The 47,552-nt window shown below is 74.8% G+C and carries 40 protein-coding genes (1 of these 40 cut by a window edge); 20 read left to right on the forward strand and 20 right to left on the reverse strand.

The window, feature by feature from the left end; translation table 11 throughout:
* Positions 1-835, forward strand: partial view of an ROK family protein gene (locus tag JJV70_RS08195; protein WP_219047086.1) — the 3' portion only. It extends 128 nt beyond the left edge of the window; only the last 835 of its 963 coding nucleotides appear in the window; its start codon lies beyond the left edge, outside the window; the stop codon is at positions 833-835.
* A gap of 110 nt (positions 836-945) precedes the next feature.
* On the forward strand, positions 946-1,971 hold the full coding sequence (locus JJV70_RS08200) for an NUDIX hydrolase (protein WP_219047087.1): 1,026 nt from the start codon (positions 946-948) through the stop codon (positions 1,969-1,971).
* Positions 1,972-2,037: 66 nt separating this feature from the next.
* Here JJV70_RS08200 and JJV70_RS08205 read toward each other — a convergent pair whose 3' ends face one another.
* Positions 2,038-3,456: a dipeptidase gene (locus JJV70_RS08205; protein ID WP_219047088.1), complete on the reverse strand. Its 1,419-nt coding sequence runs from the start codon at positions 3,454-3,456 to the stop codon at positions 2,038-2,040.
* A 276-nt stretch (positions 3,457-3,732) separates the two neighbouring features.
* Between JJV70_RS08205 and JJV70_RS08210 the strand changes: the two genes are divergently transcribed.
* Positions 3,733-4,896, forward strand: coding sequence for a geranylgeranyl reductase family protein (locus JJV70_RS08210; protein ID WP_308294739.1), 1,164 nt, complete (start codon positions 3,733-3,735; stop codon positions 4,894-4,896).
* A gap of 52 nt (positions 4,897-4,948) precedes the next feature.
* Here the strand turns inward: JJV70_RS08210 and JJV70_RS08215 are convergent, their stop codons facing one another.
* Positions 4,949-5,158: a DUF6332 family protein gene (locus tag JJV70_RS08215; protein WP_219047090.1), complete on the reverse strand. Its 210-nt coding sequence runs from the start codon at positions 5,156-5,158 to the stop codon at positions 4,949-4,951.
* 35 nt (positions 5,159-5,193) lie between these two features.
* Positions 5,194-5,658 carry a DUF4442 domain-containing protein gene (locus tag JJV70_RS08220; RefSeq protein ID WP_257573585.1) on the reverse strand — a complete coding sequence of 155 codons (465 nt, stop codon included), beginning with the start codon at positions 5,656-5,658 and terminating at the stop codon, positions 5,194-5,196.
* Between the two features lie 98 nt (positions 5,659-5,756).
* Here JJV70_RS08220 and JJV70_RS08225 point away from each other — a divergent pair, with 98 nt between their 5' ends.
* Positions 5,757-6,986 (forward strand): ROK family protein, encoded by a 1,230-nt coding sequence (locus JJV70_RS08225; protein WP_308294737.1) that lies wholly within the window; start codon positions 5,757-5,759, stop codon positions 6,984-6,986.
* Between the two features lie 53 nt (positions 6,987-7,039).
* Here the strand turns inward: JJV70_RS08225 and JJV70_RS08230 are convergent, their stop codons facing one another.
* Positions 7,040-7,516, reverse strand: coding sequence for an ATP-binding protein (locus tag JJV70_RS08230; protein WP_219047092.1), 477 nt, complete (start codon positions 7,514-7,516; stop codon positions 7,040-7,042).
* A gap of 114 nt (positions 7,517-7,630) precedes the next feature.
* On the reverse strand, positions 7,631-7,969 hold the full coding sequence (locus JJV70_RS08235; protein ID WP_219047093.1) for a hypothetical protein: 339 nt from the start codon (positions 7,967-7,969) through the stop codon (positions 7,631-7,633).
* A gap of 261 nt (positions 7,970-8,230) precedes the next feature.
* Here JJV70_RS08235 and JJV70_RS08240 point away from each other — a divergent pair, with 261 nt between their 5' ends.
* Together JJV70_RS08240 and JJV70_RS08245 are read left to right on the forward strand one after the other, a co-directional pair.
* Positions 8,231-9,334 (forward strand): PLP-dependent cysteine synthase family protein, encoded by a 1,104-nt coding sequence (locus tag JJV70_RS08240; protein ID WP_257573620.1) that lies wholly within the window; start codon positions 8,231-8,233, stop codon positions 9,332-9,334.
* 170 nt (positions 9,335-9,504) lie between these two features.
* Positions 9,505-12,015, forward strand: coding sequence for a hypothetical protein (locus tag JJV70_RS08245; RefSeq protein ID WP_219047094.1), 2,511 nt, complete (start codon positions 9,505-9,507; stop codon positions 12,013-12,015).
* A gap of 93 nt (positions 12,016-12,108) precedes the next feature.
* Here the strand turns inward: JJV70_RS08245 and JJV70_RS08250 are convergent, their stop codons facing one another.
* A complete protein-coding gene (locus tag JJV70_RS08250; RefSeq protein WP_219047095.1) occupies positions 12,109-14,547 on the reverse strand; it encodes a right-handed parallel beta-helix repeat-containing protein in 2,439 nt (812 codons plus the stop codon).
* A 450-nt stretch (positions 14,548-14,997) separates the two neighbouring features.
* Here JJV70_RS08250 and JJV70_RS08255 point away from each other — a divergent pair, with 450 nt between their 5' ends.
* Complete coding sequence (locus tag JJV70_RS08255) at positions 14,998-15,459, forward strand: Crp/Fnr family transcriptional regulator (protein ID WP_219047096.1); 462 nt, start codon at positions 14,998-15,000, stop codon at positions 15,457-15,459.
* 351 nt (positions 15,460-15,810) lie between these two features.
* Here the strand turns inward: JJV70_RS08255 and JJV70_RS08260 are convergent, their stop codons facing one another.
* Positions 15,811-16,287 carry a DUF6643 family protein gene (locus tag JJV70_RS08260; RefSeq protein ID WP_219047097.1) on the reverse strand — a complete coding sequence of 159 codons (477 nt, stop codon included), beginning with the start codon at positions 16,285-16,287 and terminating at the stop codon, positions 15,811-15,813.
* A gap of 300 nt (positions 16,288-16,587) precedes the next feature.
* On the opposite strand from JJV70_RS08260, the gene JJV70_RS08265 reads away from it, so the two are divergent.
* On the forward strand, positions 16,588-17,370 hold the full coding sequence (locus tag JJV70_RS08265) for a glutamate racemase (protein WP_219047098.1): 783 nt from the start codon (positions 16,588-16,590) through the stop codon (positions 17,368-17,370).
* 161 nt (positions 17,371-17,531) lie between these two features.
* Here the strand turns inward: JJV70_RS08265 and dhaM are convergent, their stop codons facing one another.
* From dhaM to JJV70_RS08285, 4 genes are all read right to left on the reverse strand, one after another.
* A complete protein-coding gene (gene dhaM / locus JJV70_RS08270; RefSeq protein WP_219047099.1) occupies positions 17,532-17,948 on the reverse strand; it encodes a dihydroxyacetone kinase phosphoryl donor subunit DhaM in 417 nt (138 codons plus the stop codon).
* Positions 17,941-18,540 carry a dihydroxyacetone kinase subunit DhaL gene (dhaL, locus tag JJV70_RS08275; protein ID WP_219047148.1) on the reverse strand — a complete coding sequence of 200 codons (600 nt, stop codon included), beginning with the start codon at positions 18,538-18,540 and terminating at the stop codon, positions 17,941-17,943. Before dhaL ends, dhaM begins: the two co-directional genes overlap by 8 nt.
* Before the next feature lie 50 nt (positions 18,541-18,590).
* The gene (gene dhaK / locus JJV70_RS08280; RefSeq protein WP_219047100.1) at positions 18,591-19,583 is read right to left on the reverse strand and encodes a dihydroxyacetone kinase subunit DhaK; all 993 of its coding nucleotides are present in this window, start codon (positions 19,581-19,583) and stop codon (positions 18,591-18,593) included.
* 64 nt (positions 19,584-19,647) lie between these two features.
* Entirely contained in the window at positions 19,648-19,821 is a 174-nt protein-coding gene (locus JJV70_RS08285) for a hypothetical protein (protein WP_219047101.1), read from the reverse strand.
* A gap of 12 nt (positions 19,822-19,833) precedes the next feature.
* Here JJV70_RS08285 and JJV70_RS08290 point away from each other — a divergent pair, with 12 nt between their 5' ends.
* On the forward strand, positions 19,834-20,232 hold the full coding sequence (locus tag JJV70_RS08290) for an ACT domain-containing protein (RefSeq protein WP_219047102.1): 399 nt from the start codon (positions 19,834-19,836) through the stop codon (positions 20,230-20,232).
* 21 nt (positions 20,233-20,253) lie between these two features.
* A complete protein-coding gene (locus JJV70_RS08295) occupies positions 20,254-20,754 on the forward strand; it encodes a hypothetical protein (protein ID WP_219047103.1) in 501 nt (166 codons plus the stop codon).
* Between the two features lie 132 nt (positions 20,755-20,886).
* Here JJV70_RS08295 and JJV70_RS08300 read toward each other — a convergent pair whose 3' ends face one another.
* Positions 20,887-22,023, reverse strand: coding sequence for an aminoglycoside phosphotransferase family protein (locus JJV70_RS08300; RefSeq protein ID WP_219047104.1), 1,137 nt, complete (start codon positions 22,021-22,023; stop codon positions 20,887-20,889).
* Between the two features lie 256 nt (positions 22,024-22,279).
* Between JJV70_RS08300 and JJV70_RS08305 the strand changes: the two genes are divergently transcribed.
* A complete protein-coding gene (locus JJV70_RS08305; RefSeq protein WP_219047105.1) occupies positions 22,280-23,761 on the forward strand; it encodes a hypothetical protein in 1,482 nt (493 codons plus the stop codon).
* 156 nt (positions 23,762-23,917) lie between these two features.
* Here JJV70_RS08305 and JJV70_RS08310 read toward each other — a convergent pair whose 3' ends face one another.
* The gene (locus JJV70_RS08310) at positions 23,918-25,375 is read right to left on the reverse strand and encodes a PP2C family protein-serine/threonine phosphatase (protein ID WP_219047106.1); all 1,458 of its coding nucleotides are present in this window, start codon (positions 25,373-25,375) and stop codon (positions 23,918-23,920) included.
* Positions 25,376-25,711: 336 nt separating this feature from the next.
* On the opposite strand from JJV70_RS08310, the gene JJV70_RS08315 reads away from it, so the two are divergent.
* From JJV70_RS08315 to JJV70_RS08335, 5 genes are all read left to right on the forward strand, one after another.
* Positions 25,712-27,205: a HEAT repeat domain-containing protein gene (locus JJV70_RS08315; protein ID WP_257573587.1), complete on the forward strand. Its 1,494-nt coding sequence runs from the start codon at positions 25,712-25,714 to the stop codon at positions 27,203-27,205.
* A gap of 163 nt (positions 27,206-27,368) precedes the next feature.
* A complete protein-coding gene (locus tag JJV70_RS08320; protein WP_219047107.1) occupies positions 27,369-28,493 on the forward strand; it encodes a glycosyltransferase family 1 protein in 1,125 nt (374 codons plus the stop codon).
* Between the two features lie 130 nt (positions 28,494-28,623).
* Positions 28,624-30,147: a hypothetical protein gene (locus JJV70_RS08325; RefSeq protein WP_308294738.1), complete on the forward strand. Its 1,524-nt coding sequence runs from the start codon at positions 28,624-28,626 to the stop codon at positions 30,145-30,147.
* 44 nt (positions 30,148-30,191) lie between these two features.
* Positions 30,192-31,067 (forward strand): hypothetical protein, encoded by an 876-nt coding sequence (locus JJV70_RS08330; RefSeq protein ID WP_219047108.1) that lies wholly within the window; start codon positions 30,192-30,194, stop codon positions 31,065-31,067.
* Positions 31,068-31,152: 85 nt separating this feature from the next.
* Positions 31,153-35,751, forward strand: a complete 4,599-nt coding sequence (locus tag JJV70_RS08335) for a hypothetical protein (protein ID WP_219047109.1) — start codon at positions 31,153-31,155, stop codon at positions 35,749-35,751.
* Positions 35,752-35,769: 18 nt separating this feature from the next.
* Here JJV70_RS08335 and JJV70_RS08340 read toward each other — a convergent pair whose 3' ends face one another.
* Positions 35,770-36,063: a hypothetical protein gene (locus tag JJV70_RS08340; protein WP_219047110.1), complete on the reverse strand. Its 294-nt coding sequence runs from the start codon at positions 36,061-36,063 to the stop codon at positions 35,770-35,772.
* Positions 36,064-36,354: 291 nt separating this feature from the next.
* Between JJV70_RS08340 and JJV70_RS08345 the strand changes: the two genes are divergently transcribed.
* The 3 genes from JJV70_RS08345 to JJV70_RS08355 are packed head-to-tail and all read left to right on the forward strand — an operon-like array spanning position 36,355 to position 39,946.
* On the forward strand, positions 36,355-39,015 hold the full coding sequence (locus JJV70_RS08345; protein WP_219047111.1) for a nitrate- and nitrite sensing domain-containing protein: 2,661 nt from the start codon (positions 36,355-36,357) through the stop codon (positions 39,013-39,015).
* Positions 39,012-39,452: a roadblock/LC7 domain-containing protein gene (locus tag JJV70_RS08350; RefSeq protein WP_219047112.1), complete on the forward strand. Its 441-nt coding sequence runs from the start codon at positions 39,012-39,014 to the stop codon at positions 39,450-39,452. Before JJV70_RS08345 ends, JJV70_RS08350 begins: the two co-directional genes overlap by 4 nt.
* An 8-nt stretch (positions 39,453-39,460) precedes the next feature.
* The gene (locus JJV70_RS08355) at positions 39,461-39,946 is read left to right on the forward strand and encodes a DUF742 domain-containing protein (protein ID WP_219047113.1); all 486 of its coding nucleotides are present in this window, start codon (positions 39,461-39,463) and stop codon (positions 39,944-39,946) included.
* A gap of 58 nt (positions 39,947-40,004) precedes the next feature.
* Here the strand turns inward: JJV70_RS08355 and JJV70_RS08360 are convergent, their stop codons facing one another.
* The 3 genes from JJV70_RS08360 to JJV70_RS08370 form a co-directional block, all read right to left on the reverse strand.
* Positions 40,005-40,736: an MIP/aquaporin family protein gene (locus JJV70_RS08360; protein WP_219047114.1), complete on the reverse strand. Its 732-nt coding sequence runs from the start codon at positions 40,734-40,736 to the stop codon at positions 40,005-40,007.
* A 248-nt stretch (positions 40,737-40,984) separates the two neighbouring features.
* The gene (locus JJV70_RS08365) at positions 40,985-41,770 is read right to left on the reverse strand and encodes a M15 family metallopeptidase (RefSeq protein ID WP_219047115.1); all 786 of its coding nucleotides are present in this window, start codon (positions 41,768-41,770) and stop codon (positions 40,985-40,987) included.
* Positions 41,771-41,848: 78 nt separating this feature from the next.
* Positions 41,849-42,664, reverse strand: a complete 816-nt coding sequence (locus JJV70_RS08370; RefSeq protein ID WP_219047116.1) for a hypothetical protein — start codon at positions 42,662-42,664, stop codon at positions 41,849-41,851.
* Positions 42,665-42,892: 228 nt separating this feature from the next.
* Here JJV70_RS08370 and JJV70_RS08375 point away from each other — a divergent pair, with 228 nt between their 5' ends.
* The gene (locus tag JJV70_RS08375) at positions 42,893-44,908 is read left to right on the forward strand and encodes an acetoacetate--CoA ligase (protein ID WP_219047117.1); all 2,016 of its coding nucleotides are present in this window, start codon (positions 42,893-42,895) and stop codon (positions 44,906-44,908) included.
* 70 nt (positions 44,909-44,978) lie between these two features.
* On the opposite strand, the gene ptsP is transcribed toward JJV70_RS08375, so the two are convergent.
* The 3 genes from ptsP to JJV70_RS08390 all read right to left on the reverse strand — a co-directional run.
* Positions 44,979-46,649, reverse strand: a complete 1,671-nt coding sequence (gene ptsP, locus JJV70_RS08380; protein ID WP_219047118.1) for a phosphoenolpyruvate--protein phosphotransferase — start codon at positions 46,647-46,649, stop codon at positions 44,979-44,981.
* Between the two features lie 91 nt (positions 46,650-46,740).
* The gene (locus tag JJV70_RS08385; protein WP_219047119.1) at positions 46,741-47,190 is read right to left on the reverse strand and encodes a PTS glucose transporter subunit IIA; all 450 of its coding nucleotides are present in this window, start codon (positions 47,188-47,190) and stop codon (positions 46,741-46,743) included.
* Between the two features lie 74 nt (positions 47,191-47,264).
* The coding region (locus tag JJV70_RS08390; protein WP_219047120.1) for a hypothetical protein at positions 47,265-47,552 on the reverse strand (288 nt) is incomplete at its 5' end.

The raw sequence follows: 47,552 nt of genomic DNA on the forward strand, positions 1-47,552 counted from the left end.
CGGCGCGCGGGTGCTGGCCGCCGTCACCGAGGTCCTGGGGGTGCTGCGGGAGCTGTCGCGGTGGCCGCAGGTCACGGCGCTGGGCATCGGCAGCGCCGGTCCCGTGGACGCCCGCCGGGGCACGGTCAGCCCCGTCAACATCCCCGGCTGGCGCGACTTCCCGCTCGTGGAGGGCGTACGGGACGCTGCCTGCGGGCTCCCGGTCACGCTGGTCGGTGACGGCGTCGCGATGACCGCCGCCGAGCACGCCTGGGGCGCCGCCCGGGGCCACGACAGCGCGCTGGGCATGGTGGTGTCCACCGGTGTCGGTGGTGGCCTCGTGCTCGGTGGGCAGCCCTACCCGGGGCCCACCGGCAACGCCGGGCACATCGGCCACCTCAGCGTCGAACTCGACGGCGAGCGGTGCCCCTGCGGCGGGCGCGGCTGCGTCGAGCGGCTGGCGTCCGGCCCGGCGATCGTCCGCCGGGCGATGGCGGCGGGCTGGCGGCCCGCGCCGGACGGGGACGCGGGAGCCGCGGGCGTGGCCGCCGCCGCCCGGGCGGGCGATCCGGCCGCGCTGGACGCCTTCGCCCGTGCGGCCCGCGCCCTGGCCGCCGCCATCTCCGCCACCGCCGCGCTCACCGAGATCGAGGTCGCCGTCATCGGCGGGGGAGTGGCGCTCAGCGGAGATGTCCTGTTCACCCCGCTGCGGGCGGCGCTGGCCGACTACGCCACGCTGTCCTTCGTCCGCGGTCTGCGCGTTCTACCGGCCAGCCTGGGCACCGACGCCGGGCTGGCAGGCGCCGCAGCGGCGGCCCGCACGGCACCCGGGGTCCAGCTGTGCCCGCGTCCGTGAGGTCGCGCCCGGGCGCCCCTGACCCGCATGGGGGAACGCGGGAACAGCTGTGCGTTTCCCCGGCGGGGTGAACTGGGCACTGAACAGGGGGCCCACGAAGAGGGGGAACTGTGCTTGTCTGGCTGAACGGTGCCCGCGGTGCCGCGAAGAGCGCCACGGCCCGCGAACTGCTGTCCCTGCTCCCCGGCAGCACCCTGTACGACCCGCGCCTGGTCGGCTCCGGGCTGCGCGGCATGCTGCCGCCGCACCGGCTGGCCCGGGTCGCCGACTGCCGGGAGCTGCCCGCCTGGCGTCGCCTGGTGGTGGACACCGCCGCTGCGCTGCTGAGCGAGGTGTCCGGCCCGCTCGTCACCCCGATGACGCTGTTGCGTCAGGAGCACCGGGACGAGATCTTCGGCGGCCTCGCCGCCCGTCGCGTGCCGGTGCGGCACTTCCTGCTGGACGCGGACGAGGCGATCCTGCGCGCCCGGGTGATGGCCCGCGCGGGCGTGAGGGCGGATACAGCGGCGGCAGACGCCGCCCTGGGGCGTCACCTCGACGCCTACCGGCAGGCCCGCGCCTGGCTCGCCGGGGACGCGCACACCGTGGACACCGGCGCCCTCACCCCACGGCAGGCCGCCGAGCACATCGCCACGGCGCTGGACGCCGGTGCCGGGGCATGCGCCATCGTGCAGACCCCCGAGCCCACGGCGGAGACGGTCGCGGCCGGAGTCCTGCTCTTCGACGAACAGGACCGGGTGCTGCTGGTGGACCCCACCTACAAGCCCGGCTGGGAGTTCCCCGGCGGGGTCGTCGAGCGCGGCGAGGCGCCCGCGCGGGCCGGGGTGCGCGAGGTCGCCGAGGAGCTGGGCCTGCGGCTGCCCGAGCCGCCCCGGCTGCTGGTGGTCGATTGGGAGCCGCCGAAGCCGCCCGGCTTCGGCGGGCTGCGGCTGCTCTTCGACGGTGGTCTCCTGGCCGAGAAGGCCGCCCGCGAGCTGCTGCTGCCCTCAGCCGAGCTGCGCGGCTGGCGGTTCGCCGGTGAGCGGGAGGCGGCCGGCCTGCTGCCACCCGCGCGGCTGGCCCGGCTGCGCTGGGCCCTGCGCGCCCGCGAGCGGGGCAGGCCGCTCAACCTGGAGGCGGGGGTGCCGGTGGGATAGGCGCCACTGAGGGACGGCGCCCACCCCGCTCGGTGCCTCAGGGGGCCGGGCACCATCGCTGTGGACTCAGGCGCGGCGGGCGTAGCCGCGCAGGAACAGGGCCTCGGTCACCGCCATGCGGCGCAGCTCGTCCGGGCAGACGCTCTCGTTCACCGCGTGGATCTGCGCCTTCGGTTCGCTCAGTCCGATGAGCAGGATCTCCGCCGTGGGGTAGAGCGAGGCGAGGGTGTTGCACAGCGGGATGGAGCCGCCCATTCCGGCTACCGCCATCGGCTGGCCGTCGTAGGCGGCGCGCATGGCGTCGGCCATCGCGGCGTAGGCCGGGCTGGAGGTGTCGGCACTGAAGGGCTGCCCCTGGCCCACCTGCTCGGTCGATACCCGGGCGCGCCAGGGCACGTGCGCCGCAAGGTGCGCGGTCAGCAGCGCGGTCGCCTCCGTGGCGTCCACCCCCGGCGGCACCCGCAGGCTCAGCAGCGCCCGCGCGGTGGCCTGCACCGACGGCGTCGCGCCCACCACGGGCGGGCAGTCGATGCCGAGCACGGTGACCGCCGGACGGGCCCACAGCCGGTCAGCGACCGTGCCGGAACCGATCAGGCTCACACCGTCCAGCACCCTGGCATCGCGGCGGAAGTCCTCCTCGGGGTATTGGAGCCCGTCCCAGCAGGCGTCGGCGGGCAGACCGTCAACGGTGGTGGAGCCGTCCCCGGCGCGCAGCGAGTCCAGCACCCGGATGAGGGCGGCCAGCGCATCCGGCGCGGCCCCGCCGAACTGGCCGGAGTGCAGGTTGCCCGCCAGCGTGTCCACGGTGACGCGCACCAGCGTCATGCCCCGCAGCACGCTGGTCACGGTCGGCAGACCGGCCTGGAAGTTGCCCGCGTCGCCGATGACGATCGTGTCGGCCGCCAGCAGCTCGGGGTGGGCCTCGGCGTAGCGCTCCAGCCCGCCCGTGCCCTGCTCCTCGGAACCCTCCACGATCATCTTCACCGTGACCGGCACGCCGCCGTGCTCCCGCAGCGCACGCAGCGCCAGCAGATGCATCACGAAGCCGCCCTTGCAGTCGGCGGCACCGCGCCCGTACCAGCGGCCGTCCCGCTCGGTCAGCTCGAACGGCGGTGAGTCCCACCCGGCCAGGTCCAGTGGCGGCTGCACGTCGTAGTGGGCGTACAGCAGCACGGTGGGCGCCCCGACGGGGCCGGGCAGCAGGCCGTACACCGAGGTGGTCCCGTCCGGCGTCGCCAGCCCGGCGACGTCGGTGAAGCCCTCGGCGCGCAGGGCGTCGGCGATCCAGCCCGCCGCGCCCTCGCACTCGCTCACCGGGAACTGCTCCGGGTCCGCCACCGACTGAAACCGCACCAGCTCGGCCAGCTCGGTGCGGGCGCGCGACAGCAGGGCGGCGACGGTGGCCGCCACGCCCTCGGCCGCGTCCGTGGCGGCGGTCTGCCCGTCCGGGCCGGATGCGGGACGCTGCGCCGGGTCCTGCGCCATGGGGATGCTCCTGGAACGTCGAGAGACTGCGTCGTCGGTCCGGCGAGCGGGATCGCCGCCCGTCCGGCGGTGGTGATCCTCCCACAGCGGGTCGGCTCTCCCCCCGGGCCGTAGGATGCCCGCAGGGCCTGGCCCTCACCTCAAGCCGGACGTCGGGAGCGGGAGCGGAAGCGGACAGTGAGCAGCGAGAACACCCCGGACGAGGCTGAGGGCACCGCACATAGTGAAGCCGAGGGCACCGCACACGGTGAAGGGGCCTCGCGCCCGGTCTGGGACGTGGTCGTCGTCGGCGCTGGTCCAGCCGGGGCGAGCGCCGCCCACGCCGCCGCTGTCGCCGGACGCCGCGTGCTGCTGCTGGAGAAGGCCGAACTGCCGCGTTACAAGACGTGCGGCGGCGGCATCATCGGCCCCACGCGCGACGCGCTGCCGCCGGGCGTGGAGTTGCCACTGCGGGACCGGGTGCACGCCGTGACGTTCTCGCTCGACGGCCGCTTCGCCCGTACCCGCCGCTCCCGGCGGATGCTCTTCGGCCTGGTCAACCGGCCCGAGTTCGACCAGGCGCTGGTGGCGGCGGCACAGAAAGCGGGTGCCGAACTGCGGACCGGCGCCAGTGTCTCCCGCGTCGAGCAGCACGGGCCAGCGGTGCCCGACCGGCGCACGGTCGCGGTCGTCCTCAGTGGCGGCGAGACGATCCTCGCGCGCGCGGTCGTCGGCGCGGACGGCAGCGCGAGCCGCATAGGAGCCCACGTCGGGGTGAAGCTGGACCAGGTGGACCTCGGTCTGGAGGCGGAGATCCCCGTCCCGGCTACCGTCGCGCAGGACTGGGCAGGCCGCGTCCTCATCGACTGGGGTCCGCTGCCCGGTAGTTACGGCTGGGTCTTCCCCAAGGGCGACACCCTCACGGTCGGCGTCATCGCGGCGCGCGGAGAGGGCGCCGCGACCAAGCGCTACCTGGAGGATTTCATCGCCCGGCTGGGCCTGGCCGGATTCGAACCCGCGGTCTCCTCCGGCCACCTGACGCGCTGCCGGGCCGATGACTCGCCGCTGAGCCGTGGCCGCGTCCTGGTCTGCGGCGACGCGGCCGGGCTGCTGGAGCCCTGGACGCGCGAGGGCATCTCCTACGCGCTGCGCTCCGGGCGGCTGGCGGGTCAGTGGGCGGCGCGCATCGCCGAGGCGGGCGACGCCGTGGACGCGCGGCGGCAGGCGCTGAACTACGCGTTCGCCGTCACCTCCGGGCTCGGGGCGGAGATGGGCGTGGGACGCCGCCTGCACCAGGTGTTCTCCCAGCGGCCGAAGCTGCTGCACGCGACGCTCACCGGATTCCGCCCGGCGTGGTCCACGTTCGCGCAGATCACCCGGGGCACGACGACGCTGGCCGGGATCGTCCGCACCCACCCGCTGGCCCGCCGCGCGCTGGGCGCGCTGGACCGGCGGGGCTGACGGCACCCGGTACCACGGGCCGCCCGCGCCCGGCGCGGCCCGTGGTACCGGGTCAGCGGCGCAGGACCCGCACGACGCGGGCACAGAAGACGGCGCCCCCGGCCCACCCGGCGGCGGTGAGCCAGAAGGCGGGCATCGGCCACACCAGTACGGGCGCGGCGAGCAGCAGGAAGACGGCCAGCCCCAGCAGAGCGCCGGTGACGCAGGCGTAGCCCGTCTCGACGGTCACCGCGTCGCGTTCGGCCGGTGTGCGTGTCGCCACCACATCCCCCTTGACCAGCCGTCAGACCGGGCGCGTCAGGAGCGGCCTGGCCTGCGGCGTACGTAGAGCTGTTTGCGGACCCGGGCTACGACCGTACCGTCCTGGCCGAGCACCGTGCAGGTGAACCAGGGCAGCGCCTTGGCGCCGTCGGCGGTCGCGGCCCGGATCTCCTTCAGCCGGTCGGGGGTGAGCTTGAAGTCGGCGTACACCTCACCGCGGCCGGGCGAGACGAAGTCGATCTCGGCGGACTTGTCCCACACGATGTAGTCCTCGCCGAGCGAGGAGACGACCAGCAGGGCCCAGAACGGGTCGGTCATGGAGAACAGCGAGCCGCCGAAGTGGGTGCCGAAGTAGTTCCGGTTGAAGCGGCCCAGGCGCAGCCGGACGCGGGCGCTGCTCCAGTCGTCGGCGAGGTGCAGGACGCGGATGCCCGCGAAACGGAACGGCGGCCACCAGTTCATGCCGAGGCGCAGCGTGGCCGGACTCATGCGGCGTGCCATGCCGGGAGCCTAGCATTAATATTACCAGTCAGTAACCGGGGAGCCGGATACCGAGGGCGCGCTTTGTTCAGTGCCCACACAAAGCCAGAATGGATGCCGTGACCCACCATCGAACCCGCCCTGACCGGGGCCGCAGTGCGCTGGGACCGGCGCTGCAGCTCGTGCACACCGGCCGCGCCCCCACCCGGGCCCAGCTCACCGCCGAGCTGGGCGTGACCCGGGCCACCGCGGGAGCCGTCGCCGCCGAGCTGCAGAGCCTCGGCCTGATCACCGTGGACGCCCGCCCCGCCATCGCCGCCGGAGCCCAGGGCCGCCCCTCGCACCGGCTGGCCGTGGACCCGGCCGGGCCCGTCGTGCTCGCCGCCCAGGTCCACGCCGACGGCTTCCGCGCCGCACTGGTCGGGCTCGGCGGCACCATCGTGGCCACCGCCCCCGGCTGCGGGGACGTAGACGCCGACCCGGTGCGGGTCCTGCGCCAGGTGGTCTCGGCGGGCGCCGAGTTGCTGGAACAGACCGGGCGGCGCTGCGTGGGCGCCGGGCTCGCCGTGCCCTCCGCCGTCGCCGAGCCCGAGGGGCTGGCGCTCAACCCGCTCCACCTGGCCTGGCCGCCCGGCGCGCCCGTGCGGTCGCTGTTCGCCCAGTGTCTGGCCGAAGCCGGCATCACCGGCCCGGCACCCGGTGCTCCCGTCACCGGATACGCGGCCAACGACGTCAACCTCGGCGCGCTCGCCGAACACCGGCACGGCGCCGGACGCGGCGCGCGGCACCTGCTGTGCGTGGCCACCGGGCACCGTGGCGTGGGCGGCGCACTCGTCCTGCGCGGACGGCTGCACACCGGCAGCGCGGGGCTGGCACTGGAGGTCGGCCACCTCACCGTGGACCCGCAGGGCAGGCCGTGTCACTGCGGCTCACGCGGCTGCCTGGACGTCGAGACCGACCCGCTGGCCCTGCTGGACGCCGCCGGGCGCACCCCCGGCCCGGAGTCCTCGCTGCTGCACCAGGCCCGCGAACTGCTGCGCACCGCCTACCCGGACGACCCCGCCGTACGCGCCGCCGCCCACCTGCTCATCGACCGGCTCGGACTCGGGATCGCCGGACTCGTCAACATCCTCAACCCCGACCGCGTCATCCTCGGCGGCCTGCACCGCGAGCTGCTGCGCGCCGACGAGGAGCGGCTGCGGGCTGGGATCGCCGAAGGCAGCCTGTGGGGCCGCAGCGGCGAAGTACCGGTACTGGCGTGCACGCTGGACCACAACAGCCTGGTCGGCGCGGCCGAGCTGGCCTGGCAGCCCATCCTGGACGACCCGCTGACCCTGCAGGAGACGTGAGGTGACGATCCGCCCCGGCCGCCTGCTGCGAGACGCCGACAGCTGAACCGGCGTCAGCCCGGCGCGGTGGGCGTGGGCTCGGCCGTCCGCGACCGGGAGCCGCCGTGCGCCGCCGCCCGCCCGGCAGGCGGCACGGGCAGGGTGAACCACACGACCTTGCCCTGGCCGCCCTGTTGGGCTCGCATGCCCCAGCTTTCGCTCACGGCCGCCACCAGGGCCAGGCCCCGCCCGCTGGTGGCCGACGCGCCCACCGAGCGCACCTGGGGCAGCTTCGGGTCGTGGTCGCGGACCGAGATCGTCACCTTGTCCCACAGCAGCACGATCTCCACCGTGCAGTGCTTGTCGGCTCCGGTATGCCGGTGCACGTTCGCCAGCAGTTCGGTGACGCCGAGCGCCGCGGTGTCGATGAGCTGACTGAGCTGCCAGTACCGGAGCTGCGCGGAGACGATGCGGCGGACCTGGCCGATGCGTGACGGCAGGGCCTGGAACTCGACCGCGCAGTGGCGGCTGGCGGCGGGCTGAGTGATCACGGCTGCGACTCCCTCGGGCCGGGGGCGACATGCGTGGCGGGGGCCGGGCCGCAGAACGCGGCCTGGACCTACCAGCGTGATTCAGCTCACATGGTTGCGCAAATCGGGTGGTGTTCAAGGGTGCACGATGCGTCGATGCGCGGCGATCTTCGCCGCCCGTTCGCGCGCCACGCCCAGGGCTCCCGCCAGACCTTCCCGCGCCGCCCGCGGCAGGCGCAGCGCGTACCGCTTCCCGCGCAGCGTCACCACCGTGCGGCCGGCTACCCCCAGCAACTCGGCGAACCACGGCCGCGCCAGCCGCACTTCGGACACCGGAGCGCCGTCGATCTCCCGGCCGTAGCTGGTGAGCAGCGCCAACCGCCCGTCCTGCACGAGCACCCGGCCCGCCTGGGTCAGGGAACGCCGCTGCCGCCGCACCGGTACCCCGCTGACGTCGAAATCGGGAACCGTCATCGCGCACCGCCTTCGCCGCCGGCCGCCGCCCGCGCACGGCCGTGTTCCTGTGGGCAGTGTGCCCGGGGACCGGGCCGTACACCAGAGGCCGCCTATCATCGCGGCGTGAACAGCGAGAACGACCACCAGGCCGCCGAGGACGCCACCCGGCCGGAGCAGCCCCCGCCAGCCACCCCGCCCCAGCCCGCCGCGTCTGCTCCCGCCCAGCCCACTGCGTCTGCTCCCGCCCAGCCCACTGCGTCTGCTCCCGCCCAGCCCACCCTGGATATCGACCGCAGCGACCCGGCCTACCGTGCCTGGCTCCAGGACGCCGTGCGCAAGGTGCAGGCTGACCACAACCGCAGCGCCGACACACACCTGCTCCGCTTCCCGCTGCCCGAGCGGTGGGGCATCGACCTGTACCTGAAGGACGAGTCCACCCACCCCACCGGAAGCCTCAAGCACCGCCTCGCCCGCTCGCTGTTCCTGTACGGGCTGTGCAACGGCTGGATTCGCCCGGGCAAGCCCGTCATCGAGGCGTCCAGCGGTTCCACGGCCGTCTCCGAGGCGTACTTCGCGAGCCTCATCGGCGTGCCGTTCATCGCTGTCATGCCACGTACCACCAGCCCGGAGAAGACCCGGCTCATCGAGTTCGAGGGCGGCCAGTGCCACCTGGTGGACGACCCGCAGAGCGTCTACGAGGTCTCGGCCCGGCTGGCTGCCGAGACCGGCGGCCACTACATGGACCAGTTCACCTACGCCGAACGGGCCACGGACTGGCGCGGCAACAACAACATCGCCGAGTCGATCTACCACCAGATGCGGCTGGAACGCTACCCGGAACCGGCGTGGATCGTCGCCGCCGCGGGCACCGGCGGCACCTCCGCGACACTCGCCCGCTATGTGCGGTACATGCAGTACGACACCCGCATCTGCGTGCCCGACCCGGAAAACTCCTGCTTCTTCGACGGCTGGGTCTCCGGCGATCCGGGTGCCGCCAGCGGTATCGGCTCGCGCATCGAGGGCATCGGCAGGCCGCGCATGGAACCGAGCTTCGTGCCCTGCGCGATCGACCGCATGATGAAGGTCCCGGACGCCGCGAGCGTGGCCGCCGTGCGCACCCTGGAGGCGGTGGTGGGCCGCAAGGCGGGCGGCTCGACGGGCACCGGGCTGTGGAGCGCGCTGAAGATCGTCGCCGAGATGGTCGCCGCCGGACGCACGGGCTCGGTCGTCACCCTCATCTGCGACCCCGGCGACCGCTACCTTGACAAGTACTACTCCGACGCCTGGCTCGCGGAGCAGTCCCTCGACATCCGCCCCTACCGGGCAGTGCTCGACGGTTTCCTGGCGACCGGCAGCTGGACGGAGAGCGCACCCGCCGCATAAGCAGCGCGGCGGACCAGGCGGACGGCCGGGGACCGGTATCAGCCAGTGGGACCGCCAGGGGTGACGCGAGTGTGATGTCGTCCCGGGATCACACCGGAGGGGGCTGTGCACACGCAGGCGGCGCACCGATCCTGAGAGGCGAGACGAAGCCAACTCCCGGGGGACAGACCATGGCTGAACCACCGCGTGCCCACGCGCCGGGCCCACGAACGCCCTCCGGCGCCGGTGTGCCCGCCGACGCCCGCGCCGGTGCCGGCCCCGCTGCCGCGCCCGCCCTGGAACTGCTCGTGCACGGCGTCGGCGGTGCCACCCCGCAGGCGATGCTCGGCGACCCGCGCACCGTCCGCGTCACCGGCGACGCCATCGCGGGCCTCCACCGCAGGACCCAGGACGCCGGCGCGGAGGCCCGGGCCGCCCGGCCCGGCGGGCACACCACCGAACCCGTGCCCGAGGCGTACTGCTGGTCCGGGCTGACCTCGGGCAACGGCGCCCGTGCCCTGTGGCTCGTCCTGCTGCCGTTCATGATCGCCAACCTGGCGCACTGGATGCGCCCCGCCGCCCCGCGCGGTCACCGCGCGCACCGCCTGTACTCGGTGCTCGTCCGGCTGATCGCCCTGTCGCTGACCGTCCTGCTGACCGCCGCCGCCTGCGAGGTCGCGCTGGACCTGGTGGCCTGGCAGTGCGCGGCGTCCGCCGCGTGCGCCCAGGGCGCCTCCTGGCTGACGTTTCTCGCCGAGGACACCGGCGGCTGGTGGAGCCTGCCGGGCCGGCGCCTGGTCGTCGCGGCGCTGTTCCCCCTGGCCGTCACCGCCCTGCTGTGGTGGCTGGCCCGGCGCACCTGGAGCGCGTACGAGTCCGCCCCGCCCGCGCCGCGCGCCTGCGGCACCCCGGTCAAGCCCCCTGACGAGGACGATCCGTCCCTCAGCCTGCCCGGCTTCTGGTACGGCAGGCGGCTCGTCGCCCGGCTGCGGGCCGCGCACACCGCCGCCGCCCTGCTGACGGTCACCGCCGCCCTGCTGACCGCCGCCGCCCAGTACGACGGCGCGCGCGGCGGGGCGGCGGCCAGCGTGGGCACGGTGCTCGCGCTGCTGTGCGCGGCGTGCTGGGCCGCCGTCCTGGTCAGTGTGATGCGGCGGGGGCGCAGCGAGAGTGAGATCGACGAGCGCCGGGACCCGGCGGTCACCCGCTGGCTGCCATGGTCCGCGCTGACGCTGCTGCTCGCCTCGGCGGTGCACACCGGCTGGGACCGCCCCGGCTGGCGGGCCGGTGCCCAGCTGCCGGGCACCGGCTACTTCGCCGTGTCCACCCTCCTCCAGGGCGGCCTGGTACTGGCGCTGGCCGGGACGGCGGCGGTCCTGCACCGCCGCGCCCCAGCCGGGGAACGCAGCGCGCTGGCCGGGTTCGGCGGGCCCGCGGTGGCCCTGCTGGCGTGCGCGCTGGGCGGACTGTTCTCCGGCGGTGTGGCGCAGCGGGTCGCCGAATGGCTCGCGCCGGGCTCCACCGCGCACCTGCCGGGCGCACCCATTGCCGGGCCGCCCGTGGTGCTCACCTGGCAGGCGGCGGTCATCCCCGTCGTCGTCCTGGCCGTCGCCGTTTTCGCCGTCAGTTGCGCGGTGCGGGTGTGGCGGCTCGGACGCGGCCTGGTACCCGACGTCGCCCGCGGCTATCCCGACGAGGCCGCCGACGACCCCGCCCGCAGCGGCCACATCGCCTCGGCCATCGCCCGGGCGGGACTCACCGACTCCGCGCCCGTCCTGGTCGGCACGGTCGCGGCGCTCACCGCCCTGCTGGGCGCGGCGGCCGTCGCGGGCGCGCTGATCAGCGGCGCGGCGCCACAGCAGGCCCTCGACGGGGCACCGGCACCGCTGGCCGCCGCGGCCGACCTGGCGCAGGGCGTCGGCTCCTGGCTGATGGGCGGACTGGTCATCGCCTTGGTCACCACGGGCCGCCGCGCGTACCGGGACGCCGGAGCACGGCGCACCGTGGGCGTCCTGTGGGACGTCGGCACCTTCTGGCCCCGGGCTACGCACCCCTTCGCACCGCCCTGTTACGCCGAGCGGGCGGTCCCCGACCTCACCTGGCGCATGTGCACCTGGACCGAGCTGACCGGCGGACGGCTGGTCATCTCCGGGCACTCCCAGGGCAGCGTGCTGGCGGCCGCGGCTGTCTGGCAGCTGGACCGCGCCACCCGCTCCCAGGTGGCGCTGCTGACCTACGGCTCCCCGCTGGAGCGGCTGTACGGCCGCTGGTTCCCGGCATGGTTCGGGCCTACCGCGCTCGGCGTACTGGCCGACCAGGTGGACCACTGGCGCAACCTGTGGCGGCTCACCGACCCGATCGGCGGCCCGGTGAAGGTCGCCGATGTCGACGAGGGGCCGCTGCGCGACCCGCTCTCCTACGGCCGCACGCCGCACGACCCGCTGCCCGCACCGCTCCTCGGCCACAGCGAATACCAGGCCGACCCGGCCTTCGCCCGGACCCGCGCCGAACTCCTGACCCACCTGAGCCCGTTGCCGCCGACGCTCCCCGGCGCGACGCCGCCCCCACGACCGCGCGGCCCGGCCAGCCCTGGGCACCGGGCCGACCCTGCTGCGGGCGCCGGACCCGCCGCCGACGCCGCACCCGATGAGCCGGGCGGGGCGGCGGCGGAGCCCGGGGCGCGACCGGGCCAGCCCGCCTGACCCCATCCGGCCCGGTCCGGCGGAGCGTGACCGGCCGCCTGACCGAGACCGCCAGCGCGGTCCCGGCCGCCCTTGCCCGCCAGGACGCCCTGCTCACGGCAGCGGCGGAATGTCCTCCGCGTACAGCAGGGTCAGCTCCTGGGTGCTCGCCTCCGCCAGCCGGGCCACGCGGCCCGCGTGCCGTTCGACCATCGCCTCGAACGTCTGGCGTGCCGTGCGGCCGTTGCCGAAGGACGGACCGCGCGGGATGGCCGCGAAGTGCTTGAGCAGTGCCTCGGCGGCGCCCTCCCCCAGGTGGTACTCGTGCTCCTCGGCCTGCTGTTCCACGATGCGCAGCAGCTCCCGCGGGGCGTAGTCACCGAAGGTGATGGTGCGCGAGAAGCGGGAGGCGACGCCGGGATTCGCGGACAGGAACCGCTCCATCTCCTCGGTGTAGCCGGCGACGATGACGACGACCTCGTCGCGGTGGTCCTCCATCAGCTTCACCAGCGTGTCGATGGCCTCCCGGCCGAAGTCCCGCCCGGCGTCCTCCGGGGACAGCGCGTACGCCTCGTCGATGAACAGCACACCGCCGCGCGCCCGGCCGAACGCCTCCTGGGTGCGGATCGCCGTCGAGCCGATGTGCTCGCCCACCAGGTCCACGCGCGAGACCTCCACCAGGTGGCCGCGCTCCAGCACGTCGAGCGCGTGCAGGATCTCGCCGTACAGTCGGGCCACGGTGGTCTTGCCGGTACCGGGGGAGCCGGTGAAGACCAGGTGGCGGCGCGCGGAGGCGGCCTTGAGCCCGGCCCGCTGGCGTCTGCGGCCCACCTCGATCATGTCGGTGAGCGCCCTGACCTCCCGTTTGACGTTCTCCAGCCCCACGAGCGCGTCCAGCTCGCCCAGCACCTCCTCGGCGGGGCGGGCGGTGGGCCGCTCGGGAGCGGGGTCCGCGTCGGCCGCCACCGTGGCCGGGGCCGTGCGCGCCGGGGCAGCGTGCGCTGGCGCAGGCTCGGGCAGCGGCGCCAGCAGGCCCGGGCTCCGGGGGGCCGCCGCCGCAACCGGCTCGGGCGCGGACTGGGGCGCCGTCTCGTCGCTCGTGCAGGACTCCACCGCCGGGCCGTCTTCGGGGAACTCGTAGCCGCCACGGGCACAGCGCTCGGTGCGGCAGTGGCGCAGCGTCGCCCGGCAGCCGTCGATGACGTGGAAGCCGTAACCGTGCGAACCGGTGACCCGGCACTGGGTGAACGTGCCGCGGCCCTCGGCGGAGACGTAGAAACCGGCCTCGGCCGGACCGGTGACCGTGCAGCGCTCCACCACCGGATCGGCGCCCTTGGTGACGATGACACCGGTCGCGGCGGCGTCGATCGTGCAGCCTGCCAGGGTGCCGCCACTGCCGTGGTCGCGGAACCAGGCGCCGGTGGCCGCCTCCCGCACGCGGCAGTCGTCCAGTTCCACCGTGCCGCCGTCGCTGACGGACACGGCGGTGCCGCGTATCTGCGTCAGGTCGCTGTCCACCACATCCGCCCGGGAGCCGCGGTCCAGCACGAACAGTGCGTCCGGCACGGTGTGCACGCGGCAGGTGTCCAGCACCGCACAAGCGCCGTCACTGATCCACACCGCCGGGTAGTCGCCGGTGGAGTCGTGGATCTCGCACCGGTGGGCGTCCACCCGGGTGCCCGGGTCCCACACCGACAGGCCGTTGCGCCCGAAACGGCTCACCGTGCAGCGGGTCAGCGTCAGCACCGAGCGCGACCGCAAGTCAAGGGCGTTCTCCGGGATGTCGTGCACGTGGCAGTCCGTCAGCGTCAGCACGGCGTCGGTGTCCAGGGTCACGCCGTCGGCGCTGGTGCGGTGCACTTGGCAGTCGGTCAGCTGACCAGAGGCGCGGGCCGAGACCTGAACGCCGGTGCCGCGGATCTCGTAGAACTCACAGCCGACCGCTTCCACCGCCGTGCCCTCGCCCGTGAGCGCCAGTCCCGCGCCGGCGGCGTGGTGCACCCGGCAGCGGTCCAGCCGGGGGTGGGCGGCGTCGCGTACCGCGAACCCGGCCTGCCCCGCGGCGACCACCTCGCACTCCTCGAACAGCCCGCCCGCCCCGCCAGAGAGGGCGAAGCCGAAGCCCGCGGGGTTGTCCACGGTGCAGCCGCGCACGGTGGGACGGGCTCCGCCGCGTACCTCGACGCCCACGGCGGAACGGGTGACGACGCGCAGCCCGGCCAGTTCGGGAGTCCCGTCCTCCACCAGCAGGGCCGGAGCGGCCCGGTCCTGGCCCTCGATCTGCAGGTCGCGGACGACGGCGGGGGCGTGCAGGGTCAGCGGGACGCCGTCGGGCGGGCTCAGCCGCACCGAGCCCGCCCCCGCCCGCTCCGGGCCGCGCAGCGTGACGGCGCGGTCGATGACCAGGTTCTCCCGGTAGGTGCCGGGCGCGACGGTCAGGACGTCGCCGTCACCGGCCGCCTCCAGCGCCGTGGCGAGGGAGGCGTAGTCCCCAAAGCGGCGTCGCCAACGCGACGTGTTCGTGTACGTCACCTGGACCGAGCCGTGCGCCATGGACCGTCGTGCCCCAAACTCGTGCGAAACGTGCGATGCGGAGAAAACGTGCTGCTCGCGAGGGCCACGACCAGCGCCGGGCCGCCCGTCGGGCGGCGCCGCACCACGGTAGCGTGTGCCGTACCCGCCCCGGGACGTGTTCGCGCCCGCCCCTGCGCCCCCACCCGCACAGCGCCACCGGTTCCCGCTCCCGGACCCCGTGCGCGCACACCATGCTCAGCTCCGGACAAGTGCCTCCCCGCGCCCCAGCAGGCGCGGTGTGACGTGGCGTCGCAGCGGCCGGTGAGGTAGAGGGCTGCCCGGGGTGAGGCAGTTCAGGGCGCGCCGCCGCGCATCGAGCTGCTCGCAAGCGCGTTCGGTGAGACGATGGTGGTTCGTGAGGGGCCCTCCGGCCGGGTGCGGGCAAACGGCGTCCCCGGACGCGGGTCCGACGAGGCGAGGAGGCCAGCGATGCGGACCATGACCGGACTGCTCGGCTCTCTTCCGCCCGGTCACAGCGAGCGGCTGCGCGCGCTCGGGCGGCATGTCGCGTTCCCCGCGGGCGCCCGCATCTTCGAGGAAGGCATGACCGCGGACCGCTTCTGGATCATCCATACCGGCTCCGTCACTCTCGACCAGCACATCCCCGGTCGCCGCCCTCAGACGGTGGAGACCGTAGGACACGGTGAGCTGCTGGGCTGGTCCTGGATGTTCCGGCCCTACACCTGGCACATGGGCGCCGAGGCCGGCAGTCCGGTGCGCGCCCTGGAGTTCGACGCGGTGGACGTGCGGCGGCTGTGCGAGGAGGACCACGAACTGGGCTATGCGCTCGCCCTGGCGGTCGGTGAGATCATCTCCCACCGGTTGCAGCGCTCCCGGATGCGCTTGCTGGAGGCGTTCGGGCCCGGCGGAGCGGGCAACAGGCTGCTCTGAGGCGACGCCTGCCACGCGGCCGGGTGCGGGGGCACGCGTGAGCCCAGCACTTTGTACGTCGCCGACGCGTTTCCCGCCCGGCCCGGTACGCCGACGGCCCGGGACGCCGTGCCCCAGCCGTCAGCCTCAGCTCGTCCCCCCTCGCGTTCGCTTCTCCCGTCGCCATCCGCACAGCGTCAACAGGTGTCCGTCCTGTCCCCGCCCATCCATCGGCGGTCACCGCTCGCCCCAGGGTTTCAGCGGGCCTGGCGTGCCGTCACACCGGCGGGCACAGGCACAACTCGGTCAGCGTCGGCATGCGGCCAGCCAGTGACCTGGCCCGGATAACTGGGGCTTGCCCGTGGCGGCCCGTCAGTAGCCGGACCCCGGGTGCTGACGTCCGTACGGGTCGGCGTACCCGGGCGTGCCCTGCGGCGGGGTGTGCATCTGCCGGGGCACCACCGGACGCGGCGGCGCGACCGGGCGCATCTGCTGCTGGTAGGGGTACGGCGCACCGGGCTGCCCGGACTGCGGGTAGCCGTAGCCGCCGGAATTCTGCTGCGGCAGATACGGCGTCGGTGCCTGCTGGAGCGGGGCCGACTGCGGCGCGGGCTGTGGGTAGCCGTACCCGCGCGGCGGCGTGTGCTGCGTGCCGGGTCCGGCGGCCAGCGCGGGCAGCGCCGACGGCAGGGCGGGCAGCGAGCTGCCGGAGTCGTAGGCGGCCGGGACCCGGATGGGGGCGATCTGGGGAGTGCCGCGCTCAGCCACGAGGCTGTCGTAGATCGGGGTGTCAGCGAAAGACGACGCGCTGTAGTAGCCGCCGCCGTACGTGCTGCGGGGGGAGGTCATGCTCCATAAGTTAAGCCGAAGATGTGCCCGGTGAGGAGTCTGATAAGCACGTCATTTCCCGGGCCTGCGGTGCCCCGACCGGGCCAACGATAACGAACCGGTCGAAACCGGCCAGCCGCCCCTGTCATGATCCAGTGAAGAGTAGGCGGTGGCAACGTAAACGGACGCACGCGAAGGGACCTGCCCCGACCCACCGCGTGCCGCTCATCGCCTCCGGGCATCGCTTCCGGGCGGGACCGGCGCGCCCCCGGCGAACCGGCATGAGCGCACCACCGGGCCGCTGCGCGTACCCTTCTGGGCGTGAAGATCGCCCTCGTCGACTCCGGAATCGGACTGCTCCCGGCCGCCACCGCCCTGCGGCGACGGCGCCCCGATGCCGCGCTGGTGCTCTCCAGCGACCCCGCCAGCATGCCGTGGGGGCCGCGCGCCTCCGCGGACATCGCCGCCCATGCCCTGGCCTGCGCCCGGGCCGCCGTCGAGCTGGCCCCCGACGCGCTGATCGTCGCCTGCAACACCGCCACCGTGCACGCGCTGCCCGCCCTGCGGGCCGAGCTGGAACCCGCCGTGCCCGTGATCGGCACGGTGCCCGCGATCAAACCCGCCGCCGCTGACGGCGGCCCCGTCGCCGTCTGGGCCACCCCGGCCACCACCGGCAGCCCCTACCAGCGCCGCCTGATCACCGAGTTCGCCGCCGGCGTCGAGGTGACCGAGGTGCCGTGCCACGGCCTGGCCGACGCCGTGGAACAGGCCGACGAGGCGGCCATCGACGCCGCCGTCCAGGCCGCCGCCGCCCTCACCCCGCCCGGCGTACGGGCCGTCGTACTCGGCTGCACCCACTACGAGCTGGTCGCCGGCCGCATCCTGGCCGCCCTGCGCCGCCCCGGCGGGCCCGAGCCCCGGCTGCACGGCTCCGCCGACGCCGTCGCCGCCCAGGCGCTGCGCCGCCTCCCCTCCGCCCCGGCCCTGCCCGCCCTGGAGGCAGGCGACCTCGTCGTCCTGCACACCGGCCACCGCGTGGCCCTTCCCGCCGCGGCCCTGGCCTACGCCGAGGGCCGCGGTCTGGCCGCCCCGATCAGCGCCTGACGGACCCGGGCGCGGGCTGGCGTACCCCCCACCACCGCGCTGGCGGACCGCGAGGCGTCCGACGCCCCCAGCCATGGCCGACGGGACCACGGCTCCCGGGCCACCGCGTCTGGCTGAAGCCGCGCCCCCGCGCCCGGACCCACCCCGCACCGCGCGGCCCCTCACAGCTTGCGGTAGCTGTACGCCTCTTCGGCCGCCGCGGCCACGGCAGCCGCGTCCGCGCCCGCCGACGCGGTGACCACCGCCGCCACGGCGCCCTCCACGAACGGCGCGTCCGCCAGCCGGGTCCCCGACGGCAGGTCCCCCTCGGCCAGCAGCGTGCGCACCGTGAGCACCGCACTGCCCAGGTCGGCCAGCACCACCACGCCCGCACCCTGCTCCACGCGGCGCGTGGCCTCGGTGACCAGGTCCGCGCTGGTGCCGATCCCGCCGTCCGGTGTGCCGCCCGCGGCCGCGACCGGGGCGCTCGCGCCGCCAGCGGCCAGCTGGACGGCGAGCCGGGCCACCGAGTCGGCCACCTCCCGGCTGTGCGAGACCAGGACCACGCCGACCAGCGAGCCTGGTGCGCCCTCACTCATCACGGACCGCCCGCGCCAGCGCGGCGAGCAGGAGGGCCGAGGACGCCGCGCCGGGGTCCTCGTGCCCGACGCTGCGCTCCCCGAGGTAGGACGCCCGCCCCTTGCGTGCCCGCATCGGCACCGTGGCCCGGGCACCCTCGGCCGCCGCGCGCGCCGCCGTATCCGGCCCCTGCGGCAACGCCTCGACGGCCGGGAGCAGCGCGTCCAGCATGGTCTTGTCGCCCGCGGCCGCCCCGCCCAGCCGGGCCACGGCCTCGACCCCCGCGCCCAGCGCCGCCGCCAGCTCCCCGAGACCCACCTCCGGCGCCTCACCCAGCGTCTTGCCGGTGCGCCGCAGCAGCGTCCCGTACAACGGCCCGGACGCGCCGCCCACGGATGACACCAGGGTCTGCCCGGCGAGCGTCAGCACCGCGCCGGGCGTGTCGGGGTGCTCGCGGCGCACCGCGTCCAGCGCGGCGGCGAACCCGCGGCTGAGGTTGCTGCCGTGGTCGGCGTCTCCGATCGCCGAGTCCAGCTCAGTCAGGCGCGCCGCCTCCCGGGCGACGTCCGCCGCCGTCAGGTCGATCCAGCGCCAAAAGACCGTCGCGTCCATCGGCTCTGCCAACCCCTGCTCCTGTCCTGCCCGTCCTTTCCCGGTCACACTCAGCGCCCCCAGCGCAGGGCCGGGGTGGATACCGGCGCGTCCCACAGGCGCAGCAGCTCCTCGTCGCCCGGACACAGGGTCACCGAACATCCCGCCATGTCCAGCGAGGTGACATAGTTGCCGACCAGGGTGCGCGCCACCGGCACCTGGCGCTCGGCCAGCGCCCGCTGCACCTCGGCGTTGAAGCCGTACAGCTCCAGCAGCGGCGTGCCGCCCATCCCGTTGACGAGCACCAGCACCGGGCCGCCCCGGGGCAAGCCGTCCAGCAGCGCGTCCACGCTGACGTCGGCGATCTCCCCGGACGTCATCATCGGCCGCCGCTCGCGTCCCGGCTCGCCGTGGATGCCGATGCCCAGCTCCAGCTCGCCCGGCGGCAGGTCGAACGTCGGGGTGCCCTTGGCCGGGGTGGTGCACGCCGTCAGCGCGACGCCGAAGCTGCGGCAGGCGTCCGCCACCCGCCGGGCGAGGGACTCCACCCGCTCCAGCGGCGCGCCCTCCTCGGCCGCGGCACCCGCCAGCTTCTCCACGAACAGCGTGCCGCCGGTGCCGCGCCGCCCCGCCGTGTAGGTGCTGTCGGTGACGGCGACATCGTCCTCCACCAGCACGCTGGCGACGGCGACGCCCTCGTCCTCTGCCATCTCCGCGGCCATCCGGAAGTTCAGCACGTCGCCGGTGTAGTTCTTCACGATGAACAGCACGCCGAGCCCGCTGTCCACGGCCGCGGCGGCGCGTGCCATCTGGTCCGGTACCGGGGAGGTGAACACCTCGCCCGGGCAGGCCGCGTCCAGCATGCCGCGCCCCACGAACCCGGCGTGCAGCGGCTCGTGCCCGCTGCCGCCGCCGGAGATCAGGGCCACCTTGTCCATGATGGGCGCGTCGCCGCGTACCACGACCCGCCGGTCGACGTCGATCGTCAGCTCCGGGTGAGCCGCCGCCATCCCGCGCAGCGCGTCGGCCACCACCCGTTCGGGCACATTGATCAGTTGTTTCATCGCAGGCGCTCCCTGTGATCCTCACCGACCGGACACTGGCCACTCTTCCACTGCCGCTCCCCGCTCACCACAGCACCACGCAACCCCGCCGGGTGAGCGTGTTGACCACCGCCGGGTCCGGGCCGCCAGCCTCGAAGGGGTTCCAGCGCAGGATCAGCGTGCCGAGGTCCGTGTGGTCCCACAGGCCGGGCGGCACGCGGTCGAGGCCGGTGCGCCACAGGTTCACGGTGTCCGTCATAGGGTTGAGATCGTGTCAGGCGAACGTGATCTGTCGAAACTGCTCACCGGGATGACGCCGGAGCTGCGGCCGGGGCCGTATGTGTTCAGCACCGTGACCGGCCCGGTTCCCGACGGGGTGCGGCCGGTGGTGACCGTGGCGGAGGACGAGGCGCTGACCGTCGTCCTCCCGCGCGGCGAAGCGGACGCGGCCGGGCTGCGCTACGACTACGTGGCGGGCTGGATCACCCTGCGGGTGCACTCGGCGCTGGCCGCGGTGGGCCTGACCGCGGCCGTCGCCACCGCGCTCGCCGAGGCCGGGATCAGCTGCAACGTGGTCGCCGGGTACCACCACGATCACCTGTTCGTGCCGTACGAGCTGGCGTCTGTGGCGGTCGCGGTGCTGGAGGACCTGGCGGGCCGGAGCCGGTAGTCGTCCGCGTACCATGGCGGCATGTCCTTCCTCCGCCGCCGTAGCGCCGCCTCGCCCGCAGGGCCGGACTTCGACGTCCTCGCGATGGACCCGGGCGACTGGCCCGGCAACCTGGGCGCCGGTCTGCTGCCCGCCCCGGACGGCACCTGCCAGGGCGTCTTCCTGCGCTATGACCTGTTCGGCGGCCGTGGACCAGCCATGATCATCGGCAATCTGCCGGAGGGCTCGCCCGCGCGCGAGACCGACGAGGACGAGGTGCCGTTCGAGGTGGCCCAGCTGCTGGCGGCGCTGGAGATGGACGAGCCGGTGACCGTCACCGGCAGCGAGGACATGCCGGTGATGCACGACGGCAGCCTGCTGGTCGTCCGCCGCGTCACCTGCTCGGAGGGCCGTGTCGCCTGCGTGCAGTTCGACCGAAGCGACGGCGTCCTGGTGACGATCGCCAGCTGGGACCGCCCCATCACCGATGAGCTGTACCAGCTGCTCAAGCCGCTCCCGGCCGAGCTGTTCCAGCAAAAGTAGGACCCCGGACGACTCCGGCGGGACGCGCGCGGCCCCGCACTCGCCCTTCCCCGCCGCACCGGAACACACCCGGACAGCCCGGCACCGTCGCGGACCGTTTCCGCGACGGTGCCAGACGCCCCGCGCCGCCGGTCAGCGCGTGCCCACCGCCGCCCGCACGGCCCGGCGCACCAGGCCGATGTCGTCGTGCAGTCGGCGCAACAGCAGCCGCTGCTCCTCACCGCTCGCCGACGGCCCACCCCGCCCGGGAGCCGGCTCCGGTTCCCGCATCGAGCGCTGCACCGCCAGCTCACAGGTCCGGATCTCACGGGTGAGCACGAGCATCAGGTTCACCAGGAACGTGTCCTGGGCCGCGGGCCCGGCAGCCTGGGCTGCCCAGCTCACCTGCCGCCGGGCCAGCGGAGCCTCACCGAGCACCGACCACAAGGTGGCCAGGTCGTAGCCGGGCAGGTACCAGCCAGCGTGCTCCCAGTCCACCAGCACCGGCCCGCTCGGTGCGAGCAGGAAGTTGGCGGGCAGCGCGTCCCCGTGCGCGAACTGCCACACCGGGCCCTGGCCCCCCGCGTGGGCGGCGCTGTGCAGAAGTTTGTGCACGTCGCCCATGTCCCGGTCGGTGAGCAGCCCCAGATCGTGGTAGCGGACGAGCCGCGCCCCGTAGTCCAGCGGGCGGTCAAACAGGCTGGCGGGGGGCTTCCACTCGCCCAGCCGCTTCAGCGCGCCGAGCAGCGCGTGCACATCCGCGAGCGGTACCGCGTCGGTCGGGTGCCGCCGCAGCGCGCCCGGGCGTCCTGGCACGCGCTCGACGATGAGGGTGCAGCTGTCCGGGTCCGCGGCGACGAGCCGGGGCGCCCGCACGGGGGGCCGGTGCCGCACGAACGCCCGGTATGCCGCTATCTCCTGCTGGTAGCGCTCGGCCCACACCGGCGAGCGGTCCAGTAAACACTTCGCCACCACCGGGGTGCGGCCGATGGTCCCCGCCAGCAGGGCCGTGCGGCCACTGCGCCGCAGCACCTGGGCCGGGCGGAAGTCCGGGCAGATGCGGTGGACCAGGGCGAGAGCGGAGCGCACCCGCGCCCCCTGCGGGCCGGACAGGTCGAGCCTCCCGCTGATCGGCGGCCGGTCACCCGCCGGGGACGGCCCGCGGAACCGGCGTACGTGCTCCGGCGCCGTGGCGCCGGGAAAGTGCACGGGCTGGCCCTGCCGGGGCGGTGCGGTCCGGGAGGGGGCCGTCCGGTTCGGGGCGGTCACGGGGGACGTTGCGTGATACATGCGCGAGAGCGATCCCTTCGTGCGCCGACAAGGACTACCTGCGCGCTGCCCCGGCCCGGCGGTTCGCCGGAAACGCGAGCACCCTGGGGAGTGCCCTGTCCGCCCGGCGACGACCGGGCCGGGGTGGCGCACTTCTACACCACACCCCGTTAGCCGTGGCACACCATCTGGCGAACCCTGGCGAACCCTGGCGAATCCTCGCCGCCCCCGATTTCCGCGGTTACTGTCAACTCAGCCGAGAACCTGGGGGCTTGACGTGACCAAGGGACGCAACACCCGACTCGCGGAGCTGTTCGAGCTGACCGGCTGGTCGAAGGGCGAACTCGCCCGGACGGTCAACCGGCACGCGGCGGCCATGGGCCATCCGCAGCTGGCGACGGACACCTCGCGGGTGCGGCGCTGGATCGACACGGGAGAGACCCCGCGTGATCCGGTACCACGGGTGCTGGCCTCCCTGTTCACCGAGCGACTCGGCCGTGTCGTGACCATCGAGGACCTCGGGTTCCGCAAGCCGGGGCAGTCGGCCAGGCGGCAGACCGTCGAAGGACTGCCGCTCAGCTCTGACGAAACGGCCGTGGTCCTCACCGAACTCACGGGAATGGACCTCATGCTCAACCGACGCGGCTTGGTGGGCGCGGGCGCCGCGCTCGCCGCAGGCTCAGCACTCCACGGCTCGCTGTACGACTGGTTGCGGACCGACCCCGGCCGGACCCTGCCCACCCCGGCCACCGCCGGTCCGGCGGCGCTGGACGGTTACGACGGTCTGCCGGTGGGCTCCCAGGAAGTCGAGGCACTGGAACACTCGGTGACGGTCTTCCGGGCCTGGGACGCCTCTCGCGGCGGCGGCCTGCAGCGCAAGGCCGTCGTAGGACAGCTCAACGAGGTGGGCGGCATGCTGACGCTCCGCCACCCGCCGTCACTGCAACGCCGCCTGTGGGGCGTGGCAGCCAACCTCTCCGTACTGGCGGGCTGGATGTCGCACGACGTGGGTCTGGAGCCCACGGCACAGCAGTACTTCGTGCTCGCCGCACATGCCGCGCGCGAGGGCGGGGACCGACCCCGCGCGGGCGAGGCCCTCTCCCGCGCCGCGCGCCAGATGGTTCACCTCGGCCGTCCCGCCGACGCACTGGACCTGATGAAACTGGCCCACGCCGGTGCGGGCGAGCAGGCCCTGCCGCGTACCCGGGCGATGCTGCACACGATCGAGGCGTGGGCGCAGGCGTCCATGGGGCACGGCCAGGACGTGCGGCGGACCCTCGGCGAGGCCGAGGAACTGTTCGCCTCGGACAAGGGCGCGGTACCGCCCCCCAGCTGGATGCAGAACTTCGACGAGGCCGACCTGCACGGCATGCAGGCGCTGGCCTACCGCACCCTCGCCGACCACGACCCGGCGGTGGCGAAGACCGCCGAGTTCCACGCCAGGAAGGCCCTGGCGCTGCGGGGCGAGGGGTTCCAGCGCTCGCAGATCTTCGACCACATCTCGCTGGCCTCCGCCTACTTCATCGCTGACGATCCCGACCAGGCCGACCGGTACGCGCGGATGGCGCTGGTGTCCGTCCACGAGAACTCCTCGCACCGCACCTGGGACCGGCTGCGGGAGATGTACCGGCTGACGGCGCGGTACGCGGGCTACCCTGCGATCGACGGGCTGCGCGAGGAGATCGAGCAGGCCCTGCCCCAGGCGCCCAGGTCACCGCGCACCGGCCCGGTGAAGAGCCCGCGCAGGCTGAAGGTGTAGGGCGGCGACTCTCCCCCAAAGGGCTGCTACTCCACCGGGAGCAGCGGTGCGACGACGTTGCCGGAAAGTGCGTACGGGGGCGTCCGTCGGCAGGCTCCACCGGCCTCACCGGTGGTGCGCCGACAGCTCGGGACCGGCACCGGCCGCCCGACGCGCCTACCGCGTCTCGCCGCCCCGTGCCGAGGACACCCGGGCGACCAGGAAGCACGCGTCGTCCTCACGCCCGGGGCCCGCGAACTCCTCGGCCAGCACGCGCACGCAGTCCTGCGCCGAGCGCGCCGAGATCATCCGCGGCGTCAGCCCGAGCAGTGGGTCGGCGCCAGAGGTGCCGCCGAGGCCGGGGGAGGGGCCGACGAGGCTTTCGGTGTGGAGCAGCAGTGTGTCACCTGGCAGCAGCCGTTCCGCGCGCTCGGTGTAGGTGGCACCGGTGGTGGCCCCCAGCAGCACCCCGTCGGCCGCCGCAAGCCGCCTGGCCTGCCCGTCGCGGTACAACAGCGGCGCCGGATGGCCCGCCTGGGCCCACGACAGTGATGCGGTGCCGGGCTCGTACCGGCAGCACAGGGCGCTGCCCAGAGCGGGCTGAGCCGCGGTGTCGAGCAGGTGGTTCAGGTGACCCATCAGCGCGTTTGGGCGTGTCCCGGCGAGCGCGAGTCCGCGTACCGCGCCGAGCAGCATGGCCATGCCGGACGTGGCCTCTACCCCGTGCCCCGTCAGGTCTCCGACGGTCAGGAGCGTGGCACCGTCGGGCAGGCCGAGCGCGTCGTACCAGGTGCCGCCGGCCAGCGCCCCGGCGGTGGTGGGCAGGTAGTGCCCGGCCAGCTCCATGCCGCCACCGCCCGGTCCCCCGTCCGCCTGGGAGAACTGCCGCGTGCCGCGCCACGGCGGCAGCACGGTCTCCTGCAACTCCACGGCGATGCGCCGCTCGGTGTGTGCCCGGTGCTGTTGCTGCCGCACGATGTCGCGGCTCTTCTGCGCCGCCCGCTCGCCGCGCCGCTCGCTGCTGATGTCGCGCAGCACAGCCCACAGCGCGGCCGTCGTGCCGTCGCGGTCGAGCACCGGCTCGCCGCGCATGTGCACGGTGGCCACCGACCCGTCGTCGCGGACGAGGCTGAACTCGCCGTCTACCGGGAGGCCGTCCACCAGGCAGTCGGTGACGGCCCGCATCATCCACGTCTGGTCGTCCGGCAGCAGCCAGGTGGGCAGCTCATCCAGGGAGAGCGGGCCGTCCTCGGGCGCCCGGCCGAAGATCGCGTACAGCTCCGGCGACCACTCCACCTCGTCGGTGAGGAAGCTCCACTCCGCGCTCCCCGCCCGACCGGTCCGCTCCGCTGCCACGGGTTCGGCGGCAGCCGCCTGGGGCGGGGCCGGCCGTGGCCCGTCCCGCAACTCGCCGAGCCTGCTGCCCAGGTCGTCCAGGTGCAGTACCGCGAGGTCGCACAGTGCGCGCTGCCACCGCAGCCGCGCGTCGTTTGCGGCGTGCTCCGCGCCCACCGTCTCCTGCCGCACGGCGGTCACCGATCCGCGCATCCGCCGGGTCTGCGTGATCAGGGCGTCCAGGGCACCTTGGCCGGGAACGGGGACGGCGGAGGAACTAGCGGGAGAGGATGAGGACATCGCGCACTCCGGGGGGCAGCGGGAGCCGGGCAGGTGTCTGGGTAACGACTGTGGCACAGCGAGCGACACGCCGTAAGGCGTTCCGCCGAACCGGAAACCGGTGGTGCCGGACGCATATGCCTACGGCGTCCGACTGCTTGCCGCCCGGTCGCTCGGCGGCTTAAGGCCCAGCAGCCCGGCGGCGCCCCGGCCAGCCGCGGTGGATCATCACGCGCCCCAGGGCATTAGGCTTGCGCGCCGGCGGCAAACGGTCCACCCGGACAGGAATGGACCGCCGCCGTACCGGCAAGAAGCCGGGGAACGGAAATCCCGTTGCCAGCCTGACCCCCTTACCGGATGCTGACCTCTATGTTCGCGGAGAATCTCGGCCAATACGTCGATCCAGACATAGCGCCCAGTGGCACGCTGCTCGGTCTGCTGCAGCGTGGTCGTGGCGACGGCACGCTGCACGCGCTGGCGGCGCCGCGCGCCGAGGCCCTTTCCGCGCTGCACCACTGCCTGGACCACGACCCGCGCCGCGACTGGCAGGTCGAACACCGCTCCCTGTACTACGCCCGCCTGCACCGTGATCTCGACGCCGGTCTCGACCCACTCGCCGCCCACCTGTTCGCCCCGCAGGACCGGCTGGACACCCGCGAGGAGCGCACCGGCCTCACCCTGTCCGTCCTCGGCCACCTCGCCTCCTACGGCGACACCGGCGCGCTGCGCCTGCTGCGCCGGTACGCGGCACGGGGCACGAACTGGCAGTGGGCACTGGACGAGCTGGCCGTGCGCGACGACGACGCGGCGCTGCGCCGCCTCGGCCCCACGGTGCTCGCCCGCTTCCCCGCCACCGAGGCGGGCGACGCGGAGCTGGCCGCCGCCCTGCGGGACGCGTTCGAACCACGCCCCTGGCGCCTGTGGGCCGAGGACCCGCACCGCCCCGAGCAGCGCGCACGCCTGGCCGCGGTGCGCGAGCGGCACGCCTTCGACCGCTGGTCCCGGCAGCTGCGCTCCAGCGGTCCCCGGCCGGGCTGGAGCGTGCGCGAGGTACTTGCCTGGGCCCAGGAACTGCCGGTGCCACCGGCGGGTGAACCCTACGACGTCGAGCAGGCCCGCCAGCAGCGCGAGGCCGCCGCCGCCCGCTGCCTGGCCGCCGTCGCGGGCCCGCGGGACACGCCCGAGCTGCGAGCCGCCGCGCGCGGCGGCCCCGACGCCGCCCGTGCCGCGGCCCTGCGCCACCTGGCCGAGCGCGCCGACCCCGAGGTGCTCGGCCTCATCGACGAAGCCGTCACCTGCGGCCCGGCGCCCGTGGCGGCCGCCGCGGCCGCCGCCTTCGGCCGGATGCGCAGCCCCGGGGCGCTGCGGCAGGCCCGCCACTGGGCCGCACGTGAGGACGTGCTCGGCGCGGAGGCCGCCGCCATGCTCGCCAGCCGTGGCAGCGCCCAGGACACCGACGCCGTGCTCGCCGCCCTGCGCCGCACCGTGCGCACCGAGGGCTGCGACAGCGAGGCGCTCGGCGCGCTGGTGGACGGCGCCGGACGGCTGGCGGTCGGCTGCGCCGCTCCCGTGCTGCGGCACGTCTACCGGGAGACGGCGTCCTCACAGCTGCGCGGACGCACCGCACGCGCGCTGGCCGCCACGGACCCGGGCTTCGCGGCCTCGTTCGCCGTCGAGTGCCTGTGGGACTGCGAGGAGTCAACCCGGGAGATCGCCGCCCGCGCCGCCACCACCGGCGACCACCGCGTGGTGGAACGTCTGCGCCGCCTGGCCGCCGACCCGGCTGAGGAGGCGGGCGTGCAAAGCGCCGTCCGCGGCCGCCTGAGTCCCGGCCCGCACCCCGGCCGCTGACCGTGGGCGCCACGCCCGGCGCCTAACCACCGTCAGCCCGCCTGGCCGCCGGGGCGTCCCGCTGCCGCCGTACGGGGCGCGCCACCGCACCGCTCACGCGACGTTCGGCTCGCCGCCACACTCCCGTGGCCGTCCCCACGCCCGCCGGGGCGAGAACCGGGGCATGAGAGTCTGCATCGTCACCGAGTCCTACCCGCCCGACGTCAACGGCGTGGCGCACTGCGCGTGGCAGACCGCCCACCACCTCGCCCGGCGCGGACACGACCCGCTGGTCCTGGCCCCGGCGCCCGCCCCCGGCACCGCGCGCTGCGATCCGGGGCCCGTGCGCCTGGTGCACGTGCCGTCCCTGCCGCTGCCCGGTTATCCGCAGGTCCGCATCGCCGTCCCCAGCCGCCGGCTCGCCACGGCCCTGGCCGGGCACCGCCCCGACGTCGTCCACCTCGCCAGCCCGTTCGTGCTCGGCGTGCGCGGCATGGCCGCCGCCGCCCGGCTGGGGGTGCCGACGGTCGCCGTCTACCAGACCGACCTCGCCGGATACGCCCGCACCTACCTCGGCACCGGCCAGGCCGCCGCCTGGCGCCGTCTCCGGACCGTGCACGCCGCCGCCGACCGCACCCTGGCCCCCTCCGCCGCCTCCGCCGCCGAACTCGGCGCCCACGGCGTGCCCCGCGTCCACCTGTGGCCGCGCGGCGTGGACACCACCCGCTTCGACCCGTCCCACCGCGATCCGGCGCTGCGGCGCGAACTGGCGCCCGGCGGAGAGCTGCTGGTGGGCTACGTGGGACGGCTCGCACCCGAGAAGCACATCGAGCTGCTGGCCGGAGTCTGCACGCTGCCCGGCGTCCGCGTCGTCATCATCGGCGACGGGCCAAGCGAACCCGCGCTGCGCGCCGCGCTGCCCGGCGCCCGCTTCCTGGGCCGCCGTCCAGGGGCCCGCCTCGCCCGCCTCTACGCCTCCCTGGACGTCTTCGTGCACACCGGTCCCTTCGAGACGTTCTGCCAGACGGTGCAGGAGGCGCAGGCCAGCGGTGTCGCCGTCGTCGCACCCGCGGTCGGCGGCCCGCTGGACCTGGTGGAGCCCGGGCACACCGGCCTGCTCGTCCCGCCGCACGACGCCGCTGCCGTCCGCGAGGCGGTGCGCGCCCTGCACGACGACCCGCGGCTGCGCCTGCGGCTCGGCGCGGCCGGACGCACCGCTGTCGCCCGCCGTACCTGGACGGCCGTCGGCGACCAGCTGCTCGACCACTACGCGCAGGTCCGCGACGCCCGCGCCGTGCTGACCGCCTGAGCCGCGACCCGGTGCGCGCGGCCACCGTGCGGCGTGGGCCTCCGCCGCCAGGACCCCTCGCCCGCGCCGCACCGGCGGGTGCGTGACGGCGGGGCGTGGGCTGTCAGGGCCAGCGCCTACGCTGTGCGTCGTGAGTTCCGCCGTATCCGTCCCGCGCCCGGGCACCGCCCGCCCCGCCCCGGGCCCCGCCGCCGACGAGGGTCTGGCCCGGCGTCTGCGCGCGCTGGCCTGCACCGCGCCCCTGCACGACCTGGACGCCCGCAAGGCCAACCTCTCCGGCGAGTACGGCACCTACGCCATGGCTGAGGTCGCGCTCGCCGCGATCGACGCCGTCACCCTTCAGATGGACTTCGACACCGGAGCCGATCACGAGGACGTGGTGGCCCGGCTGTTGCCCCGGGTCGCCGCGCAGGCGCCCGGGCGCGCCGCCGAAGAGCACGAACGGGTGGCCCGCTGGGTGCTGGAGAACCTCATCAACGTCGGCAGCGTCGACCGCGGCTTCCGCGCCGTCTACGGCACCTTCGCACCCGACGGCAGCTACGTGCGGCGCGACTACGACTTCAAGCTTGTCGAGGAGGTGCCGGGCCCCGGCGGCCGGGTCTACCTGCGCACCACCGACGAGGCGGTCAACGTGCTGGTCGGGGCGCTGGACACCGACGTCACCAGCGCGCAGATCGCCGCCGAGGTGAAGCTGGAGGTGCTGGTCAGCCGGGGCCGCCTGGCCGACGCCCAGCTCGCCGCCGAGCAGGCCCGCTACCGCACCGTCCAGTACGCCGAGACACTGCGCCGCACCCTGGAGGCCACCCGGCGCAACGTCCGCGCGGTGGACTGGCTGCACACCGTGCCCGATCTCATCGCCGAAGCACTCGACCACGTCGCCGACCGCTACCGGCACGAGAACGCCATCCTCACCAACATCCGCCGGGCCCGGGACGAGACGGGCGAGGAACGCCACCCCGACCACAAGCTGCGCGCCGCCGAACTGGTCGATATCGTCAAGGACTGCATTCGCCGGCACACCCAGCTCCAGTCCCGCCTGCTGGAGGCGGGCCCCCTCTTCCGCGCCGAGCAGGACCGGCAGGCGTTCGCACCCCCCGCCGCGCGCGCGGGGCTCGACCTGTACGGCCAGCTCCTGGCCCCGCTGCTGCCCGAACCCGTCGAGCGGGCCCTGCGGGTCACCGACGCCTACTTCGCCCACGGCACCGGCCTGCGCACCCCCGGCACCGTCCGCCTGGCCGACCTGACGGAGCTGCTGCTGAGCCCGCCCGCACCCCGCGAACACCTCGGCGCCGAGCTGCCCGAGCCCGAGCTGGTCGCCACCCCGGACGACAGCCGGTTCAGCGAGGAGCAATTCGCGGCCGCCACCGAGCTGCTGACGCTGCCGCCCGACGCGCCGCGCCGCCTGTCCGGCCTGCTGGCCGAGGCCCGCGCGCTGGACCCGGAGCTGCCCCACCTGCTCGCCCTGCTCGCCGTGCACGCCGCCAGTCCGCCGGTCGGCACCGCCTACCGGCAGGGCGAGCGGCGGCTGCTGTTCGCCGTGGACGACGGCACCGAGCTGGCCGACGACCAGTTCGGCGGTGCCGATCTCATCGTCGGCACCGCCGAGCTGGACGCCGCCGCCATGGCCGCCGCCCGCAGCGAGGCCCCCGCGTGAGCGCCGCCCCCGCTTCCCCGCCCCCGCACCGAGAAGAGACCCCCGTGCAGGACTCCGGCACCGACCCCGGGTCGCAGCCCTCCCCGCAGCGGCCCGCGGCCCTCACCCCGGCCGACGCCGCCGACGCCGCGCGGCTGGTGTCCTTCGGGCTGCAGCCCAAACTGCTGCCCGCGCGCGACGCCGACTACGCCGAACTCCTGCGCCGCTACCGCGACGAGCCCGCCTTCGCCCGCCTCGCCGACGCCGTCGCCACCGGCCTGGGCCTGGTGGTGCTGGAGGTCTCCGCCCGGGCCGGGATGGCTCTGACCGCCGCCGAGGACTCCGTCTTCGCCGTCCGCATGGGCGACTACGCCCGCCGTACCGCCTCCGACGCCACCGACCGGTTCCTGCACGGCCTGGCACACCTGGCGGTTGCCGCTCTGGCCTTCCCGCGCCCCGAAGACCTCGCCGACGACGGCTATATCGGCCGCGTGTCGGTCAACGGCGTGGACGCGTTCGTCCGCCAGGCGTGCCGCAGACTGGAGGAGCGGGCAGCCGAGGAGGGTGAGAACACCGACCCGGTCACTGACGCGCCGGGGCTTGAGGCCGCCTGGCGGGTGTACGCGCGGCGCAGCGCCACCGGCGCCACCAAGGACGCCCGCCGCCTGTCCGGCTCCACCACCGGCATCGTCGCCAAGGCCGTCGCCTTCCTGGTGGACTCCGGGTTCCTCCAGCGCACCGGGGACGACTCGGGCGGCACCTTCCGCACCACCGCCCGCTACCAGCTTCAGGTCCGCGACATGGCGGGCAGCGCCGCCCTCACCGAGCTTTTGGAGCTGGGCATCGTCCCGGTCAGCGACGGCAGCGCCACCCTGCTCCCGCCCGCTGAGGAGGCCGGCGCGGAACTGGCCGAGGGCGCCGGCCTGCCCTTCCACACCTGACCCCGGCCGCCCCGCCGTCCCCGCACCGGCCCCACCCGCGGCCACCCCGCTCACCGCACGCCACGCCCGCACCGAGAGTCCGCCCATGTACGAGTTGTCCCGCATCCGCCTGTACTCCATCGGCCCCGCCGGTGCGCGCTACGCCGACACCGTGCTGGACCTGCGCGGAGTGGGCGCGCCTGTACCCGCGCCCGCCCCCGCCCAGGCGGACTTCTTCGAGGACGAGCCCGCCGGGCCCCCGTGCCGCCCGGCCCCAGCGGGCGTGCTGTTCCTGGAGAACGGCGGCGGCAAGTCCGTGCTGCTCAAGCTGATCTTCTCCGTCATGCTGCCCGGCCACCGCAACACCCTGGGCGGCGCCAGTTCCGGCGTGCTGCGCAAGTTCCTGCTCGCCGAGGACACCGGGCACGTCGCCCTGGAGTGGCAGCACACCCTCACCGGGGAGAGCGTCGTCGTCGGGAAGGTCAGCGAGTGGCGCGGGCGCCAGGTCTCCGCCGATCCGCGGAAGTTCGCCGAAGCCTGGTACTCCTTCCGCCCCGGGCCCGGCCTGTCGCTGGACGCACTGCCCGTGGCCGAGTCCAGCGCCCTGCGTCCCGCCGAAGGTGCCTCCGGAGCACGCGGGCGGCGCCGCACCATGAAGGGCTTCCGCGACGTCCTCACCGAGACGGGCAAGGCGTACCCGAACCTCGACGTGGTGTGGGAGGAGATCCACGACCGCTGGAAGGACCACCTCGACGCCCTCGGTCTGGACCCGGAACTCTTCCGCTACCAGCGCGAGATGAACGCCGACGAGGGTGAGGCCGCCGGCCTGTTCTCAGTGAAGAACGACGCCGACTTCACCGACCTGCTGCTGCGCGCCGTCACCGACACCCGCGACACCGACGGCCTGGCCGACCTCGTCCACGGCTTCGCCCACAAGCTCGGCCATCGCACCGAGCTGACCGCCGAACGCGACTTCACCGCAGGCTCGCTGGACCTGCTCAGCCGCATTGCCGAGGCCGCCGAACAGCGCGACCGCAGCCGCACCGTGCACGCCGGGGCCGAGCAGCGCACCCGCCACCTCGCCGCCCGGCTCACCGCCCGCGGCCGCCACGAGCGCGGCAACGCCGCCGGCCTGGCCGAACGCACCGACCAGGCCGCCGCCGTCGTCGCCACCGCCGACCGCGAACGCACCCGGGCCGCGTCCGTCGCCGCCGAACTCGCCTACCGCCACGCCTCCCTGGCCCTGGCCGCGGCCGAGAAGGCCGCCACCGCCGGACGCCGCGAGCTGACCGAGGCCCGCACCCTGCACTCCGCCTGGCAGGCCGCCGAAACGGTGCTGCGCCACCGGGCCGCCGCCGACCGCGCCGCCCGCGCCGCCGAAGCCATCCAGGACGCCGAACGCGACGCCGCACCCGCCCTCGCCGCCCGCGCCAAGGCCGCACACGCCCTCGTCCGCGCCCTGCACGCCGCCGCCACCGAGGCCGGGGAGCAGGCGGCCTCGGGAGAAGAGCGCTCCGCGGCCCTCCAGCGCACCGCCGAGGAGGCCCACACCGAGGCCACCGCCGCCGCCACCGAGGCCCAGCGCGCCCGCAGCGAGAGCGAGCACCTGCGCGCCCGGCTGGCCGAGGTCGAGCAGGAAACCGCCGAAGCCGTGCGCGCCGGCTGGCTGACGGACACCGCGCCCGACGCCGACCCGGCCCGCGCGGCGCTGGCCGCCAGCGACGCCGACCGCGAGGCCACCGCCGCCTGGGACGCCGCCCGCGAACACGCCCACCGCGCCGCCGGACACGACCGGGAGACCGCCGCTGAACTCGGCCGCGCCGAACTGGCCGCTGCCCGGGCCGCCGACGCCGCCCGGGCCGCCGACGCCGCCCGCGCCGCTGAGGCCGCCACGGCCGAGGCGCTCGGCGCCGAACCCCGCGTCGTCGAACTCCTGGAAGCCGAATCGCCCCTGCGCGCGCAGGAGCTGGACACCGGAGCCGAGGCCCTGCGCGAACTGCTGGACCACCGCGTGGCCGACGGCGAGCGGCGCCTGTTCGACCTGCGCACCGCCGCCGCCGAGGACACCCGCATGCTGGCGGCCCTGGGCGACGGCGGCCTGCTCCCGCCCGGCCCCGACGTGCTGGCCACCGTGGAGTACCTGGGCGAACACGGCGTCCCGGCTCTGCCCGGCTGGCGCTACCTCGCGCAGGCGGTCGATCCGGCCGACCACGCGGCCGTGCTGGCCACCCGTCCCGAACTGGTCGACGGCGTCGTCATCACCGACCCCGCCAGCCACGCCCGCGCCCGCGAGATCCTCACCAGCGCCGCGCTGCTGCCGCGCTCGGCCGTCGCCGTCGGCACCGCCGCGGCCCTGCTCGCCCCCACTCCCGCCACCACCACCGAGGACACCCCGGGCAGCGGCGTGTTCCTGGTGCCGCCCAACCCGGCCATGCACGACGAGGGAGCCGCCGACGGTGAACGGCGGGCGCTGCGCACGCGGGCCGCGGCGCGCGACGAGGAGATCCGGGCCCTGGCCGCCCGCCTGAGCGAGGACCGCGCCCTGGCCGCCCGCCTCGCCTCCTGGCGCACCGGCTGCCCCGCCGGCCGTCTGACCCAGCTCACCGCCGCCGCCGAAGCCGCCCGCGAGGCCGCCGACGACGCCGCCCACCGGTACACCCGGGCGGCCGCCGAGCGGGAGGAGGCCGCCCGGGCCGCCGCCGAGGCGAGCGCGCTGCGCGACGAACGCCAGGAGGCGGCCCAGCGAGCCCGCCGCTCCGCCGACGCCCTGGCCGGACTCGCCTTCCGGCTGCGTGAACGCTCCTCCTGGCAGGCGCGGCTGCGTGAACTGGCCGACGACGCCGCCGACGCCGAACTGCGCGCCACCGAGTGCCGCGAACGCGCCCGCGCCGCCGACGAGGACCGCCGCGCCGCACAGCGTGCCGCCGACGACGCCCACCGCACCGCCCGCACTCTGCGCGCTGAACGCGCCGAGATCGCCGGCGTCTTCGAGGAGCCGCCCGAGTCGCAGCCCGGCACCGGGACCGGCGCCCCAGCCCAGGACCCGCCCACCGCCTCCCTGCCCGCGCTGCGTGAGGCCCACCGCGCGGCGTCGCAGCTGTACGAGAAAGTCGGCGTCGGCGCTGACCTGCGGGCCGAACAGGCCCGAGCCGAGGGCGACGAGAGCGCCGCGCTCGCGGAGCTGGAACGCCTCACCCACAAGGTCCGCACCCGTGCCGCGCACCTCCTGCAGACCGCCGACGGCGCCGACGGCCCCTCCCGCCAGGCGGCCGCCGCCCGCGCCGAACAGCAGGTCCAGGTGCTGGAGTCACGCGCCGCCACCGCCAGCGAACAGCTCGGCCGCCTGCGCGGCGAGGCCGAGCGCCTGGCACCGCCTCAGGGCACCGCCCACGCCGAGCTCACCGAGGACCGCACACCCGGCACCGCTGAGGAGGCCCAGCGCCTGCTGCGCACCGCCACCACCGAACTGGCCGCCCGCACCGACGCCCTGGACGCGGCCCGCACCGAACACGCGGACCTCCAGCGCGCCCACCGCGCCGCCGAGGACGCCGCCGGGGCCTTCGAGGAGACGGCCGCCATGCTGCGCGACCTCCTGCGCGACCCCGCGCACCCCGGCGAGGAGTCCGAGGCGCCCGAGCCCTATACCGGCACCCCGGCCGAGGCCCGCCACGCGGCCGCCGAAGCCCGCCGCTCCCTGCGCGGCTGCGCCGCCGACCTGACGGCCGCCGAGACGGCGGTGCGCGAAGCCGGTGACGTCCTGGTGCGGCACGCCAACTCCACCCGCTACGAGGCCGTGCGCACCCCCGCGCGGCAGCAGATCCGCGAGTTGCCGGCCGCCGCCCTGCCCGACCACGCGGCCGCCTGGGCGGAGGCGTTCGCGCCCCGGCTGCGCGTGCTCACCGACGAACTGGAGCAGCTCGAACGCAACCGGGACAGCATCGTAGACCGCCTGCGTGGCCTGACCGAGACCGCGCTGACCACCCTGCGCTCCGCCCAGCGCCTGTCCCGCCTGCCCCAGGGCCTGGGGGAGTGGTCGGGACAGGAGTTCCTGCGCATCCGCTTCGAGGACCCCGACCAGGCCACGCTCACCGAACGGCTCGGCGAGGTGATCGACGAGGCCACCCGGGCGGCGGTGCGCAAGAACTCCGACCTGCGCCGCGACGGCATGACGCTGCTGCTGCGCGGCGTGCACGCGGCGCTCGGGCCGCGCGGCGTCAGCGTCGAGATCCTCAAACCGGACGCCGTGCTGCGCGCCGAACGCGTTCCCGTCGGCCAGATGGGCGACGTGTTCTCCGGCGGACAGCTGCTGACGGCCGCCATCGCCCTGTACTGCACCATGGCCGCGCTGCGCGGCAACGACCGCGGCCGTGACAAGCACCGGCACGCCGGAACGCTGTTCCTGGACAACCCCATCGGGCGGGCCAACGCCACCTATCTGCTGGAGCTCCAGCGCGCGGTGGCCGACGCCCTGGGCGTGCAGCTGCTCTACACCACCGGCCTGTTCGACACCACGGCGCTCGCGGAGTTCCCGCTGGTCATCCGGCTGCGCAACGACGCCGACCTGCGTGCGGGGCTGAAGTACATCAGCGTCGAGGAGCACCTGCGGCCCGGCCTGCCCGAGCGCGAACCAGACGGCGAGACGGTGCACGGCGAGATCACCGCCACCCGCATGTTCCGCCGCCCACCCGCCGAAACCACCGCTTAGCCCCGCCAGGTCAGCCGGTCACCGGGGCCGGTTCCCACGGCGCGGGCGGTGCTCCCGTGCCGCGCTGCTGGGTTCGGAGACCACCCCGTGCCGCTGGGCCCACACCTGGCGGGTGATCCACACGTCCAGCACCGCCCAGGTGGCCACCACCGACCCGGCCACCGCGACCAGTACCACCGGCAACGCCGCCCACACCCCGGCCAGCGTGCACAGCACCGCCGCCATCACCAGCACGAGGGTCAGCGCGACGACGAGCACCGCGCGCACGGCGGCCGACCGCACCGGGTCAGGCAGCCGCGGCTTGCCCTCCATGGCCCCGCTCTCCTTCCTCGCCTCAGTTCATCCGCACCTGCGGACCGCTGCCGTACCCCACTATGACCAGTTTGCTCCGGCATCAACCGAAACATCAGGACGCGGCAGCCCTCGCCCGAACGGGTCTTGGCCCGGACATGTCTACGAGTTCTCCACCCGCGGTAGTAGGCTCGCGCCCGTTCGCCGGGCTGACGACCGCGCCCCGCCGATCACGCACCACCGAAGCAGAACCCAAGCACAGCCGAAGACCGGCGTCACCGGCGAGGGCGGCGCTGTCACGTAGGGGAGGCCATGCGCTTTCGCGGGAAGACCATCCGCCGGAAGATCGTGGCGCTGCTGCTCGTGCCCCTGGTCACCCTGACCGCCATCTGGGCCTTCGCCACCTACCTCACCGGGCGTGAGGCCGGACAACTCACCCACGCGGCCATGCTGGTGGCCAAGTTCGCCGAACCAGCCGGGGAGACCGTCCAGGCCGTGCAGCAGGAGCGCCGCCAGGTGCTCGTCCACCTCGCCGACCCGCGCCGCTCCGACGCGCTGTCGCAACTCACCCGCCAGCAGGAGGAGACCGACGCGGCCGTCACCGCACTGCGCCGCCAAACCGACGCGGTGCGCGCCGACCTCCCCGAGAACTCCCGGGGGCGCCTGGAGACGCTGCACACCGAGCTGGACGCGCTGGGCGGTATCCGGGAGCAGGTCCAGCGCAACACCGCCACCCGCGAGAGTGCCTTCACCGCCTACACCTCCGTCATCGACCCCCTCCATGACGTGCTGGTGACGCTGCACTCGCTGCGCGATGCCACGCTCGACCGGGAGGGCAAGGCACTCGTCGGACTCAGCCGCGCCCGCGAACTGCTCTCCCGTGAGGACGCGCTCATGGCCTCCGCGCTCGCCGCAGGCCGCATGACGCGGGAGGAACTGCGCGAGTTCTCCGACCGCATCGCTGAGCGCCGCATCACCTACAGCACCAACCTCGCCGTCCTGCCCGGGGAAGAACGCCGCCACTTCGACGACTACTGGGACGGCGCGAGCGGCCAGCTCCTCACCGAGACCGAGAACACCGCCCTCGCCGCCGGGCCCGACGGCGTAATCGAGGCGCTGGACGCCGAACGCTGGGAAGCCGCGGCCTCGGCCGTGCTGAAGGACCTGGAGCGCCTGAACGGCGCGGCCGCCGACCGGCTGGCTGACCGCGTGGCACCGGCCGCCCGGTCCGTGCTGCTGCTGGCCGGGCTCGCGGGCGTCGGCGGCTTCTTCGCCGTGGCGCTGTCCGTTGTCGTCTCCTTCCGCATCGGCCGCGGACTCATCAAGGACCTCGGCACGCTGCGGCGCGAGGCACACGAGGTGTCCGGGGTGCGACTGCCCAGCGTCATGCGGCGCCTGGCCGCCGGTGAACAGGTGGACGTCGAGACCGAGGCGCCGCGCCTGGAGTACGGGCCCGACGAACTCGGGCAGGCAGCCCAGGCCCTCAACACCCTGCAACGCGCCGCCGTGGAGGCCGCCGTCAAGCAGGCCGACATGCGCCGCGGGGTGTCGGAGGTGTTCGTCAACCTCGCCCGCCGCAGCCAGGTGCTCCTGCACCGCCAGCTCGCGCTGCTGGACACCATGGAACGCCGCACCGAGGACGCCGACGAGCTCGCCGACCTCTTCCGCCTCGACCACCTCACCACCCGCATGCGCCGCCACGCCGAGGGCCTGGTCATCCTCTCCGGCGCCGCTCCCTCTCGCCAGTGGCGCAAACCCGTCGGGCTGACCGACGTGGTGCGGGCCGCCGTCGCCGAGGTCGAGGACTACGAGCGCATCGAGATCCGCCGCCTGGCGCCCCTGGCCGTGGACGGACCCGCCGTCGGCGACCTGACCCACCTGATCGCCGAACTGCTGGAGAACGCCACCTCCTTCTCCCCTCCGCACACCGCCGTCCAGGTGCGCGGCGATCGTGTCGCGGGCGGCTTCGCTCTGGAGATCCACGACCGGGGCCTGGGCATGCCGCCCGAGGCGCTGCTGGAGGCCAACCTGCGGCTGGCCGAGACCCCGGAGTTCGAGCTGTCCGACACCGACCGGCTCGGCCTGTTCGTCGTCTCCCGGCTGGCTCAGCGCCAGGGCGTGCGGGTCTCACTGCAGCCGTCTCCCTACGGCGGCACCACCGCCGTCGTCCTCATCCCCGCTTCGGCGCTGAACGAGGCCGACCCCGCCAGCGCCCCGGCGCTCGAACACGGGCGCGGGGACGCCGGTGTCCACCACCGCACACTCACCCGGGTGCCCGCCACACCGCAGCGCGACCCCGCCACCGCTCTGAGCGTCGCAGATACCGGTGCCCCGCGCGGCCACGGCCGACCGGTCGAACTCGACGGCCCGCTGGAAGGCATAGCCGACCCCCTCGACGAACTCGACCACCGCCGCCCCGACGACACCCCGCCCGACGGCATCGGGAGCCTGTTCCGCGCGCTGCGCGAGCAGGGGGCGACCACCGCGCCCGCCCCCGCCGCCGAGCAGCACCACGGCCGCGACGAGCGGTCAGCACGCGAGACCGACGGTCCTACGGCATCCGGGGAACCCGCACCCCTGCCCCGCCGCCCCGGCACCGGTTCCCGCCCGGTGCTGGTCGCCGACCACGGCCGTCCCGTCGGCCGCCCGCCCGAGCCCGCCAGGGATGCGACGCCCGGCGGCCAGACGCCCCGCGCGGGCACCAAGCCCGAGCCGCCCACCACGCCCGGCGGCCTCCCGCGCCGCCGCCGCCAGGCCAGCCTCGCCCCCCAGCCGCACCAAGGCCGCCACTCCCCGGACGCACCCGCCGGGGAAGACGGCACCCGCCCCGCCGAGGGCACCGGACGCCGCGCTGGGACGCCCGCCGACCGGGACGCCGAACAGGTCCGCGACCGCATGGCCGCCCTCCAGCGCGGCTGGGCGCGCGGACGCCAGCACAACGACGGAACCACACCCGGAGGGGACGGTCGATGACCGCACCGAACGCGACACCTCAGCACGCTTCAGGCCCCGGCTCCGGCGAGCTCAACTGGCTCCTGGACGAGCTGGTGGGACGAGTGAGCAGCATCCGCAAGGCGCTCGTCCTCTCCGGCGACGGACTGCCCCGCGGCGCCTCCCGGGACCTCTCCCGCGAGGACGGCGAGCACCTGGCCGCGGTGGCCTCCGGTTTCCACAGCCTGGCCAAGGGCGTCGGCCGCCACTTCGGCACGGGCGGCGTCCGCCAGACGGTGATCGAGCTGGACGAGGCTTTTCTGTTCGTCACCGCCGCCGGGGACGGCAGCTGCCTGGCGGTGCTGGCCGAGGCGGAGGCCGACGTCGGCCAGATCGCCTACGAGATGACGCTCCTCGTCAAACGCGTCGGCGTCCACCTGGGCACCGCGCCCCGCAGCGAACTGCCGGGCGGAGGGTAAGGCGGCGCATGACCGATCCCTGGTTCGACGACGCGGCCGGACCCGTAGTGCGGCCCTACGCGATGACGCGGGGCCGCACCCGCGCCGACACCCGCCTGCGACTGGACCTGATCGCCCTGGTCATCGCGGACGACGACGCCCTCCAGCGCGCCGAGGACACGGCCGGTCCCGGTTACGCGGCGGACAGCGCGCACCGCACCGAAGCCGACCCCCAAGGCGGCACCGCACCCGGCGTCGGTCCGGCCCGGGAGGATTCCGCCCGGTCCCCAGGGCTCGCCCCCGAACACCTCGCCATCGTGCGCCGGTGCTCGGCGCAGCCGCGATCGGTCGCCGAACTGGCGACCGACCTGGACCTGCCCGTCGGCGTCGTGCGCGTCCTCATCAGCGACCTGGTCACCGCCGGGCTGGTCCGCGTCACCCGTCCTGTCCCCCCGGCCGAGCTGCCGGACGAGACCACCCTGCGAGAGGTCATCGACGGCCTTCGAGCGCTCTGAGGCGAGCGGCACGACGCCGCCGCAGCGCCCTGACGCGCACCGGCACGGGGGCGCGGGCTCAGAACGCCACGTTGAAGATCAGCGCCCCGAGTACCCCGCCCAGCAGCGGCCCGGCCACCGGAATCCAGGCATACCCCCAGTCGGAGGTGCCCTTGTTCGGGATCGGCAGCAGCTGGTGCACGATGCGCGGCCCCAGGTCCCGGGCCGGGTTGATGGCGTAGCCCGTCGGCCCGCCCAGCGACAGGCCGATGCCCACCACCAGCAGCGCCACGATCAGCGTCTGCGTACCGGAGGTCCCCAGCCCCTCGGTCAGGCCGAACGCCAGCACGGGCAGCACCAGCGCCATCGTCGCGATGATCTCCGTGAGCAGGTTCACCACGGGCTTGCGGATCTCCGGGCCGGTGGAGAAGGCGCCCAGCGTCGGGGCCGACTTCTCCCGGTCCGCGTTCGCCTGGAACTGGGCGTAGTACGCGGCCCACGCGAGCACCGCGCCCAGCATCGCGCCGACCATCTGGCCGGCCACGTAGACCGGGACCTCGCTCCAGTCCCCGCTCTCCACCGCGATGCCGAAGGTGACCGCCGGATTGATGTGCCCGCCGGAGAGCGGCCCGGCCGTGTACGCCCCGGCCAGCACGCCGAAACCCCAGCCGAAGGAGATGACGATCCACCCACTGGCCTGCGCCTTGGAGTGGCGGAGCGTCACAGCGGCGACGACGCCGACACCGAACAGGACCAGGATGGCGGTGCCGATGATCTCGCCGACGAAGATGTCACCGGTGGGATAGTCCATGACGGCTCCTCGTGCGTGTCCGACCCGGGTCAGGGGCCCGGGCACTCGTATGAGATGCCTCCCGGACGCACACCGAAACGCTCACCCGGCACACCGGGCGGTCGGCGCCGACCGCAAACGCACCTGAGATCAGCATGCCCGAACGGGCCGCGATCAGCGCGCCGAGCCATGCCCCTCGTCTGCCGTGGACACCACAATGTTCACCGGGCCCGGCACCCGTCAAGGACGCGCGGTCCCTCCGGTGGCCGTCAGCGGCGCAGCGACGCCCGCGCCACGGGAAAGTCGAAGACCCGCCCCGGGTAGGGCTCGTCCCGGTAGGTGAAGTGCCACCACTCCTCGGGCAGGTTAACGAACCCCCCATCCGCCATCAGCTCGCGCAGCAGCAGCCGGCTGGCCCGCTGCCGGGGCGTGACGTGCGGGCTCAGCGTGTGCGCGAGCCGGTCGAAGCAGTCGTACCCGGTGCCCATGTCCACCGAAGCGTCCGGGAACCGCAGCCCGCGCGGCGCGTAACACGGCACCAGCGGCTCACCGGGCAGGTACGGCCGCGCCGGCACCACAGGCAGCCGCACCAGCGTCACGTCCACCGTCGAACCCCGGCTGTGCCCGGAGCGCTCGGCGATGTAGCCCTCGGCGAACAGCCGGTCCTTGGCCACCCGCGGGTAGAACTCCGCCTTCATCCGCGTGTCATGTGCGTCCCGCGCCCAGGCGACGAACCGGTCCACCGCACGCTGTGGCCGGTAGCAGTCGTACACCTTCAGCGTGTAGCCGCGCGCCGTCGCCGCCCGCTGGACCCGAGCGAGCGCCCGCGCGGCATCCCGCGTCAGCAAGCAGACCCCCTCCTGGTACCCGTCCACCGGCTCGCCGACGAAGTTGTGCGCACCGGCGTACCGGATGTCCTCCAGCACCCCCGGAGCCACCTCCGCCAGCGCCACGAACCGCTCTGGCGCCCGCGGGCCCTCCGCACCGCCCGCCGCCGACGGCGCCCCCGCCCACAGGACCGCCCCACACACCAGCATCGTCACCACGCGTCGCATGCCCCGCACCCTGCCCGACGCCCCGCGCCAGCCCAAGGCCGCCCACCGGACAGCCCCCGAACGGACCAACGCCGCGCGTCAGCCGTGCGGCGCCCCAGCGGTCAGCGCCGCCCAGTCCCGCAACACCCGCTCGGGCGATCCCACCACCACCCAGTACCCCGGGGTGCCACCGGCCGCCCGCAGTTCCGCACGCCCCGGCCTGTCGTGCCCGGAGCCCGCCCCCGGCGAGCCTTCCCGCACCGTCAACCGCGCGGGCAGCGGCCGCCCGGGACCGACCAGATGGGACCCGGCCGCGGCCACCACCAGCTGGACCGGCCCCAGCCCACCGCCGCCCGCCTCCGCGCGCGTCAAGTTCCGCACCCGCGCGTCCGCCGTCAGCTCCGAGCGCAGCAGCCACGGGCCGCCACCACCCGCCTGCCGCTCCCACCACAGCGGCGGGCCGTCCCGGCGCAGCAGAACCCCTCCGGGCGTACGCAACCGCACCTCCCCGCGCCGCGTCACCACCACCCGCACCCGCTGCGAGACCACCCGCCAGCCGGAGTCGGCGTCCGGCTCCAGCGTCGCCCGCCCATCCGGCTCCCGGACGCCGTTCACCGCCGCCCCGCCCGCCTCCGGCTCCGACCCGTCCCAGCCCAGGAACACCGCGCCCCCGACCGTCACCCGCACCCGCAGCACCGACCGCTCGAACCGCACCCTGCCGCCACCGGGCTCCGGCTCGGCCCCCAGCACCACCCCCGGCGCCCGCGCCCGCAGCCGCTCCCCACCGCGCGCACTGAGCACCCCGAGCCTGCCGAAACCTGCCCACCGAGCCCGGCGGGCCGTCGGCGCGACGCCCAATCGCTCGAACCACGCCCCGCGCCACCCCGCCGGCTGCCCCAGGCCCCCTGCGTCCATGCCGCTCAGCCTGCCACCCTGCCGCACCTTGCGCGCCACCGTTCAACCGGCGTTCACCACCACGACCCCGGGACGTCGCACCCCTGCCCAGACCTCGACCGGGAGTGGCGCCCCTGGTGCGGCGGATCATCACATGGCATCGTCCTGGACAGCACGCGTCACGCGCACACCCCGCTCGTGCGCGTACACGCACGCACACCCTCGCGTACACCGTCCGGGAGCCGCCCCATGACCGCCGAAGCAACCGCGCCCCAGCCCCGCCCCCTGTGGCAGCCGGGACCCGACCGCATCGCGCGCGCCCAGCTCACCCGCTTCCACACCTGGGCCGCCCAGCGGCACGGCGCGCCCGCTGCCCACCCCGGCGACCCGGCCGCGAGCTACGCGGCTTTGCACCGCTGGTCCGTCCAGGAGCTGGCCGCCTTCTGGCAGGCGGTCACCGAATGGTTCGACGTCCGCTTCTCCACCCCGTACGACACCGTGCTCGCCGAGCGTGCGATGCCCGGTGCCCGCTGGTTCCCCGGCGCCACCCTCAACTATGCCGAACACGCCCTGCGCGCCGCCGAGGACCCGGCCCGCGCCCGGGAAGCGGCCCTCGTGCACGTTGACGAGCGCCAGGAGCCGCAACCGGTCAGCTGGGCCGAGCTGCGCCGCCAGGTCGCCTCGCTCGCCGCCGAACTGCGCCGCCTGGGGGTACGTCCCGGCGACCGCGTCAGCGGCTACCTGCCCAACATCCCCCAGGCCGCCATCGCCCTGCTGGCCACCGCGGCCGTCGGCGGCGTGTGGACCTCCTGCGCCCCCGACTTCGGCGCCCGCAGCGTGCTCGACCGCTTCCAGCAGGTCGAACCCGTGGTGCTCATCACCGTGGACGGCTACCGTTACGGCGGCAAGGAGCACCGCCGCACCGACACCGTGGCCGAACTGCGCCGCGAGCTGCCCACGCTGCGCGCGGTCGTCCACATCCCGCTGCTGGGGACCGCCGCCCCCGACGGCGCGCTGGAGTGGGACACGCTGACCGCCGCCGACACCGAGCCGGTCTTCGAGCAGGTCCCCTTCGACCACCCGCTGTGGGTGCTCTACTCCTCCGGCACGACCGGCCTGCCCAAGGCCATCGTCCAGTCCCAGGGCGGCATCCTCCTCGAACACCTCAAGCAGCTCGGCCTGCACTGCGACCTCGGGCCCGCCGACCGCTTCTTCTGGTACACCTCCACCGGCTGGATGATGTGGAACTTCCTCATCTCCGGCCTGCTCACCGGCACCACCGTCATCACCTACGACGGCAGCCCCGGCCACCCCGCCACCGACGCCCAGTGGCGCGTCGCCGAACGCACCGGCGCCACCTTCTACGGCACCTCCGCCGCCTACGTCATGGCCTGCCGCAAGGCCGGCGTCCACCCCGGCCGCGACGCCGACCTCTCCGCCCTGCGCTGCGTCGCCACCACCGGCTCACCGCTGCCGCCCGACGGTTTCCGCTGGCTCCACGACGAGGTGGCTACCGACCTGTGGATCGCCTCCGTCAGCGGCGGCACCGATGTGTGCAGCTGCTTCGCCGGCGCCGTACCGACCCTGCCCGTGCACACCGGTGAACTCCAGGCCCCGTGCCTGGGCACCGACCTGCAGTCCTGGGACCCGCACGGCAAGCCGCTCATCGGCGAGGTCGGGGAACTCGTCGTCACCGCCCCCATGCCCTCGATGCCGGTGAGGTTCTGGAACGACCCCGACGGGACCCGCTACCGCGACAGCTACTTCGAGATGTACCCCGGCGTGTGGCGGCACGGAGACTGGATCACCCTGACCGACCGAGGCTCCGTCATCATCCACGGCCGCTCCGACTCCACGCTCAACCGCCAGGGCGTGCGCATGGGCTCCGCCGACATCTACGAGGTCGTCGAACGCCTGCCGCAGATCCGCGAGTCCCTGGTCATCGGCGTCGAGGAACCCGGCGGCGGCTACTGGATGCCGCTGTTCGTCCACCTCGCCGAAGGCGCCGCCCTGGACGGCGCCCTGCGCGAGACCGTCAAACGCACCCTCCGCGAACAGCTCTCACCCCGTCACGTGCCAGACGAGATCATCGAGATCACGGCCGTCCCACACACGCTGACCGGCAAACGCCTGGAAGTCCCCGTCAAACGGCTGCTCCAGGGAACCCCGCTCGACCAGTGCGTCAACCCCGGCTCCGTCGACGATGTCGAACTCCTGCGCGTCTACGAACGCCTCGGACGCGAGCGCGCTGCCACCCACGACTGATTGACCCACCCGACGCGCCCGCCCCACCAGCACCGGTGCGGCGGGCGCGTTCCCGTTCACCCGGGCGGCGTCACTCTCCGGAGAGCACACCCTGAGCCGCGCGCCGCGCCTCCTCGGCGCTCTGGGCCGCCCGCGCCGCCGCCGCGGCCCGCTCGCACTGCGCGAGCGTATGCCGCGCCAGCCTCGCGCGGACGTAGGGGATCGCGGAGGCACCCATGGACAGGCTGGTCACCCCCAGCCCCGTCAGGACACAGGCGAGCAGCGGGTCGGACGCCGCCTCACCGCACACCCCACAGCTCTTGCCCTCCGCCTTCGCCGCCTCGGCCGACAGCGCCACCAGGTCCAGCAACGCGGGCTGCCACGGGTCCTGCCACCGCGCCACGGCCCCCACCTGGCGGTCGGCCGCGAACGTGTACTGCGCCAGGTCGTTGGTGCCCAGCGACAGGAACTCCACCTCCTGCAACACCGACCGCGCCCGCAGCGCCGCCGACGGGATCTCCACCATCGCCCCGAACTTGGCATCCAGCCCCGCTTCCCGACAGGCGTCGGCGAAAGCCCGGGCGTCCGCCCGGTCGGCGACCATCGGTGCCATGACCTCCAGATACACGGCAAGCCCCTCCGCTGCCTTCGCCAGCGCGGTCAGCTGCGTGCGCAGCACCTCCGGGTGATCCAGCAGCGTCCGCAGGCCCCGCACGCCCAGCGCCGGGTTCGGCTCCTCGCCGGGGGTGAGGAACTCCAGCGGCTTGTCCGCGCCCGCGTCCAGCACGCGGACCACCACCCGCCCCTGCGGGAACGCCTCCAGCACCTGGCGGTAGGCGGCCACCTGCTTCTCCTCCGACGGCGCCCGCTTGTTGTCGTCCAGGAACAGGAACTCCGTGCGGAACAGGCCCACCCCCTCCGCCCCGGCTTCCACAGCCGCGGGCACGTCCGCCGGACCGCCCACGTTCGCCAGCAGCGGCACCTTGTGCCCGTCCGACGTCGCGCCCGGGCCCGACGAGGCCGCCAGCGCCGCCCTGCGCTCGGCCGCGACCCGCGCCAGCTCCTCGCGCCGCGCCTCATCCGGGCCCACGACGACCTCGCCACTGCTGCCATCCACCGCTACGACCTCGCCCTCGGCCAGCTCCCCGGCTCCGCGCAGCGCCACTACGGCCGGTACCCCCAGCGCCCGCGCCAGGATCGCGCTGTGACTGGTCGGCCCGCCTTCCTCGGTGACGAAGCCCAGCACCAGTGCCGGGTCCAGGAGTGCCGTGTCGGCCGGGGCGAGGTCGCGGGCGACCAGCACGTACGGCTCGTCGCTGTCCGGCACACCCGGCATGGGCACGCCCAGCAGGCGCGCCACGAGGCGGTTGCGCACGTCGTCCAGGTCGGCCACCCGCCCGGCCAGGTATTCACCGGCCCCGGCCAGCAGCTCCCGGTACGTGGAGAACGCGTCGTACACGGCCCGCTCGGCCGTACTGCCCACCGTGATCCGCCGCTCCACGTCGGCGATCAGCTCCGGGTCCCGCGCCATCAGCGCTTGCGCCTCCAGTACGGCCTGCGCCTCGCCACCGGCGAGGTTGCCGCGCGCGGTGAGGTCAGCGGCGACCGCCTCCACGGCCTGCCGGGCGCGCTGCTGCTCGCGCGGGGCCTCCTCAGCGTCGATCTGCTTCGCCGGCGGTTCCAGCACGGCTGTGCCCATGTGCCGTACCTGCCCGATGGCGACGCCGTGGCTCACGCCGACGCCCTGCAGCTTGGTCTCCATCTCACCCGTCTCCGGTTCGGTGCGGTGACGCCGTCACCGCGATGCGTCCTAGGGGGGCCGGCCCCGGCAGGTTGCCGAGAGGCGCGTACGGTCAGCTCCAGGTGAACAGCGCCGCGCCGACGGCGATGTCGCCGTCCTCCACCATTTCGGAGAGCGCGTCGGCGGACGCCTCCAGCGCCACCACCGGACTGACCGGGGACTTTCCCGCCCGCTCTACTGCGGCCGGGTCCCACCGCACGATGGCGTCGCCCCGCTTGACGGTGTCGCCCTTGGCGGCGAGCAGCTCGAAGCCCTCACCGTTCAGCTGCACCGTGTCGATCCCCAGATGCGTCAGGACGCCGTGGCCCTCTGTGTCGACGATGACGAAGGCGTGCGCGTGCAGCGACACGATCACTCCGTCCACCGGGGCGACGGCGACCGTCGCCTCGCGCGCGGGATCGACAGCGGTACCGGGGCCCACCATGGAGCCGGAGAAAACGGGGTCGGGCACAGCCGCGAGCCCAACGACGCGTCCAGCCAGCGGGGACGTCACGTTCGTCATGGGGATGCCTCCAGGGTGCGGTGTCGTCCAGCCGCCTCTGCCTGTCCCGGGCGGCGTGCGTTCAGCAGCCTAAGTCATGGAGTGACCGATTCCGTATGGGCGTGCGGCCGTTCACCCGGAGCGCGATTTGCGTCGCCGGTACGGGCCGCTGTACTGTCATCCACCTGCCCGACACCAAGCGTGTAGCGGGCGGACTCCAACGAATCCAGACTTTCAGGCCGGATAATCTCCAGCCTTTCGTTTCCTGCCGGTTGCGGGAATCGGGTCGGGAAACCGGCCGGAAAGAGTCTGGTAAAGTCGGAGACACCGAAGGGAAGCGCCCGGAGGATCGCCTGGAAGGGTGTCCGAAGGAAGCGTCCGTT

This window comes from Streptomyces sp. JJ66, from assembly GCF_019303495.1.
Taxonomy (GTDB): Bacteria; Actinomycetota; Actinomycetes; order Streptomycetales; family Streptomycetaceae; genus Streptomyces.

Coding starts and splice junctions, on each gene's coding strand:
- JJV70_RS08205 (WP_219047088.1), bottom strand. CDS start 3,456: ATGGCGCAGGACCCGGCGCAGCGTCCCGCATCCGGCCCGGACGGGCAG.
- JJV70_RS08220 (WP_257573585.1), bottom strand. CDS start 5,658: ATGGCACGCCGCATGAGTCCGGCCACGCTGCGCCTCGGCATGAACTGG.
- JJV70_RS08235 (WP_219047093.1), bottom strand. CDS start 7,969: ATGACGGTTCCCGATTTCGACGTCAGCGGGGTACCGGTGCGGCGGCAG.
- JJV70_RS08245 (WP_219047094.1), top strand. CDS start 9,505: ATGGCTGAACCACCGCGTGCCCACGCGCCGGGCCCACGAACGCCCTCC.
- JJV70_RS08250 (WP_219047095.1), bottom strand. CDS start 14,547: ATGGCGCACGGCTCGGTCCAGGTGACGTACACGAACACGTCGCGTTGG.
- JJV70_RS08255 (WP_219047096.1), top strand. CDS start 14,998: ATGCGGACCATGACCGGACTGCTCGGCTCTCTTCCGCCCGGTCACAGC.
- JJV70_RS08260 (WP_219047097.1), bottom strand. CDS start 16,287: ATGACCTCCCCCCGCAGCACGTACGGCGGCGGCTACTACAGCGCGTCG.
- dhaM (WP_219047099.1), bottom strand. CDS start 17,948: ATGAGTGAGGGCGCACCAGGCTCGCTGGTCGGCGTGGTCCTGGTCTCG.
- dhaL (WP_219047148.1), bottom strand. CDS start 18,540: ATGGACGCGACGGTCTTTTGGCGCTGGATCGACCTGACGGCGGCGGAC.
- dhaK (WP_219047100.1), bottom strand. CDS start 19,583: ATGAAACAACTGATCAATGTGCCCGAACGGGTGGTGGCCGACGCGCTG.
- JJV70_RS08285 (WP_219047101.1), bottom strand. CDS start 19,821: ATGACGGACACCGTGAACCTGTGGCGCACCGGCCTCGACCGCGTGCCG.
- JJV70_RS08295 (WP_219047103.1), top strand. CDS start 20,254: ATGTCCTTCCTCCGCCGCCGTAGCGCCGCCTCGCCCGCAGGGCCGGAC.
- JJV70_RS08300 (WP_219047104.1), bottom strand. CDS start 22,023: ATGTATCACGCAACGTCCCCCGTGACCGCCCCGAACCGGACGGCCCCC.
- JJV70_RS08310 (WP_219047106.1), bottom strand. CDS start 25,375: ATGTCCTCATCCTCTCCCGCTAGTTCCTCCGCCGTCCCCGTTCCCGGC.
- JJV70_RS08315 (WP_257573587.1), top strand. CDS start 25,712: ATGCTGACCTCTATGTTCGCGGAGAATCTCGGCCAATACGTCGATCCA.
- JJV70_RS08320 (WP_219047107.1), top strand. CDS start 27,369: ATGAGAGTCTGCATCGTCACCGAGTCCTACCCGCCCGACGTCAACGGC.
- JJV70_RS08335 (WP_219047109.1), top strand. CDS start 31,153: ATGTACGAGTTGTCCCGCATCCGCCTGTACTCCATCGGCCCCGCCGGT.
- JJV70_RS08340 (WP_219047110.1), bottom strand. CDS start 36,063: ATGGAGGGCAAGCCGCGGCTGCCTGACCCGGTGCGGTCGGCCGCCGTG.
- JJV70_RS08345 (WP_219047111.1), top strand. CDS start 36,355: ATGCGCTTTCGCGGGAAGACCATCCGCCGGAAGATCGTGGCGCTGCTG.
- JJV70_RS08350 (WP_219047112.1), top strand. CDS start 39,012: ATGACCGCACCGAACGCGACACCTCAGCACGCTTCAGGCCCCGGCTCC.
- JJV70_RS08355 (WP_219047113.1), top strand. CDS start 39,461: ATGACCGATCCCTGGTTCGACGACGCGGCCGGACCCGTAGTGCGGCCC.
- JJV70_RS08360 (WP_219047114.1), bottom strand. CDS start 40,736: ATGGACTATCCCACCGGTGACATCTTCGTCGGCGAGATCATCGGCACC.
- JJV70_RS08365 (WP_219047115.1), bottom strand. CDS start 41,770: ATGCGACGCGTGGTGACGATGCTGGTGTGTGGGGCGGTCCTGTGGGCG.
- JJV70_RS08370 (WP_219047116.1), bottom strand. CDS start 42,664: ATGGACGCAGGGGGCCTGGGGCAGCCGGCGGGGTGGCGCGGGGCGTGG.
- JJV70_RS08375 (WP_219047117.1), top strand. CDS start 42,893: ATGACCGCCGAAGCAACCGCGCCCCAGCCCCGCCCCCTGTGGCAGCCG.
- ptsP (WP_219047118.1), bottom strand. CDS start 46,649: ATGGAGACCAAGCTGCAGGGCGTCGGCGTGAGCCACGGCGTCGCCATC.
- JJV70_RS08385 (WP_219047119.1), bottom strand. CDS start 47,190: ATGACGAACGTGACGTCCCCGCTGGCTGGACGCGTCGTTGGGCTCGCG.